The 50,380-nt window shown below is 26.3% G+C and carries 33 protein-coding genes, 1 tRNA gene and 2 pseudogenes; 13 read left to right on the top strand and 23 right to left on the bottom strand.

Features of this window, described 5'->3' with window-relative positions:
• Positions 1-303: 303 nt before the first annotated feature.
• The 11 genes and pseudogenes from cas2 to T324_RS0114370 all read right to left on the bottom strand — a co-directional run bounded on the left by cas2 (position 304) and on the right by T324_RS0114370 (position 15,686).
• On the bottom strand, positions 304-582 hold the full coding sequence (gene cas2 / locus T324_RS17800) for a CRISPR-associated endonuclease Cas2 (protein WP_051436865.1): 279 nt from the start codon (positions 580-582) through the stop codon (positions 304-306).
• Between the two features lie 7 nt (positions 583-589).
• Entirely contained in the window at positions 590-1,573 is a 984-nt protein-coding gene (gene cas1, locus T324_RS0114415) for a CRISPR-associated endonuclease Cas1 (RefSeq protein WP_028330906.1), read from the bottom strand.
• Positions 1,573-2,748: an iron-containing alcohol dehydrogenase gene (locus T324_RS0114410; RefSeq protein ID WP_028330905.1), complete on the bottom strand. Its 1,176-nt coding sequence runs from the start codon at positions 2,746-2,748 to the stop codon at positions 1,573-1,575. The genes cas1 and T324_RS0114410 overlap by 1 nt, the downstream gene beginning before the upstream one ends.
• Before the next feature lie 108 nt (positions 2,749-2,856).
• Positions 2,857-3,894, bottom strand: a complete 1,038-nt coding sequence (locus T324_RS0114405) for an N-acetylneuraminate synthase family protein (protein ID WP_028330904.1) — start codon at positions 3,892-3,894, stop codon at positions 2,857-2,859.
• 80 nt (positions 3,895-3,974) lie between these two features.
• A tRNA-Thr gene (locus T324_RS0114400) sits at positions 3,975-4,047 on the bottom strand.
• 57 nt (positions 4,048-4,104) lie between these two features.
• Positions 4,105-4,988, bottom strand: a pseudogene (locus T324_RS17485) (ribokinase).
• Positions 4,989-4,993: 5 nt separating this feature from the next.
• The gene (locus tag T324_RS0114390; RefSeq protein ID WP_245580736.1) at positions 4,994-6,958 is read right to left on the bottom strand and encodes a methyl-accepting chemotaxis protein; all 1,965 of its coding nucleotides are present in this window, start codon (positions 6,956-6,958) and stop codon (positions 4,994-4,996) included.
• Between the two features lie 149 nt (positions 6,959-7,107).
• Positions 7,108-8,148: a UDP-3-O-(3-hydroxymyristoyl)glucosamine N-acyltransferase gene (gene lpxD, locus T324_RS0114385; protein ID WP_028330902.1), complete on the bottom strand. Its 1,041-nt coding sequence runs from the start codon at positions 8,146-8,148 to the stop codon at positions 7,108-7,110.
• 44 nt (positions 8,149-8,192) lie between these two features.
• Positions 8,193-8,615 carry an OmpH family outer membrane protein gene (locus tag T324_RS0114380; protein WP_028330901.1) on the bottom strand — a complete coding sequence of 141 codons (423 nt, stop codon included), beginning with the start codon at positions 8,613-8,615 and terminating at the stop codon, positions 8,193-8,195.
• A 34-nt stretch (positions 8,616-8,649) separates the two neighbouring features.
• Positions 8,650-11,277: an outer membrane protein assembly factor BamA gene (gene bamA / locus T324_RS0114375; protein ID WP_028330900.1), complete on the bottom strand. Its 2,628-nt coding sequence runs from the start codon at positions 11,275-11,277 to the stop codon at positions 8,650-8,652.
• Positions 11,277-15,686 (bottom strand): translocation/assembly module TamB domain-containing protein, encoded by a 4,410-nt coding sequence (locus T324_RS0114370; RefSeq protein WP_028330899.1) that lies wholly within the window; start codon positions 15,684-15,686, stop codon positions 11,277-11,279. The genes bamA and T324_RS0114370 overlap by 1 nt, the downstream gene beginning before the upstream one ends.
• 295 nt (positions 15,687-15,981) lie before the next feature.
• Between T324_RS0114370 and T324_RS0114365 the strand changes: the two genes are divergently transcribed.
• Positions 15,982-16,416 (top strand): PTS sugar transporter subunit IIA, encoded by a 435-nt coding sequence (locus T324_RS0114365; RefSeq protein WP_028330898.1) that lies wholly within the window; start codon positions 15,982-15,984, stop codon positions 16,414-16,416.
• A 383-nt stretch (positions 16,417-16,799) separates the two neighbouring features.
• Here T324_RS0114365 and T324_RS0114360 read toward each other — a convergent pair whose 3' ends face one another.
• Positions 16,800-17,510, bottom strand: a complete 711-nt coding sequence (locus tag T324_RS0114360; protein ID WP_028330897.1) for a zinc metallopeptidase — start codon at positions 17,508-17,510, stop codon at positions 16,800-16,802.
• 245 nt (positions 17,511-17,755) lie between these two features.
• Entirely contained in the window at positions 17,756-18,745 is a 990-nt protein-coding gene (locus T324_RS0114355) for a M28 family peptidase (protein ID WP_028330896.1), read from the bottom strand.
• A gap of 302 nt (positions 18,746-19,047) precedes the next feature.
• On the opposite strand from T324_RS0114355, the gene T324_RS0114350 reads away from it, so the two are divergent.
• The gene (locus T324_RS0114350) at positions 19,048-19,884 is read left to right on the top strand and encodes a flagellin N-terminal helical domain-containing protein (RefSeq protein WP_028330895.1); all 837 of its coding nucleotides are present in this window, start codon (positions 19,048-19,050) and stop codon (positions 19,882-19,884) included.
• A 102-nt stretch (positions 19,885-19,986) separates the two neighbouring features.
• Here the strand turns inward: T324_RS0114350 and T324_RS0114345 are convergent, their stop codons facing one another.
• The gene (locus tag T324_RS0114345) at positions 19,987-20,472 is read right to left on the bottom strand and encodes a tRNA (cytidine(34)-2'-O)-methyltransferase (protein ID WP_028330894.1); all 486 of its coding nucleotides are present in this window, start codon (positions 20,470-20,472) and stop codon (positions 19,987-19,989) included.
• A 161-nt stretch (positions 20,473-20,633) separates the two neighbouring features.
• Here T324_RS0114345 and T324_RS0114340 point away from each other — a divergent pair, with 161 nt between their 5' ends.
• The 5 genes from T324_RS0114340 to purN all read left to right on the top strand — a co-directional run bounded on the left by T324_RS0114340 (position 20,634) and on the right by purN (position 27,041).
• A complete protein-coding gene (locus T324_RS0114340) occupies positions 20,634-22,127 on the top strand; it encodes a hypothetical protein (RefSeq protein ID WP_028330893.1) in 1,494 nt (497 codons plus the stop codon).
• Between the two features lie 101 nt (positions 22,128-22,228).
• A complete protein-coding gene (locus T324_RS0114335; protein WP_028330892.1) occupies positions 22,229-22,999 on the top strand; it encodes a hypothetical protein in 771 nt (256 codons plus the stop codon).
• Between the two features lie 28 nt (positions 23,000-23,027).
• Positions 23,028-25,343, top strand: a complete 2,316-nt coding sequence (gene infB / locus T324_RS17480) for a translation initiation factor IF-2 (RefSeq protein ID WP_051436864.1) — start codon at positions 23,028-23,030, stop codon at positions 25,341-25,343.
• A 133-nt stretch (positions 25,344-25,476) separates the two neighbouring features.
• The gene (gene purM, locus T324_RS0114325) at positions 25,477-26,490 is read left to right on the top strand and encodes a phosphoribosylformylglycinamidine cyclo-ligase (protein WP_028330891.1); all 1,014 of its coding nucleotides are present in this window, start codon (positions 25,477-25,479) and stop codon (positions 26,488-26,490) included.
• Entirely contained in the window at positions 26,478-27,041 is a 564-nt protein-coding gene (gene purN / locus T324_RS0114320) for a phosphoribosylglycinamide formyltransferase (RefSeq protein ID WP_028330890.1), read from the top strand. The genes purM and purN overlap by 13 nt, the downstream gene beginning before the upstream one ends.
• Positions 27,042-27,047: 6 nt before the next feature.
• Here purN and T324_RS0114315 read toward each other — a convergent pair whose 3' ends face one another.
• From T324_RS0114315 to T324_RS0114300, 4 genes are all read right to left on the bottom strand, one after another.
• Positions 27,048-27,545 carry an anti-sigma factor family protein gene (locus tag T324_RS0114315; protein WP_028330889.1) on the bottom strand — a complete coding sequence of 166 codons (498 nt, stop codon included), beginning with the start codon at positions 27,543-27,545 and terminating at the stop codon, positions 27,048-27,050.
• Positions 27,542-28,093 carry an RNA polymerase sigma factor gene (locus T324_RS0114310; RefSeq protein WP_028330888.1) on the bottom strand — a complete coding sequence of 184 codons (552 nt, stop codon included), beginning with the start codon at positions 28,091-28,093 and terminating at the stop codon, positions 27,542-27,544. The genes T324_RS0114315 and T324_RS0114310 overlap by 4 nt, the downstream gene beginning before the upstream one ends.
• Before the next feature lie 8 nt (positions 28,094-28,101).
• A complete protein-coding gene (locus T324_RS0114305) occupies positions 28,102-28,548 on the bottom strand; it encodes a Spy/CpxP family protein refolding chaperone (RefSeq protein WP_028330887.1) in 447 nt (148 codons plus the stop codon).
• An 88-nt stretch (positions 28,549-28,636) separates the two neighbouring features.
• Positions 28,637-29,038 carry a hypothetical protein gene (locus T324_RS0114300; protein WP_028330886.1) on the bottom strand — a complete coding sequence of 134 codons (402 nt, stop codon included), beginning with the start codon at positions 29,036-29,038 and terminating at the stop codon, positions 28,637-28,639.
• A 149-nt stretch (positions 29,039-29,187) separates the two neighbouring features.
• On the opposite strand from T324_RS0114300, the gene T324_RS0114295 reads away from it, so the two are divergent.
• Both T324_RS0114295 and T324_RS0114290 read left to right on the top strand, forming a co-directional pair.
• Positions 29,188-30,267, top strand: a complete 1,080-nt coding sequence (locus T324_RS0114295) for a hypothetical protein (RefSeq protein ID WP_028330885.1) — start codon at positions 29,188-29,190, stop codon at positions 30,265-30,267.
• A gap of 17 nt (positions 30,268-30,284) precedes the next feature.
• Complete coding sequence (locus T324_RS0114290) at positions 30,285-34,145, top strand: DUF445 family protein (RefSeq protein ID WP_028330884.1); 3,861 nt, start codon at positions 30,285-30,287, stop codon at positions 34,143-34,145.
• A gap of 120 nt (positions 34,146-34,265) precedes the next feature.
• On the opposite strand, the pseudogene T324_RS0114285 reads toward T324_RS0114290, so the two are convergent.
• The 4 genes and pseudogenes from T324_RS0114285 to T324_RS17795 all read right to left on the bottom strand — a co-directional run.
• Positions 34,266-35,855, bottom strand: a pseudogene (locus T324_RS0114285) (LeoA/HP0731 family dynamin-like GTPase); the annotation flags it as partial.
• Between the two features lie 97 nt (positions 35,856-35,952).
• Entirely contained in the window at positions 35,953-37,080 is a 1,128-nt protein-coding gene (locus T324_RS0114280) for a hypothetical protein (protein WP_028330882.1), read from the bottom strand.
• A gap of 53 nt (positions 37,081-37,133) precedes the next feature.
• Positions 37,134-37,625 carry a GTPase gene (locus T324_RS0114275; RefSeq protein WP_028330881.1) on the bottom strand — a complete coding sequence of 164 codons (492 nt, stop codon included), beginning with the start codon at positions 37,623-37,625 and terminating at the stop codon, positions 37,134-37,136.
• Between the two features lie 133 nt (positions 37,626-37,758).
• Entirely contained in the window at positions 37,759-38,418 is a 660-nt protein-coding gene (locus T324_RS17795) for a V-type ATP synthase subunit I (RefSeq protein ID WP_028330880.1), read from the bottom strand.
• A 218-nt stretch (positions 38,419-38,636) separates the two neighbouring features.
• On the opposite strand from T324_RS17795, the gene T324_RS0114265 reads away from it, so the two are divergent.
• Complete coding sequence (locus tag T324_RS0114265) at positions 38,637-41,789, top strand: efflux RND transporter permease subunit (RefSeq protein ID WP_028330879.1); 3,153 nt, start codon at positions 38,637-38,639, stop codon at positions 41,787-41,789.
• Between the two features lie 59 nt (positions 41,790-41,848).
• Here T324_RS0114265 and T324_RS0114260 read toward each other — a convergent pair whose 3' ends face one another.
• A complete protein-coding gene (locus T324_RS0114260) occupies positions 41,849-43,039 on the bottom strand; it encodes a cation:proton antiporter (RefSeq protein WP_028330878.1) in 1,191 nt (396 codons plus the stop codon).
• 765 nt (positions 43,040-43,804) lie between these two features.
• On the opposite strand from T324_RS0114260, the gene T324_RS0114255 reads away from it, so the two are divergent.
• The 3 genes from T324_RS0114255 to T324_RS0114245 all read left to right on the top strand — a co-directional run.
• The gene (locus T324_RS0114255; protein WP_028330877.1) at positions 43,805-45,787 is read left to right on the top strand and encodes an ankyrin repeat domain-containing protein; all 1,983 of its coding nucleotides are present in this window, start codon (positions 43,805-43,807) and stop codon (positions 45,785-45,787) included.
• 145 nt (positions 45,788-45,932) lie between these two features.
• Positions 45,933-48,209, top strand: a complete 2,277-nt coding sequence (locus tag T324_RS0114250; protein WP_028330876.1) for a tetratricopeptide repeat protein — start codon at positions 45,933-45,935, stop codon at positions 48,207-48,209.
• Between the two features lie 135 nt (positions 48,210-48,344).
• Positions 48,345-50,380: tetratricopeptide repeat protein (locus tag T324_RS0114245; RefSeq protein ID WP_028330875.1), on the top strand; the 2,036-nt coding region annotated here is incomplete at its 3' end.

Here is a 50,380-nt window from a genome sequence, read left to right as displayed (position 1 = left end):
GTTTTCGTCCCCTTACGGGGAATGAGTTTAAAAACCCGTAATTTTTTCTTAAAATTTTTGTAAAAAATTAGTAATTTTTATTTACAATACGAGATTTTTAAACTAGTTTCTTCCTTCATATGTTTTTAAACTCATTATGTAATTATCAATTCTATTTGTAAATCTGTTTTACTTTCGCCCGTATATGTAATTATCAAGCTATTTTCTATGTAATTTACAAAAAATTGCCCTCTCGTGCGAAATAGATATGTCAAAGAACTGATGCATATATTATAGTACATTTTACACTACTTTTCAACTATTTCATAAAATTAAATAATTTCTATCAAGTATATCATGTTTTTTACCTATTACATTTCTTTTAAAATTATACATCTTGTAACTTATAATTGAATCATTTTCATCTATTTTTATTTTGGATAAATCAAAAAGCATCTTTTTATAAAGTCTGTTATTTAATAGGCATAAAAATGAAGATTTTTGTATATTATGTCCATAGCCTGATAATATATGAAAAATTTTATTTCTAATTTTGTCATTTGATATATCATATATTACCAAAATATTATATTCTTTTTTCATAATTTTACTACCTTATTATAAAACCTTTATAAAGTTCAGGATTTTTTTCTTTTATTGATTTATACAAAGAGTAAGACTGATGTAATAATATTTCTCTGAATGTTTTTTTATTATATCTGCTGTTCATTTTATCTTCAAAAATTTTTATTAATTTTCGTACAGATTTATTTTTTAAATATACACCATGATTTTTAGAAGAATATTCAAAATCATCTTTTATAAAAATTTTTTTTCTTACTGCTGCAATGATAATACTATCTATAATCGGACTTCTAAATTCTTCCATTAAATCACTTACTAAAGAAGGATGATCATTTCTTAATTTATGCATAAATCCTATATGAGTATTAAGGGCAAAATATTCTAAATTATTATATATTTCATAAAATAAAAGTGTATAGCCGAAACTAAGAAGAGAATTAAAAGGATCTTTAGGTGGTTTTTTATTTCTATTTTGAAAGTTAAAATCTTCAGGCAAAAAATAATTAAGACATTTAAAATATATTTTTGCACTATTGCCTTCATATCCCATTATACTTTCGATATTATCTGAAATATTAATCTTATTTATATATGAATTTAATACTTTTATACTTTTTTCAACAAATTCATTATTATTTTTTCTATTATATTTATAAAGCAACATTCTGCAATTTTTTATTTTAGATGTGATAAAGATTTTTGAAATATGCAGACAAAAATTATAATCTTTATTTAAGATAAATTGTTTTTTTAATAAATTTATTTTTACTTTTTTATTAGAATTTAATACTCCTAAAAAATTGCCATATTTAGAAAACCATACCATAGAAATATTTTTTTTGAGAAGTTGGAATATTAGCTGAGAGCTTATAGCTTTTTTTCCATAAACAATGATTTTATTAATTTTTTCTATAGGTATGGTTTTTATATTATTTTCTTTATCTTTTATTTCTAAAGTATTATATTTTTTAGCTAATTTATAATCTTTATTTGTTATATATAAAATCATTAAACATTAGACATCTTAAAAATATTATAAACATCTTCTTTATTTAAAGCTCGGAAATGTTTAAACTCTAGCTTACCGTCTTTTATGCATCTTCTAGTTAAATCTTGTAAAACTTCTTCGCTTTGAACTCCTATTCCTAATTCTGTAAAATTAGTAGGCATATTTATTTGCTTAAAATATTCTATAGTTTTTTCTATCCCTTTTAAGCCAGTATCATCATCAATACCCCAAACATTTTTTGAATATTGAATGAATCTTTCTTTTCTATCTTTATAGCAATGTTTAGCCCAAGAACCCCACATTACAGATAAACTTGCTCCATGGGCACAATCAAATTTTGCACTTAATTCATGTCCGAATTTATGAGTTATAAAATCAGAGGTAAGTCCCAATCCTGTTAATGTGTTATGTGATAAACTTCCGCACCACATAAGCTCGCTCATAGCATCATAATTAGTTTTATCTTTCATAGCTATTAAACCATTCTTTATTATAGTTCTTAAAATAGCCTCAGCAATAGCATCGGTTGTTTCATTATTACCGCCTTCACTATCGCCGAAATATCTGTCTAATGTATGCATAATCATATCTACTATACCGCATCCTACTTGATAATAAGGAAGACTAAATGTAAGGCATGGATCCATTATAGCAAATTTAGGACGGTTAAAATCTGAATGAAAACCTCTTTTATCAAGTGTATCTTCATTTGTAAGTACAGAAGCTGCACTTGTTTCACTTCCTGCTGCAGATATTGTAAGTATGCATCCTATAGGAAGACTTTTTTCCAGCTTTTTTACTCCAGTCCAAAAATCCCATATATCAGTACCAGCATTGCCGGCTCCATGTGCTATAGCTTTGGCAGTATCAATAACACTTCCTCCGCCTACACCGATTACAAAATCTGCTTTAAAATCTATTGCTTTTTTTACACCTTCTCTAGCATAAGATAGGGTAGGGTTGGCACGAACTCCGCCGAATAATTCATATTCTATTTTTTCATCTTTTATTATATTTTCTATCTTTTCTAATAGCCCGCTTTCTTTTACACTTTTAGAACCGTATACTATAAATACTCTTTTACCATTATAATTTTTTATTTCTTCAGCAATTTTTTTTTCGGTATCTTTTCCAAATATTACTTTTGTTGGACAGTTAAATATAAAACTTTGCATATAGTTTTACCTCTCAGATTATTTAATGATAAATATTATAATTTTTTTCTATTTATAATACAAGTAATGTCATCAAAAAATATATATCTTTTATGAAAGGTAAATATATCATTTATTTTTTAAATCTTTCATACTTAAAGCAGTATATGATTTTTTATCAACTTTTAAAACTTTGCCTATAATTTTTTTATAATTTTTGGCAGGTATTCCTACACAAGGTCTTAATGCTATTAAATCTTTTTCTTTTATGATTTCGCCTTTAAGCATTGAATGATTAAGATATATTCCTCTTTTGGCATATACAAGTTCTTTTTTTTCCTGCTTGCTTAATATATGTTCTTTTTTTGAGGCTTCATTTCCTCCAAGCATAAGAACTGTATCATTAAGAGATTTTATTAAATTACTCATTCCAATCATATCTAAACTGATAACATGATCTCCTGTTGTTTTTTCAGGGGTAACTGTAAAATGTTTTTCTATGATTTTTGCTCCTAAACTAACTGCAATAATAGGTGCTTCTATTCCTATAGTGTGATCGGAATATCCTATTATATTTTTTTTGAATAAATTTTTCATTACATTTATTCTGTTTAATCTGGCATTTTTTATAGGTGTAGGATATTCTACTGAACAATGTAAAAGTGCAACTTCATTATTATGCAGTATTTTTAAAGCTTCTCTTATATCTTTATTTAAAGCCAATCCTGTTGAAAGTATCACAGGTTTTTTTGTTTTTGCTACAGCATTTAAAAGCGGATAATTATCAATATCGCATGATGCTATTTTTATTATTGTAATATTATAATTATTAATATCATTAACAGCTTCAATAGAAAAAGGAGTTGTGATAAACATTATATTATTTTTTTGTGCTTCTTTTATTAATATTTCGTACCATTCTTTTTTGAATATTATATTATCAACACCTTCAAGGGCATTTTCATCCAATTTTAAAATTTTAGTGTATTCTTTTGAAGCGAATAAAGTTTTTTGTGTAAAGCTTTGAAATTTAATAGCGTCAGCTCCGGCTTTAGCTGCTTCATTAACCATTTTTATTGCCATATTTAAATCGCCTTCATGGTTACAGCCTGCTTCAGCTATTACAAAATAACCTTTTTTGTTAATTAAATCTTTCAATTTGACCATATTCTATATCCTATAAATATATTATCGAACAAATGGAATTAATCATTAGTATAAGTTGATTGGGGTTATAAAAAGAAATGAGCTGGTGATGGGACTTGAACCCGCAACCGGCTGATTACAAATCAGCTGCTCTGCCAATTGAGCTACACCAGCGAAGTGATTATTATCATACTATAATCATAAAAAAAAGTCAAGTGCTTAATTAATTTTTTAGCATTTTTTATTAATAACTTCATCATAAAAAGGTATGGAATCTATTGCTCCTTTTCTAGTAACCGTTATACTAGCAACTTTTGTAGCAAAATCAATAGCTTCTTCCATTGTTTTATTGTCTGCTGCCATCCTTACAACGCCTCCTAAAAAACTGTCGCCCGCAGCAGTAGTATCAACAACATTAACTTTATAAGCATCAAAATGTTTGCTTTCAATTTGATTATTATTTTTTATAATGAAATCACATCCATTAGATCCCAAAGTTAATATTATATTTTTTACTCCGCATTCAAAAAGATATTTATACCGCCTATAATATCTATTTCTGTTTCATTAGCTATTAATATATCAATACAATTTAAAAAATCTTTTTCAAGTTTAACAGCAGGCGAAGGATTTAATACTACAGTTTTACCTAATTTTTTGGCAATGCCGACAGCATATTTGGCAATTTCTAAAGGTATTTCAAGCTGCATAACAATAATATCATAATGTTTTAATAAATCTTCTTTTATGTCATCTTTAGTTATTAAAGCATTAGCCCCTTGTGCCACTATAATATGATTAGCTCCGCTTTCTGTTACTGTAATAACTGCTATTCCTGTTGATACATTATCTTTAATTATTAAGTTATCTGTATTTACATTGTTTGAAGATAGTGCTTGAGATAAATCTTTTCCGAAACTATCATTTCCAACAGCACCTAAAATGCTTACATCTCCGCCAAGTTTTCCTATAGCAGATGCCTGATTAGCTCCTTTTCCTCCATTGCTTGTAGAAAAATCATTTCCAAGTATTGTTTCTCCTTCTTTGGCAAAACGGGGAGTTGTTATTACTAAATCTTTATTAATGCTTCCTATTACTAAAATTTTCTTACTCATAAAATTTATTTTCCAAAATGAAAAAATTTCATTAAATCAGCAAGTTTTTCAGTTTCTTTTTCCATATCAATTACTATATCAGCATTTGTTTTTACTAAATTAGTATTTTGTTCTGCACTAATATCAACACTGCTTACAGCACTTTGAACTTCACGTGCAGATGCATCCTGTTGTGTAGAAGATTCAACCATTTGACTTACTATATAACTGCTTTCTTTAGCTTTATTAGTGATATCTTCCAAAGCATCCATAGTTTCTTTTATTTTTAAATTTCCTTCTTTTATCTTTTCTATACTATTATTAACTATATTTGTAATATTTTTTACAGATTCCTGAGAAGTTTGTGCAAGATTTCTAACTTCAGAAGCTACAACAGCGAATCCTTTTCCTTGTTCACCAGCACGTGCTGCCTCAACAGAAGCATTAAGTGCAAGTATATTCGTTTGCATTGCTATATCATCTATCATTTTTGTTATATTGGAAATTTCAGCAGTTGCTTTAGTAATATCATCCATTAAATCCATAGATTCTTTAGATAGATTATAGCAATGTTCGCTTGAATTAGTTAATATTTGTATTTTATCATTAGTTTTTATTATATCATTTGTTGTTTTATCAATAACTTTTAAAGTATTTGACATAGTTTCATTTATAAGTTTTAAATCATCTCTTTGTTTTTCTGTTCTATTTGATAGATCAATGCTTCCTGCTGTAACATGTTTGCTTGCATTTTCCATAGCATTTGCTGAATCTAGTATCTGTTTTATTATATTGGATAATCTGTTTTGAGTGTTTTGCAAAGAATGAAATATCATACCTATTTCGTCTTTTCTGTTATTTAATATTTTGTTATCATAAGAGCTTAAATCTCCGCTGCTTAATTTCTCAGACATAAATAATACTTTTAATATAGGATCTATTAAACTTTTCTTTATTAGAATGTTTATAAGAATTAAAAATACTATAAGTATTATTATAGCTAAAACAGAAGTTACAATAGCATTTTTTATATTTTCTTTTACTATGATAATTTCTGGAACACTTACCAATAATCCTATAGCATTATTATTATCTTTCAATGATGATAATGGTATTAAAGTATTAAATATTTTATGATTATCTATTTTGTTTATAAAGGAATATTTTTTATCATTTTTTATACTGCTTATTATTTCATTAGCTTTATCAGAATATATTGATGAAATTTCTTTTCCAATGTTTTGAGAATTTGTAGAAGCAAGTATTACTCCATATTGATTTATTAAATATCCAGCCATTCCTTCATTAGTTGATATATCAGAAACTATTTTTACTAAATTATCTGCTGAAAAGTCAACCCCTATCATTCCCAAAAAATTATTTGCATTATCTAATATAGGCTCTACCACACTTACAGTTAATACAGTATCTGCTCCTACATAAGTATCATCTATTTCAACATCGCTTATATAAAGCTGCTTAGAGTCTTTTGGTATTGTATAATAATTTGGATTTGCATCAAACTCTTCTTGATAAACTTTATCATAAGTAACATCATTATCATCATAAAAAAAAGCAGGTCCGTATCTTCCATCTCTCTCAGAACCATAATCAGTATCAATAAATGCATTATCTCTTCCATCAAATGCATTGCTTTCCCACATTTCATATATAGCAAATAAACCTTCTTTACTTTTTAACATATCTCCCAAAACAAGAGCATGTGATTCTCTTGTAACAGTACCGCTTGATATATCATTTTTTAATGAATATGATATTGTTTGAATCATTGTTATATATGACATAATTTCTTTTTCTATATCTTTGGCATAAGTTGTAACCATATATTCTGTAGAAGCAAAACCTTTTTCTTTGGAAGTGCTTATGTTATGGGTTACCATATATCCTATTATTGCAATGAACATTACTAATATTGATACAGTTAATAATACAAAAATTTTAAATTGAAGTCCTAATTTTTTATTATTCATAATTTAAACCTTAATATCTAATATTTTTTTCATTCCGTTTAAATATATATTTAATTATAAAAAATAACAACAGTAAAATATAATATTCATACTATATTTTATTTAAAAAAATAAAGCTGCAGTGTATATCTGCAGCTTTATTTTTTATTTTATTTTACTCTTTTTATTTTTACTCCAAAACGCTCTTCTACCAAATTTATAAGTTCAGGAAGTTTCTGTTCTGCTATCATTTTTAATTTTTCTCTTTCTATATTTTGTCCCGGAGCACCTAACATTATAGAATTTGAAGGTACTTTTACATTAGACATTACAGCAGTTCTTCCTCCGAATATTACTCTATCTCCCAATGTAACATGATCAGCTAAGGCAGCCTGTCCGCCTAATATACAATGATGTCCTATTTTACAGCTTCCTGCTATTCCTACTTGAGATACTATTATTGAATGTTCTCCTATATCGCAGTTATGGGCTATTTGTACTAGATTATCAACTTTTACTCCTTCTCTAATTATAGTAGAACCTAAAGTAGCCCTGTCTATGCAAACATTAGCTCCAAGTTCTACATCATCTTCTATAATAACATTTCCTCTTTGAGGTATTTTCATTTGTTTTCCATTAACTTCAAAAAAACCAAATCCGTCATTTCCTATAACAGTTGATGAACCTATTATAACTCTATTTTTTATTATGCATCTGTCATGTATAGAAACATTTGAATATATAGTGCAGTTTTCACCTACAATAACATCATCTCCTATAAAAACACCTGCTTCTATAATACTGCCATTTCCTATTTTTGAATTTTTTCCAATATGTACATTATCTCCTATATAGCAGCTAGAAGATATTTCAGCATTCTCTTTTATAACAGCAGAAGATTCAACTTTTCCTAATGGGTATTTTTTATCTTCAAACATAAAGTATAATAATTTGATAAAAGCCTCTTTAGGATTATTGTATATAATAGCTGTTTTATTTTTGAAATCTTTTATTTCATTTGATGTTTCTTCTCTTAAAATTAAGGCATTAGCATTACTATTTAAAGCTGTTTCTAAATATTTATTATTATCAATGCATACAATAGAGCCATCTATTATATCGTTTATAGGAGAAAGAGTTGTTATTTCTTTTGATTCATCTCCTATGATATTTTTTGCCTGTAAAAAATTAGATATGTCTTTAACTTTCATAATGCTAATTGCCTCCGTATTATATTTTTTTATTAAAATTAAAATTATCTCATTAAAGAATTTTTAACATTGGCTATTACAGCGTCTGTGATATCGAAATTTCTATCAGCATAAAGAATAGAATGTTCGGTTCTTTCAAGTATTAAAGTATATCCCTCTTTTCTAACTATAGCCATAAGAGAACTAGCTACTTGTCTTTTTACCTCTCCTCTTAATGAGTAATCTCTGTTTTGAGCTATAGAAGTATCTTCCATGTTTGCCTGATTATCTTGATTTTTATATTGCTCTAATTTTTCTTTTAATTTTTCATTAAGTTCCTGATTGCCTGTAATTTCTTTTATTACCCTTTCAAGATCTATATATCCTACTTTAGTAAGCCTGTAAGATTGAGTAAATACTCTAGGGCTAATAATAGAAACCGCAAGCACTGCTACAAATAATAAACTTATAATATAATACTTTTTCATTTTTCACTCCTTTTTTATTATAAAAATTATATTTTTAATAGAATGGGTGATTCATGGTGAATGCAATTCCCCATCCTTTACCAAGCCATTTTCCTAGAGGTGTATAACCATCTCCCTCAAAATCTTGAAGACCTTTTTTATAATATTGAGAGTCTTCTTTGTTGTATACAAATCTTTTAGCAACGTAGAATCTTATATTAAATATTGGTATAGTAAGTCTTAAACCGAAACCTACAGAATATATATACTGAGAAGGATCGAATATATCTTTAATATCCATAAACTGAGAAGGATAAGTATAAGCATCCCCATCTCTATTAAGTCCTGTACTTGCAGGAAGCCATAATTGTCCTGCATCAAGGAATGTAACAAATCCCATAGTTTTTGGTATTATAGGTATACGAAGTTCGGCAAAGAATCTTACTTTAGCTCTTCCGTAACTCCAAGAATCTATTGAATTATTATCTCCTACAACGTCATAAGTTGCTAGTCCTCTATTAGCCTTAAATATAGTATATTTAGAAGTATCCCATCCGCGTACATCTTCAAATGGGTTAAGATAATATAAAACATCGGCATCATTTTGTAAAGGAAGTCCAGGAGTTGCAATTATCTGTCCCAATTCTCCATAGAATGCAAATGATAGCCAATCAGTTGCAGGAACAGCTAAGAATCCTGTTAAGTTTAATCTAGTTAATTGTGTATGTCCGAAATACAAATCTACTATACCTCTTAAGAAACTTCCTCTTGTAGGGTTTAAATAATCGTTTCTGCTGTCTCTAAGCAATGAATATGATACAATAAATGTTGTAAACCAATCACTTTCCCATCTTTGGAATGAACCGTCTTTTTTATTTACTCTATGTATTAAATATTTTTTAATATCATTAAGTACATAATCAGGACCTGCAGCAGTTGCTCCTTGGTCATGCCATTGCTGGTACTGCTGAACTATTGTATCGAATGTTATGAAAGTAGAGTAATAATCTGCAAAATAATAACCAAGTCTTACTATACCTTCAAAACCATGTCTTGTATAATATGAATATTTAGGTATTCCAAATTCTCCTGTACCTATAGTGTATCCTGTATTTACACCTTCATTAAAGTATGATAAATCAACACCAAAATATATAGGCAAATTAAGTAAATAAGGCTCAGCAAAATTAACAGCTATTCTTTTTTGAGTCTCTCCGAATTCTCCGCTAAGTCCCAACTGTAATCCTCTTCCTAAGAAGTTATTCTCTCTTATAGAAGCAAATACTTTAAAACCAGAACCAGTAGAGAAACCGCCTCCTCCGGATATCATAGCAGTTTTTCCTTCAGTTACATTCAAAGATAATTCCATTAAGCCTTCTGCAGAACCTGGTTTTACACCAACATTAATATTATCAAAGAACTGAGTATTATATAATCTCTCCTGTACTCTTTGTATTTTTGTAGTATTAAATACTTCACCTGGTTTGATATCAACATATCTTTGTATAACAAAATCTTTAGTTTTAGTGTTTCCTGCTATAGTTATATTTTCTATATGAGCTTTATCGTTTTCTACAATATCATACATGATATTAACTATTTTATTTTCTTCATTTACAGTAATTACAGGTATAACTTGTCTGAAAATATATCCTCTCTCAGAATATTTGTTTTGTATACCTTGATAGTCTGTCATATGATATGTATAATTATACAAAGCACCTTTTTTTGATTTTATATCTTTTTGTATATTTTCTGATGATATAATAAAGTTTCCTTTAAATCCTATATCTCCAAAATAATATTTATCTCCTTCTGTGATATATATATCTATTATTAAATCTTGTTCATTTTTTATCTGTGGATCCCGCCATTGATACGTAAACTGTACATTATCTACCTTGGCCCTATAGTATCCCCTGTCAGCATAATATTTAACAACCTTAGATTTATCATCTTCAAATTTAAACTCATTAAATTTACCAAGAGATAGAAAACCATTTTCTTTAGTAGACATTTGTCTTTTAAGTTCATTATCAGAGAAATGAGTATTACCATGAAATCTTATATTTGCTACTTTAACTTCATTTCCTTCAACTATATTCATTTCTATTGTAACATCTGAAGATTCTTTATTCTCTATAACTTTAGGTTCAACATAAGCTTTTAAATATCCCTTATCCTGATAATTAGTTATTATAGCAGTTACAGCATCATTAAGTTTCTGAGGTATATATGGGTCTCCTGCTTTCATAATGGATTTTATAGCATCATTAAGGGCAGTTCTGCTTAGACGTTTATTACCGATATATTCTATATTCTTTATTATATATCTTTCAGCAACTATAATATTTAATGATACGCCGTCTTCTTCTCTGTTTGCATCGATAGCAACTCTGTCAAATAATTGAGTATCAAATAGCTTTTTTATTGCCTCATTTATCTCTGCTCTTTGAAATTTACTTCCAACTTTTATAGGAAAGCTGTTTTTTATTTGATCTTTTGTAAGTCTGGCTTCTCCTGTAACATCTATAGATTTTATAACCAAACCCTCATAAACAGCTATGTTTCTAGCATTCTGTAAATTTGCAAAATCACTTTCTGCTGCCACTAATATTGCAAAAGCAGCAGCAAGAACAACAAATGAAAATAAAATAATACAATTTTTCTTAATAAAATTCACTAAAATCTCCACCGTGTAACTATATTAAAATCTTGTCCTTTTCCTTGTATATCGAAAGGATTTATTTTATACTCAAAAACAAAATTTGCAAGTTTATAATTTTTTAACAATGATACTTCAAAACCAAATTGATGGTCAAAATAGTATGGATCTACCGGTTTATTATTAATAGTAGGTCTTGTAGTATCATTAACCCTGTATGTAACGTCATATTTTAAATATAAATACTTAGATACATATTTTCCTATACCAACACTTGTATTATCCCATACAGATGTCGGACTTAAATTGTTATTATTTGTAACAAATAGCAGATTGTTAACTACTGTAGGGCTTAAGTTTATGTAGTCTATACCTAAAAACTGTCTTATCCATCTTTCTACAGGTCTTAAAACAGTACTTCTTAATAGTAAATCGCTGTAATTCATAGTAAGCTGCTGCAGCTGATCACTATTCATAGTACTTCTTGTTGTTGTACTTTCAGCAAACATTTGATCTTCTCTGTTTCCAAATGTTCCTTGAGGTATTCCTGCTAATTGATTAACTTGATACTGTCCCAATGCAGGTATAGTGTAAAATCTTACAGGAGATATTCTAGCATTACTTGAAGACACTAATTGTGATAATCTAGCATCCATTTCCATATATAAAGTAACACTTTCTCCTGCTATTTCATTTTCAAATGACTGAGAAGATGTATTTGCTGTTGTAGTTGGGTAATATTTTTTATATGTATATGCTGTAGCTTCAATAATAGGGTCTAAGCTGTTATTAGGAGGAAAAGTAACAGAACCTCTTTCTAATTGATATATGTTTTGTAGATAATAAATACTTCCTCTATCAACATTTACAGTTCCAGCTAGTTCTATACCGTCCATAAGGCTATTATATACACGCATTTGAGAGCCTTCTTCAAGATAAACATCTCCTACTAAGTTATGTGCTACTCTAACTTGTTTCCATGCCTCTATTGTAAAATCCCAATATATTTTACTTAGCATTCCATAAGCTCTTTCTCTATAAGTGTTCTGCTGAGATATTGTAAGCTGAACATCACTTTTCATCAAAGTAAATATTCCGCCTATTCTAGGAGAAGCTATATTTCCTCCTACTGTAATATCAACATGTACTGGGCCTCTCACTTTTGCAATACCCAAATTTAAATTTCCATCTAACAATCCTAATTGCTCATCGGAAGAAAGCAAATCGAAAGCCATATAATTGATACTATTTTTAAATATTTCTGCCTCTCCGGTAATGCTTAAATTTTTCTTTTTCTTTGAAGTAAATGTTAAATTATTGACATTAAACATGTGTCCGTCAAAATTAAAATCAACTATAGTATCATCAAATATATCATTGAAATAAGCTATTTTTACTCTTTTTCCATGTCCTAAAAATCTTCCATCTATAGCAACATTATCACTGTCTCCATGAACATGTGCATATAATGTATATGGTTTTCCGTCTACAAGGAAATTTGTGGGAGATGAGTTTATTTCTGTAAATAATACATTAAATATTTCAAATACTTCTACATTTATTATATCAGATGTTATAAGTAAATCCACCTGATCTCTTTGTGTATTTTTTATTACACCATCTATATTAAGCATATCATAGTCATCATATACATAAATTAAATCAGTTCTAGTTAAATTGTCTTCTTTAGTGATTGTACCGCTAATACCATGATTTTTTGTATTTGTGAATGTTATATTTGTGCCGTCATAAGTAACAGTTGTTCCAAACTCAGGAAGTTTTCTTTTGTTTATTGTTATAGGAGTTGTTTGTATTCTAAATTCTTGTTTTCCATCAACCAATCTTCTCATATTATAATCTATAGTACCAGAGTATGAACTCAAAATAAATAAATTATTTACTTCAACTTTCATATTTTGCAAATCTTTTGAGAAATATGCATAAGGTATTTTTACTTCCTGTTTTTTACTGAAAGTTTTTGAAAGAACATTTCCGCTGCTTCCTGTTTTTGTTACTAATACATCTTTTAATTCTAATTCACTTGATTTATAATATCCTGTTAAAGAAACATCAAATCTTTCTCCCGGAATTTGAAAGTCTTTAATATCCATTTTTTCAAGATAAATTACAGGATCATTCATTAATCCTATTACTGTTGCATTTGCTGTCAATACTCCATATACTTTTCCATTAATATCAAAAGGAAGCTGACTTACTGTTATTTTTCCATATAAATTATTTTTATTGATAGAAGAATCTAAAGCAAATATTCCATTATTTTCTATATCTTTTAATAAGGCTGTAAATTTATTTATTCCATCGCTTGAACTTAATATACCGTTTCCAGATACTCTGTTTTCTCCATAATCTAAAGTTATATTTGTAAACATTAAACTTTGATTGGATAATTCAAATTGAGTATTTAATGCAAATATAGGTGCTAAATTTTTCTTTGCTTTGACATTTCCATATATATATATTGGCTGCTGAGTATAATTATTAACAGATACATCAACATCAATATTTATATCTTTTATTTTTAATTCTTTTGGAGTATTTATATTTAAGTCTAACACACCGTTTGTAGATATAGAACCATTAGCAATAATTTCTGATTTATCTGTTGAGGCGTATATTATTTTGTTTCCATTTGTAGAAGTTGTTGTAAATCCGCTTAATCCATAATTTCCAGCTGGTGTATCTATATTTCCTTTTATCTTAACGTTGAAGTTTTTGTCATATTCTATTTGAGCCTTAGCATTTATACCGCTGCTGTCAGAAAGTCTATAATAAATATCATCAATATCTATTATATTTTTATATGCTGACATTCCTATTCTTATCAAATATTCTTCTGTATAAATTTTTCTTGAAGATGCTTTTAATGTATGTACATTTCCTTTTCCTTGAGTGTACATTGCATTACTCATAGTATAATCTATATTTAATGATGATAGATTATCTATTATATTTTGACCCAACAATACAACAAATATATCCTGAGGTATGACTCCTTTAGCAGATGCCAATATAGGTGTTGTATCATCTAATGAAAAAGTAGCATCAAAAGGCTGTCCATATTTATTTTTAACTAAATTAACATATATTCTTTTTTCTGGTCTATTGTATGTAAAATTAAAAGATAATGGATTTTCTAGAGTATTGGCATAAGTTAATGATGAAATTGTAAATCTGGATTTTATTTCTTTTTCATCAACTTTAGTAGGCTTTAAATAAACCTTAGCATATAAATTATTTGTTCCAACTTTTATATCAGATGCGCTTACAGAAACAACACTTGATATAGGATCATCTAATGGAACTATTCCGCTTGCTATTATATTTCCTCCAAATGCATTTATATTTGCATTTGAAAGTATTATATTATTATTTGTAAGTTCGGCATTTACAGCTACATTGAATAATTTATCTCTTACTTTTAAATTAAAATCTATATAGGAATCTTCATTTGGAGAGTAATGTCCGTAAGCATTTATATCGGCATCTCTGAAAGTAGATATACCATTGCTTATAGCTGTTATTGTTTTATTATCTAATTCTACAAATCTATGTACTATTGGAGTATCCAAAGCTATATTCATAAATTTATATATTGTGTCTTTGGTTAATTTTATATTTGTAATAGAAAAATCTAATTTTTGAGTATTGTATTCATAGTTTGCATTTATAAAGTCATTTTTATTATTGTTTTGTAATCCAGCATTTAATCTATCAGAATAATTAGTCGCAAATAATGTATAATTAAATAAGTCTCCATTTTCATCTTTGGCATATATTCTTGAACTTACTTCTGATAAATTAGTTGAACTTTCAAATGAGAAATGTACCAAAGTATTATCAGGAAGATTAATATTGTAGGATAAAAAATATCCGTATGACCTAAAATTACCATTTAGTGAGTTAAGAGATATTTCTGTTGTATTGTTATTACCGTCAATTATTTTTGCTGAAAAATTAGCTATGTTTATATTTTTATCCATAAGTATTGGAATTATAGTATTAACTGTATCTTTTACTTTATCATATATATTTTTATTTGTATTTCCATTTTGAAATATCGATGTATCCAATAATGCAGGATATATTTGAGCATTATTTACGTTTATATCACTTAATAAATACAGAGGGTCTCTCTTTATAAATATTCTTAATAAATTAAATTTTAAAGATGCTCTGTCTATATCGAAAAAAGCATCAGGTTTATTTTTTGAATATAGTTTAACATTATCTAAAACTAATTCTAATTTGTATGAGATGCTTATATCAGATATTGATATATCTATAGGACTTACTCTATTTATGTATGTTATAATATTATCTAAATATCTTTGCTTATTAGATAATACCAATGATATACTAAATATAGCGGGTATTATAAAAGCTATCAAGGTTGTAGCTATATACATTCTAAATCGCGAGTACTTTTCAGTTTTACGCACTCACAAAATCCTTTTACTTTTTGTTTCTTAACTTTATTATATACTATAATTTAAATATAGTAAGTGTTATAAATAAAACCTATTTTTACAAAAATTGTTATATTTAACCTATTTATTTTCGTAATTTTTTCATTTATATATAACATATAAGTAGAATTTATTTTAGAACTTTGTGTAACATAAACAATATAATTTGACAAATAAATAAAATAAAACTATACTATTATTAAATAATAACAGTTTATTATTTGGGGGTATATGTATGTTTAAAGAATTAATAAGAAACAAAATAGATATAGTAAAAAGCGTTTCTAATTGGGAAGAAGCCATAAGAAAGGGTGCTCAATTATTGCTTGATAATAAGTGTATAGAACCTAGATATGTAGATTCTATAATAAAAAATATTAAAGAAACAGGCCCTTATGTTATTCTTGGCGATGGTATGGCTATGTCTCATGCTAGACCTGAAGATGGTGTTTTAAAAAATGGTATTACTTTGTTAAAAATAGTTGATGGTGTTGATTTTGATAATGATAATAAAATATTTTTATTGTTTACATTAGCTGCAGAAAATAATGATCATCATCAGGAATTAGTTGAAGAGATAGCAGACTTATTAAATGAAAGTGAAAAGATTAAAAGAATAATGTATGATGATTTAACTGACTTAGAAATATATGATATTATACTGCAGTAAAACAATTGTAGTATGATTTTTTATTGCTTTACAATAGCTAGTTTATTAAAACTGTTGGTTTTGATGCAATTTTAATTTATTTGTAATATTTATATTATTAAATATAGTTTATGTATTGTATTTGATAATATAAATATTTTATTAATATTACTGTTTTTTTAACTTTATTAAAACTAATTATCATAATAGTTATATATCTTATAGGTGTTTATTGTTAGTATTTTATCTATTAGAAAACTCATTATACAGTAAATAGTATTTTGATATTATTTTTTATACAGATTTATAATATCTTCTTTATATTTTAATTATTATATTAAGTATATAAAAATAAAAAAGAGATGTTATTTAACATCTCTTTATATTTTTGTTTTATAAAAAAATTAATCTCTTCTTCTTTGTGCTAACATTAAAAGTCTTAATAATGTAAGTATAGCAGTCACAGCAGCAGCAACATAAGTTAAAGCGGCAGCAGATAAAACTTTTTTAGCACCATAAAGCTCTTCTTGATCTAAAAAACCGCCTTTGTCTAATATCTTTATTGCTCTGTTAGAAGCATCAAATTCTACAGGCAAAGTGACAAGAGAGAAAAATACAGCAAAAGCAAATAGTATAATACCTGCCATCATTACATAATATGAAATTCCTCCCATACCTCCTATCATAATGCCTATCAATACTAAATAAGGTCCGAACTGATCGCCTATAGCACATAAAGGATAAAAACCATTTCTGATAGAAAGCGGAGCATATCCTCTGTCATGCTGTATAGCATGTCCTACTTCATGTGCGGCAACACCCAAAGCAGCAACATCTGTTCCGTCATAAACACCTTCAGAAAGTCTCAAAACTCTTGAAGAAGGGTCATAGTGATCTGTTAATGTACCGCTTATTCTTTCTACAGGAATATTAATACCGTATCCTTCTAATATGTATTTTGCAGTTTGTGCTCCTGTAATGCCTCTTTTATTTTCCATTCTGCTGTATTTAGCATAAGTAGATTTTACTTTCATCTGTGCCCAGAAACCAAGAAGTATACCCGGAATTAGTATCCATATATATCCAAAATAATATTCAAAATATCCGCCAAACATATAAAAAACCTCCTATTTTTTTAGTATTTTTCATTTATAAAATATATGAATTAATTGTAATAATTATAACATTTTTCTATAACTATGTTAATAGTTTTAATGTAAAAATAAATTTTATATTAAATTTATTATCTTTTAATAAACTTTATCGGCGTTTTTTACTGTGTATTTATTATTGCTAGTCATAAACTCGCTTTATAGTAGCTGACAACTAAAGTTATCAGCTGCTCGTTTATGACTGAAAATTAATAAACTTTATCGGCGTTCTTTACTGTGTATTCTATTGTTTTTCCTACAGCGTCCAAAGTTTTTTTATCTAATTTGTCTATAGTATCTTGGCTTGTATGATGAAAAGGGTATCCCATATCTATAACATCGATAAATGGTATTCTTTCGTTTAAAAAAGGAGTATGATCATCTGTTATAGTTCCATAATGTTCATCAAAAAAATATTTTCCGTATCCTAAATTATCAGCATACTGCCATACTTTATTATATATAGATGAATAATATGTATGAGCAAAACTTTCATATTTAAATTTGGCATCTTTACTTCCTACCATATCAAGAAGTATACCAAATTTTATTTTTTGTTTATCTATTACTTTATCTCTTAAAATAACTTCATTTACAAAAGCAATGCTTCCCTGTATCCAATCAGTTTCTACTAAAGAATTTCCTTCTACATCAAACAAATTTCCGTCATCTTCCAAATCAAATAATACAAAACATACACTGTAAGGCAAGTCGTTATAATTTTTTAAAGCTTTCATAAGCTCAAGTAGAACACCGCTACTGCTTGCTCCGTCATTAGCCCCGCTTATTGGTTTATTTCTGTTAATTTCTATAGGGTCTTTTTCTGCTACAGATCGGCTGTCAAAATGGCTTGTTATAATTATATAGTTATCTGTTTTTCCTTTTAAAAAGGCATAAATATTTTCTCCGTTTCTTCCTTTTATGTATGGAGCTTCAAAGTTATGACTAAAAACTTCATATCCCATATTGGATATCTCTTGTTTGAAAAAACTTCTTACTTTTTTATGTGCTTCACTTCCATAATTTCTAGGTCCTAAATCAGTTTGTGTTTTTATATAATCATAGGCATTATTTACATCAAAATAGAAATTTTCATTTATTTTTTTATCATTGATTCCCTTAGAGGTATTTGCTTTTGCATTACTGCATGAATATAGAAATATCATTGCTATTACAATAAACATTGATATATATTTCATAAGATTATAGTTCCTTTTAGAATAAAAAATATAACTAAGTTTTATATAGTATAAGTTAAAAGCCTTAAAACAGCAATATAATTGTATGTTTGTATAGTAAAAATTGTGCTATCGGAATTTTTTTATAAAAATTTAGTCTTTACTTTTTTTTTAAAAGGTATTATAATTATCTCATATTAAAAGTTAATATTATGTTGCTATTTTTTAGGGGATGACTAAATAGCAGGGTAAAACATAATATAAATGGCTTTAGAAAATAAAAATTACAAAAATATTTTAAGCGCTATTCATGGAGGGTAGTTATGATTATCAACAATAATATTTCTGCATTAAATGCAAACAGACAATTGAACTTAACTGGAAGTTCAATGACTAAAACAATTGCTCAGCTTTCTAGTGGTCAAAGAATCAATACAGCTGGTGATGATGCTTCTGGATTAGCAGTATCAGAAAAAATGCGTTCACAATACCGCGGTTTACAACAAGCTACTAGAAATGCTCAAAATGGTATTTCTTTCATTCAAACAACTGAAGGTTATTTAAATGAAACTACTAACATTATGCAAAGAATGAGAGAATTAGCTATTCAATCTGCTAACGGTATATATTCTGATAGCGACAGAGCTTTAATTCAAGTAGAAGTTAATCAATTAGTAGCTGAAGTTGACAGAATTGCTTCTCAAGCTGAATTCAACAAAATGAACATGTTAACAGGACGTTTCGCTGCTGATAGTCAAACTCCTATGACTTTCCATATTGGTGCTAACATGGATCAAAGAGTATCAATAAACATAGGTGCTATGACTGCTGCTAACTTACAAGTTGGTGGAGACACTCCTATTTCTATTTCTTCTGTTGAAACTGCTAACCAAGCTTTAGGAAGAATTGATGAAGGTTTACAAATGGTAGTATCTCAAAGAGCTGAATTAGGTGCTGTTCAAAACAGAATGGAATCTATGGTAAAAAGCTTAATGATAGCTACTGAAAACACTATCGCTTCTGAAAGTGTTATACGTGATGCTGATATGGCTTCTGCTATGGTTGCTTATACTCGTGAGCAAATCTTACAACAAACAGGTGCTGCTATGTTAGCTAACGCTAATATGAAAAACCAATCTATAATGAGAATCATTGGATAATTTTTTCTAAGCGACTTATTACAAATGTAGATATAAAGCCTGTCAGTATAAAATATGCTGATGGGCTTTTTTATATATTCTGAATTTTAATAATTAAAATAATTAAATAGAAAGACAAATATGTCTGTATGCCTCATAAGAAATAATAGCGGCAGTATTAGATAAATTGATTGAACGTACATTATCACTCATAGGTATATATACAGAGTTTTCTAAATCATTTTCCCATAAAGATTCTCTTAAACCTGTACTTTCTCTTCCAAATAAAAGTATATCATTATTGGAGTAATTAAATTTATCGTATCTGTTTTTTCCAAATTTTGTGATAGGTACTATTCTTTTATTATTACTAATGCAGTATTCTAAAAATGTTTTTTCGTTTTCATGTTTTATTATATTTAAATGTTCCCAATAATCTAAACCAGCACGTTTTACCTCTTTGGAACTTATTATAAATGATGGTTTTGACACTATATGTAGTGATATATTAAGCCCTACACATAATCTTCCAATATTTCCAGTATTAGCTGGTATTTCTGGTCTGTATAAAGCTATTGATATGTTAAAATTATTATTTATTTTTTCCATAAGTATTTAATTTATATTATTTTTATTTATTTTAGTATAGTTTAATTTTTTTTCAAGATATCATAGTTTTATATTTTATTTATTAAAGTATTGATTTTTTTTATTTATAAGTTAAAGTAATAATTAAGGGTAATTTAATAAAAGGTTTGGCAAGAATAAAAGTGAATAAAATAGAGGAATACAATCAATCTACTTCTAAATATGAATTATATGCTCATTTAAGTGACAAAATAGTATCTGGTGAAATAAAAGCTTTTTCAGATCTTTTTACTTATGCTAAAAATGTTAATTTTGAAAAGATTCATGATCATAAAGCAATACTAAAGAGTTTATTTGCTTTAATTCGTAAAATTAATTGGGGATTTTTTAACAATTTGGATAAAGAACTATATCCTAAATTATGGATGCAGTTTGTTGTAGAAAATCCTAAATATAATTTTGCTGGAGATTTAAAACTCAGCTTATCAATAGCAGATGTTTATATAGCAATGCTTGATATACATGGTTATACAAAATTTTGCGAAGAGAATAAAAATAATTTATCTAAACTGCATGCTTTAGATGATTTGATGCAAAACAAAGTGAGCGAAGTTACAAGATTTTATAATGTTATATCTCATAGAAAACAGGGTGATGAAATAATAATGGTATGCCCTACAGCAACGGATGCCTTAAGTGCTACCATTGCAATTATAGGTGTATTAAGTAAAAAAAGATTATTGAATGACTATCCTAGTGTTGATACAGCAGGTTTGCCTGAGTTTAAAATCAGTGCTGGAATATCTGGCGGTAATACAAATAGTTCATTAATAATTACAGAGGATGGGGATTTATCAGGATTTTTAATTAATAATGCTGCTAGGATGCAGGCTAGAGCGAATACTTTAGCACCAAAAGAAAATAAAGTAATAGTAACTAAAAATTTGCAGTTTAACTTTCTTAAAGAGAACAGCAGAGTAAAAAGTGAGATATTTGAAAAGAATATTATATCTTTTTATGATAATGGAATGATATCATTTAAAGGTACAGAAATTCCAATAGTAGAAGCTATATTCAATCCTAATGAGAAGTATAAGGAATCTTTCTTTAATGAAATGGAAGAGCTTGTAAAAAGTGTTAAAGGAAATTTATGGAAGCAGAGAATGTTTACTGCTGTCTTAGAATTGATATCCAAAGTTTCAAGATCAATGCCTCCTTTCCAAATAGATGAAAAAGTTAATGATTACATATCAGGATATACTAACTCTACAATATGTGATTTATGTGATAAAGCAAATGGAGCTTATGTAGTTAAAGAAAACTATAAAGAGGCAATAGATACTTTTGCTTTAATAATAAAATTATTAAAAACTATACCGGATTTTGATAAGATGGTTTTGGAATATGCTGAAAGTATTTGTGCTGGTTATGAGAAAATTCTTCCAGTATATGATATTGTTATTAAGAAGGATATAGAATCCAATATATCAGAAATATTTCCAGCAAATCATATTCCTATATTTCAAAATGTTCAAAAGGCTAATGAAACATATAATAAACTTATGAATTTCGCTATGAGCAGTAAAACATTAAAAAGAAGAAAATCTATATGGTATGGTATTATAGAAAAAGAGTTGCCTAATTTAGTAATTAATATGTATTCCGGTAAAAAATAATATTAAAGTAAAATTTTATTTGTTTTTACTTGCAGAAATATTTATATATGATAAACTATACAACTATTAAACTGTTCTTTATTTATAAGGAGTATAATTTTATGACTTTAAAAAATTTGAAGAAACTATTATTTGTTATATTAACTTCGCTGCCTGTAATAGCATGTTCGCAAACACAAAGTGGAAGCAGTTCATCAACTGATGCTTTAGCCTATTTAAAAGGCGGAGAAGGTGAGTGGGTTCTAAAAATAGATGATCTTACAATTAATCAAACTAATTTTAATAAAGATTTAAAAGCTTCTTTACTATCTCAATTTGCTACAGAAGAACAAATGGCTTTATATCTTAATAATGATCAATTTAAACAATATTATTCAGAAATAATTATAAGAGATGCTTTACTTTTAAAGAAAGCTAATGAAGAAAAATTTTTCGACAGTGATGAAGCTAAATCAGTAATGGATGTTGCTATAAGAAATTATAAAGCACAATACTATCTTCAAAAACTTATGACAGATGCTGCTAAAACTATACCTGAACCTACAGCAGAACAAGCTCAGGCATTTTTTGAACAGGCTAAACCTCAATTAGCACAAATGTATGGAATAACAGAATATAATACAGAAACAGCTCCTTATATTGCTCAGTTATATAAAAATGCTTATGCTGAACAATTAGTACAAAGAGATATACAAGATTTAAAAGATAAAGCAGTAATAGAAAGAAATACAGCAGTTTTAGGAGAAGCAAGTGTATTACCTCCTCAAGTTGGAGATAGTAATGCAGCTTTACCTCAGCAAGGTACAAATAACCCAGCAGCTTTACCTCAACAGGGAGCAGACAATAATTTATTGCCAAGAACAAATAATTAAAATTTAATATTAACGGGAAAGGAAAATAATGTCTCAAAAAAATGAGAATAATGAAAAAAATGTAAATCAAGAAGGCTCACAGGCTGACAAACCCAAAGTTATTATAAAAAAATCTAATAATAACAATAATAATAATAATAACAATGATGACAGTCAGTCTGCTGCAGCTGTTAAGAAAGTTAAGAAAGTTATAGTTAAAAAGAAAATAATAATACATAATAAATCAGAAAATACAGAGTCTCAAAAGCAAGATAATAATTCTGAAAATACAAAGAATTTTAATAGAGATAATAATAAAGAAAATAAAAATAAAAATTATTCTCATAATAACAATAACAACAATAATAATAAAGAACATAAAGAAAATCGTGAAAATAAATTGCCTATATCTTCTCCAGTGGAAGATGTATCTTCTTTTAAGAAGGACAATAAAAAAGATAATAAGAAAAGAGATTATGAGAAGAAAGAAAAAGAATATGATAAAAAGTCTTCTCAAAAAGATGCCAAAGCTGAAGCAGCACAAAGACAAGAAAATAAAATCTTTAATAAAATGCAGGCTAAAAAGCGTCAGCAGGAACAAAGACTTGCAAGTGTTGAAAAAGAAATCAGCATAATGGAAACTATAACAGTAGGCGATTTAGCTAAAAAGATGAATTTAAGAGCATCAGATATTATATCAAAACTTATGGGTATGGGTACTATGGCCAGAGTAAATGATATAATTGATTCTGATACCGCTACAATCATTGCAGATGATTTCGGATGTAAAGTTAATGTAGTATCTTTGCAGGAGGAAGCTACAATTGAAATAAAAGAAGATAAAGAAGAAGATTTGAAGCCTCGTCCTCCTGTAGTTACAATTATGGGGCATGTTGACCATGGTAAAACTTCTCTTCTTGATGCTATAAGACATAGTAATATTACTGCAAAAGAAAGTGGCGGTATTACTCAGAATATCGGTGCATATAAAGTAAAAATACCTAGCGGTGAAATAGCATTTATTGATACTCCTGGACATGCTGCTTTTACTATGATGAGAGCAAGAGGAGCTAAAAGTACAGATATAGTAATTCTTGTTGTTGCTTCTGATGATGGTGTTATGCCTCAAACAGTTGAAGCACTCAATCATGCTAAAGAAGCTAATGTTCCTATAATAGTTGCTGTTAATAAAATGGATTTACCTAATGCTACTATGGATAAGGTAAAAGCTGCTTTATCTGAGTATGGTCTTACTCCAGAAGAGTGGGGAGGAGATACGCAGTATATAGGTGTAAGTGCTTTAACTAAGCAGGGTATTAATGATTTATTGGAAGCTATTATTTTGCAGGCAGAAATGCTTGAATTAAAGGCTAATCCTAACAGAGAGGCTATCGGTATAGTATTAGAGGCTTCTCTTGATCCTGGAAGAGGTCCTGTAGGTACTGTTTTAGTTCAAAATGGTACTTTAAAAATAGGTGATTATTTTGTATGCGGACTTTCTGTTGGTAAAGTTAGAGCTATGGTTAATGATTTAGGTCAGAGAGTTACAAAAGCTTTACCTTCTACTCCTGTTGAAGTTTTGGGTTTTGAAAAGACTCCTGAAGCCGGTGAATCATTTAATGTTATGTCAGATGAAAAAGAAGCTAAGGCTATAGCTGATAAGAGAGTTCAATTAAAACAGCAGGAAGCTTTGAAGGCTAATGTTAAGGTTACTTTAGAAAACCTTTATGAGAAAATAGCTTCTGAATCTATGAAAGAGTTTAAAGTTATAATAAAAGCTGATGTACAGGGTAGTGCTGAGGCTTTGAGAGATGCTTTAAATAAAATACAAAGTGATAAAATACGTTTCGTTTCAATATATAGTGCATCAGGTGCTGTTACTGAAAGTGATGTAAACTTAGCACATGCATCTAATGCCATTATTATAGCATATAGGGTTCGTCCTTCTGCTAAGGCTAGAGAACTCGCTGAAAAAATTGGAATACCTATAGAAAGATATGATATTATTTATGAAGCAATAGAATCAATACAAAATGCTATGAAAGGTTCTCTTGAAAGACTTAAAAAAGAGGTTGATATTGGAATTGTTGAGGTTAGGGATGTATTCCATGTTCCTAAAGTTGGTACTATTGCAGGATGTTATGTTACTAGCGGTAAAATAGAGAGAAATGCTGGTGTAAGAGTGATGAGAGATAATGTTCTTGTGTATACAAGCAAGATATCTAGTTTAAGACGTATTAAAGATGATGTTAAAGAAGTGGCAACAGGTTATGAATGTGGTGCTTCTATAGAAAATTTCAATGATATTAAAAAAGGTGATGTACTTGAAATATTCAAAATTGAAGAAATAGTACAGGAATTGTAATTTGTATATTTTTTAGCATATACAGCAATGAGTTTATGAATTTAAACTCATTGCTTTTTTAATTAAAAATCATATTGTAAATATAAAAAATATTGGTATACTATTTACTAATTAAAAATTGAGGGAATTATTTATGAGTATTTCTTATGAGGACAGCGGAGTAAGCAGAGAAGAGGGTTATAAAGCCGTTTCTCTTATGAAAGAAGTTGTAGCCAAAACTATGCATACTAATGTTCTTAATAATATAGGTAGTTTTGGTGCTATGTATGAATTAGGAAAATATAATAATCCGGTATTGGTTTCCGGAACTGATGGTGTAGGAACGAAATTAGAGATAGCATTTTCTATGAAGAAGTATGATACTGTTGGAATAGATGCTGTTGCTATGTGTGTTAATGATGTTCTTTGTCATGGTGCTAAACCTATTTTCTTTTTGGATTATCTTGCTTGCGGAAAATTGAATGGAGAAGTTGCCGCATTGATAGTAAAAGGAATAGCAGACGGATGTTATGAGGCAGGAGCTGCTTTAATAGGAGGAGAAACTGCTGAGATGCCTGGTTTTTATAAAGACGGAGATTATGATATAGCAGGATTTTGTGTGGGTGTTGTAGAAAAGGATAAAATTATTGATGGTTCAAAAGTTTCTGAAAATGATGTTATTATAGGTATTTCTTCTTCTGGTTTTCATAGTAATGGTTTTTCGCTCATAAGAAAATTAGTACGCGATTATAATGCTGTTTTTGAAGGTGAAAAAATAGGTGAGATTCTTTTAACTCCTACTAAGATATATGTGAAAAAAGTTTTACCATTATTAGAAAAATATAATATAAAAGGAATGGCACATATTACAGGAGGCGGATTAATAGAAAATGTACCTCGTTCGGTTGCTAAAGGATATAAGGCTGTAATTAAAAAAGATAGTTTTCAAACTCCTAAAATATTTAATTATATTCAATATCTTGGTAATATAAAAGAAGAAGAGATGTATAATACTTTTAATATGGGTATTGGTTTTGTTATAATAGCTTCTAAAGAGGATAAGGATAACATTATCAGTGATTTGCAGGCTATGAATGAATATGCTTATGAAATAGGATATATAGCAAAAAATGATGATGAGGATAAGAGCGGAATATGCTTAGAGTAGCTGTTTTAATTTCCGGAGGCGGAAGCAATTTAAAATCTTTAATAGAATCTCAGGATAGTAATTTTTATAGAATAGATATTGTAATAGCTGATAGAGAATGCGGAGGATTGAATATTGCTGAAAATGCGAATATAAAGGCTGTTTTATTAGATAGAAAACTATATAAAACTGAATTATTCAAAAAAATAGACGAACAATTAATAAATATAGATTTAATTGTATTAGCTGGTTTTTTATCTATAGTTGATAGTTCTTTTATATCAAAATGGGAAGGAAAGATAATAAATATTCATCCTTCATTGCTTCCAAAATATGGCGGAAAGGGAATGTATGGTATTCATGTGCATGAGGCTGTCATTAAAAATAGAGAGAAAGAGTCAGGATGTACTGTACATTATGTTACTGATACTATAGATGGCGGCGATATTATAATGCAGGCTAGGGTAGGAGTAAAAGAGGGTGATACTCCTGAAATATTGCAAAAAAGAATACTAGTAGAAGAACATAAAATACTTCCTCAAACTGTAATTAAACTATCCAAAACTAGTTAAAAATATTTATTTTCCCATATAGTATATATATGCAGACATTATAGATATTTCACCTGTTGCTGCCTCTTCGCCTTCATCATTTTGATCGCTGTAGCTAAAGTAGCTTGATAATGGAGTATAATCATCATCAGTAAAAGTATTATCTATACTTGTATTGATTACAGAATTATTCAAGTCTGAAACAATTAATTTTGTATCATCATTATTTATACTGGAATTTGGATTATTATAAACAATAGATATTCCTACAAACAATAATAATGCTGCTGCTATAGAACCTATGTATGCTGGTAGTTTGCTTTTATTAAAAATACTCTTTTTATGTACTACAATAGGTTTTTTTCCTGATAGTATTGATGACATAGAATTGAGTTCATCTCTAAATTTTTGGCATGATTTGCAAGTAGATAAATGTTTTTCCATTTCAAAAATTTCATCGCTTTCCAAATCATTGTCCATATATCTGCTTATAAGCATTTCATAATATTCATGATTATTTTTCATAAGCTCACCCCCATTTTTTTCATAATAGATAAAAGTTTTTTTCTAGCTCTGAATATTCTAGTTCTAACGGTATTAACCGGCAAATCTAGTTTCTCAGAGATTTCATTGTAGGAATAATTTTCATATTCGGCCATAACAAGCGGTATACGAAAATCATCCTCCAATTTTTCAAGTGCTTCTGCAAGTATAATTTTATTTATACTATTATCATTATCAGAGTCTTGAACTTCAGAAGTCCTATATTCTTTTAGTCTGTATTTTTTTTCTCTTTCTTTTTTTCTTATATGGTCAACAGCTCTATTGAAAGATACTCTGTACAGCCAAGTGTATATCTTTGATCTTCCTTCAAAACTCTCTCTTTTTATATAGAAACTTACAAAAACATCCTGCACTATCTCTTCAGCCTCATCTTTATTGGAAATAATAGAATAAACCAAATTAAATAATGGTTTTTTATACATTTCCATAAGTTCTTTATAAGCTTCTTCATTGCCTATTTTAAATGCATCTATATTATCTTCATAAGCCATAATATTTACACCGCTCATATTTATAATTATCTCATCCTGCTATTAAATTGGGCTTTTTGTTCCGGAGTTAATACGTTTATTATATCCAAATCTCTGACTATTCTCAAATAATCTCTCAAAGCCTCCTGTTCTTTTTTTCTACTTATTAATTCTTTTAATACATTTCTATTAGCATTTTCTTTCATAAGTTCCATTCTTATACTATTTTCTATTCTGTCTATTTCCAATCTAATAGGTTCTTCTTGTGTTATAAAATTAATGGCTATATCGTACATTTTATCAGCTTGTTCATCTGTAAGTACTATACCTATTTTTCTAAAAAACTGTAAAGGATCATGTCCTAATCTTTTCTCAAATTGAGGACCGCCTCTATGTCTTGGACCATGATGACCAGGACCTTTAGGACCAGGCTGACCAAAAAGCGATAAAGACAGTACTAATATTAAAAATATACTATAAAACAATTTATTCATATACACGATTTCTCCTTAAATACGCCCATCTCTCATATCATCTTATTGTATTTTATATATTAGACGACAATAATCGAAAAAAGTTCCCTTATTTTTTAAATAAAATGTAATATTTAATCTTTTTTATATCAATATCTGAAAATAATTCCAATATATCCAAATCACATGACATAATAAGATAATCAAAATCGGCTTCTTTTCTCTTCTTTTCAAACATTAATTCTTTTATTATTTCTAAATTAACGTCAACTTTTTTATATTCATTATTAAGTTTTGAGTCTATATTTTTTATTTCATATAAAATCTTTTTAGCATCTGAAGAATATTTTTTTACTATTGTAATGATATTCTCTTTTTGTTCTTTGGTTATTGTTATTCCAGCATCTTTTAAAACTTTTAATGAATTATCATTTATTTTGTAATTATCATCAGCATATAAATTATACATATTAAAAAAAGCAAATAACAAAATAATAACAATTTTTTTCATAAATCATTAATGCCTCCATATAACATATCTTATTTAGCTTTTTAGACGAATAAAAAATAAAAAAGTTCCTTAAATAAATTATTACTTTAAAAAATAGTATTTTTATACTATAATAGTATAATTACAAATTAAAAAATCGGATGTAAAAAATGTATAAAATAGCATATTTAGATGAGAAAAACAAATTACTAAAAATACTTTATAACAATGCAGCTGATGATAAGAGAGCAATGTTTTCTTTAATGAAATACATAAAATCTAATCTGAATGCTGAAATAAAAGAAACAGAAAACGGATATTTATTATTTAATGATAACAGAAAATATCTTTTTTATTTTATAGAAAATGATGCTATTTATATAGAAGTTTTGGAGCATGATGATAAGGTTGCTTTTATAAATTTTAAATATATGGAGGCTGAGTTTAAATCTTATATAGAGAATATTAATTTTATGGATATAACGAACAAAATAAAAGGTATAAATGATTCAATAAAGGATAATATGTGGCTTGATTTTATGATTTCTAACTATGAAAAAGACCTGCATATTATAGGCAGCAATGATTTAAGCTGTTATCATAGCATAGAAATCATTTTCAAGAATGCTAGTTTTGTTCAATGTTCTAAATATTTTAATGCATGTCCTAATGAGTATGATGTGTTTTATGTATGTAATGATGATGATATAAAGTATATTAATAGCAGTTATAAAAATATAATAAATGATAAATATTCTATAATGATAAAGATGAAGCCGGATGATACAAACAGCTTTTTTTATATAGCATGCGATAATATAGAGTATAGTAATGAAGAAGTGAGATATGATTATGATTTTACTTCACTTTATTCATCAGATAAGGAGAATATAATAAAAAAATATGATCTTAAAAAGGAGAATAATGCTTGGTATCAGGAAAAGGAGAATTCTCATAAAACTTTAGTATTTACAGATAAATTTTTTAATAGAAATGATACTATTGGAATATTATTTAGGATATATAAATTATGTTTTGCTAAAGTTAAATATTTCAGAGCTTATCCATTCAAATTTGAACCTTATAAATATGATTACAAAAAAGGTTTTATTCAAACGGAGCTTTGGGATGCTGAATTTTTCAAACATATTGATTCTGGATACATGCTTGATTTAAGATTTTTACAATCTATAACAGTTTATGAAGATTTTTTAAAACTTTGTGAAGAATTGGAATCATTTGAGAAATAATTAATTTTTAGGGGAAAATGGATTTATTGCTTCAGTTAATATTTGGTGCTTTTCTTGGTGCTGTATCTGGTTATTATACTAATACTGTCGCATTAAAAAAGTTATTCTCTAATAATGGAATAATAGCAAGGAAAAAAGATAGTTTTATAGATGAAATCAGTAAAATGGTTTCTAAAAAAATTATAAACTATAATTCAATATATGCTGAAATAAAAAAGGACAAATTTAAAAATAATATAATAGAGTTTTTTAAAAAATTAAAGGATAAATTAATATTAAAAACTTCTATAAAGATAAAAAATATAATAGGCTTCAATGAAACTAAGAAAAATATTATTAATTGGAGCAAAACAAATACAAATGAAAGTATATCATTTATATTAGAAAAATTATCTCAAAATATAAAATTGTCAGAAATAATAGATGATAATCAAGCCAATAATATTATTAATAATTTAGCTGATAGTTTTATTGTATATATTTCTGATAATAAAACAATTAATGAGATAATATATAAAGCATATAATGAAAATGATGATAAATACAAAACAATATTAAAAGAAATTTTAGATAATATAATATTTGCTTATAAATATAATGATAACAAAAATAAAATAGAAAGAGAAACAATATCATTAATAAAATATATAATAAAGTATTCAGATATAAAAAAAAGTTTTTGCAGTTTTTTATTATCATTATCTAATAACAAAATAAAAGATTTATTTCCAGTATATGAAACTGAAGAGATAAAAATTATTATTAATAAATTATCAGAAAATAATGAATTTCAAAATCTTCTTGATGAAATTATAGAAGAGCTTTATATAAAATTAAAAAATACTGATAAAACCGTATATGAATTATTAAATCATAATATAGCAAATAGGCTTAAGCTAATTCTTGCAGATATTTTACCTAAATTTATAGATATTATCATACCTATAATAAATGAAAATAAATCAAGATTAGATTCTATTATAGAGAGTGCTGTTGATGAAGAGATAGAAAAGATAGATGGATTGTTTGTTCAGATGACAGTTAAAATCATTAGAAATGTATTTTTACAGGATATATCAGCTAGATATAAAATTGTACAGAAAGTTATTGAATATATAGAAAAATACAAGGATAATGTTGATGAGGTAATAAAAGCAATTACAAATGATATAATGAATTATTTGAATAAAACAAAAATATCGGATATATTAAAAAATGTAAATAATATAGATAATATAAAAAACATAGCAAAAGATATTATAATATTTAATATAAAAGAAATTCCTGATTCTTGGATAGAAAAATTTTTCAATTTAAAAATAAATATTTTTGTTGATTCTAATATGATAGATAATCTATATAGTTTTTTGGAAAAAGAGATTATTGATTATATAGTATCAAATTTAGATGAATCTGTGAATAAGGCTAGGAGTTCATTATTTGGAAAAATTGATTCTATTAATATAAAAGAAATTAAAATTGATAATATCATAAATATAATTAATCAAAATAAATCAAGTATAAAAAAATATTTATATGGTATTTATTGTAAGTATAAGAATAATACCTTATATGACTTTATCAATGATTTTGATTCTATAATAGAATCATTATTTAATTTACTTGAAGAATTAATAGATAAATATTCCAATTTAAATATAAATGAATTGATTATAAAAAAAGAAAGCAAGATAGATGATTTTTTATATAATAATTCTTATAATTCAGTTGTAAGTTTTATAGAAAAAGAAAAAAACTTTATTTCTAATATAATAGATTCCATTGTAATAAAGACTATCAAAAACAATATGGGCAAGCTTAATAAAGATGAGATAGCAGCTATGGCCAATGATTTTATGGGTAAAGAATTGGAGCCTATAAATATATTAGGGGCTTTATTAGGCGCTTTATTTGGATTAGCAACAGCATATTTTTTACCTACTAATTCATTTAATAGTTCTTTGGGAATATTAAATTATATAATAGAGCCATTAGTTTATATATTGATAGGTTTAATAACGAATGTGCTGGCTATTTATTCTATATTTCAGCCTTATGAACCATTATTTGGAATAAAGAAAAAAGTATTTTGGGGTGCTGTGGCATGTGAGAAAAACAGATTTGCTGTTTCTATGTCTAATTTCGTTAATGACAGATTAATGGAAAAAGAGGGTATATTTGAAATTATTGGTAATAAAGAAGATATAGAAAATAATTTAATAAGAGATAATTATAAAACATTTTTTAATTATATGCTTGAAGATGATAAAATAGACAAATTAAATATATTTTCAAGTATAAATAATATTATATCAGGAAATATTAATTCTATAAAATATAATTTTGTTAATAGTTTAATAAAGAATAATTATTTGGATATTATAAAAAATAATAAAAATAACAGGAAATCTATGATATCTTATATAAACGGCAATATAGATAATATTTTTATTATACTGATGGAATCAATTTTAAAAAATATTAATTTTATCCCTTTAAAGACTTTTATACAAAATATAGTAAGAAATAATTCTAAAGATTTAAATAGATTTAAAGATATAATTGTTCCCAATGTTATAAAGGCTGTAAATTCTCAATCTGTAAGAGATAGAATATTTAGTATAATAATAGATTTGCTTGATAATGAAATATCCAAAAAGAGTAGTAAACAAATAAAGGAAATGTTTGACGGAGAAATAGTTAATCTTATAAGATCAAATAATGAATTTATTTTTTCTATGATGAATAGAAAATTGAATGAGTCTTTGAATAATAATAGATATGAAATTAGGGATATGGTTATAGAAAATGTTCCTTTGAAAAATGATTTTGTTATAGATTTAACTGATAAAATAATACTTAATTTAATAAATAATAAACTTCCTATTTTTATTAATGATATAAGAAATGATTTTATGGATATTATTTTTAAATTTTTAGATGATAATATTTTATCTAAAAATATTTCATATATATTTGGAAATGAAAGATTATATGAATATAACAGTTTAAGGAAATATTTAGATGATGTTATAGATAATAATCAAAATTTAATATATAAAGTAGCAGATAAAGTATTTATATTGGCTATAAATGATATAGATTATAAGATAATGGAAAAGTATATAGATTCTTTTTTATGTAATACCGATGATGATTTACATAAATTTATAAGAGATTTATTTATTAATATTTATAATTACAGCAGGAATATTTCTATAGAGATTAAGAATTATTTAGGAAATATTTTATATCCTAGAAATATGAAAGATGTTATAAATATAGAAAAATATTTTGATGATGTATTTGAAGATGTTTTAAAATATTCTAAAGAGCATTTGGATAATTTTCTGCTTTATGCTGTAAAAGATGATAATTTTATAGATAAAGATAATTTAATGAAATCACTTACTAATGTACTTAATAAGCTGGAATCAAATGACCTAATAAATAAATTAACATTTATAGAATTAAAAAAAGTATTATCTAAATTAAGAAATGATCTTCCTGATATTATAGATGATAAAACGAAATATTATTTTTTGAATTTAATTATAGATTCAGCCAAAGATGATATTAATTTGATTATTGATTCAATAGATTTTTCTTCTATTACAAAAGAAGAAATAGATAATATGAATCCAAAAAACATACATGATGTATTTAATTCTTTTGCTAAAGAGTATTTAAATAGATTAAAACTATATGGTATGTTTGGAGGAGTTGTAGGTGTTTATCTAGTTATAGTAAAATCTTTAAATACTGTAAATCCAAGTGTATCAAATATTTTAAATATATTTCTTATAATAGCTACTATCGTTTTATCTTTAACAATGATTATTAGTATAATTAAAAATACTTTTTTAAATAAAAATTAAAGGACTTACAATAAAAATTATAAGTCCTTTTTATTAATTATGTATTAATCAATATAATAATCTGATTCTAAATACTCAATAACTATATCTTTATCTTTCCATTTTTCTAAATTTGATATTTTATCTTCTAATTTTTTTTATCTTATCTTTTCCATCATCTGTAGTTTTTTGAGTTTCTTCTATATGAGGTAAAAACTTTTTAAATAATAGTTCTTCATCATTTATATTAATTTGATTATATACATCTCTAAAAATACCTGATATTATGTTTTGTATATTATCTTTATATTTTTTAAATTTTTGCTGCTGCTGATTATCCATAACAATACCAACACTCTCTATCAAAAAGTCTACTCCAATTCCAAGCACTGGTATTAATTTATTAGCAACATTAGATATATCTGCTATTTTTTGAGCTTCTCTTAATGCTGCTCTTTTATGAAATATTATATCAACAAATGATTTTTTCACATTTTGATTTTTATAAAGCAAATCTCTTGCAACTCTCACCATATCTTCATTAACTTTAAGAAGTCCTATTTTTCCTTTTATTCCTACATTTAAACCTTCTTTCATAAAATTTAAATTATTTTCAAATGATTTAGTAAAATCTTTTAAAAATTTATTAGAAATATCTATTGTTTTTTCTGTGAATTCATTTATTTTATTTGATATATCTTGGGTAAGTTTATATCCTATTTTATTATTTTCTCTATCATATCCAATTTCATCTGTTAAAAAATTATTAACATCATCATAAGAAGAAAAACTTCTTAATTTGTTTAATAATTCATTTTCTATATTTCTAAACAGTTCAACTAAATTTATAGCCTGATGTTTTAATTCTTTTTTATTTTCAGATAAATCATTTTCTTTTTTTTCTATTTCGCACTTAAATTGATTATAATTATATTGTTCTTCGCGAATCCAGTCTTCAACTTTCTGCATATTTTCATTAATTATTTCAGCTATAACAATAATAATTGTTTTATTTATAAGATTATTTTTTGTTTCTCTTGCCAAAATAACATCAGCAGCTTCTTTTAAAGAATCTATTCCTGATTTCTTTTTATACTCTTCTATATTTTCTGCTTTAAGCCAATAATCAAGTTTTTTCATATAAGGATCTGATGATATACAAACCATAGGTATATTTTCTATTGTATCTTTAGACAAATTAAAGAAATCTTCCAATCTTCCCTGTAAATTTTCTATTTTTATTTCTTTTAATCTTTCAAAATCTTCTTCATCTTCTATATCGCAAACATCATCTATTTTATTTATTATAAATACAGTAAAGTTTAATTTTTCTTTAATTATATAACTTGCTATTTCACTATGGCTTTCTTTAAGAGGATCATTAGCATCTACAACATAAAAAATTATATGAGCTTCGGATATATATTTAATAGTTTTATCCGACCATTTTTTATTAGTATCTTCATCTTTTTTAGTTCCAAAAAGTCCCGGAGTATCAACTATTTTACATTGCTCATCTAAATTTTGAGGATTATATATTTCTATTTCATTAGAAGATTCTGCTATATCAATATTCATATCAGCCATTTTCTTTCCAAGCCAGCCAGCCAAACAGCTTGTTTTTCCGTCAGAAAAAGCTCCAACCAATACTATTCTTATAACATCTTCATCTACAGTTTTTAAAGCATTATCTATTTTTTCCAATGCCTCAGAAACATCTAAATCATATTCTCTTAATTTTAAAACCGCTTATCTGCAGCTTTTTAATTTTTGTTTTATTTTATCTTTTTCTAAATTATAACTTTTAAATTGCTCCATAAATATTTCCTTATACTAAATCTTTTTTTACCTTTTTTATGTTATTAATTTTTAATAGTATAGTTTCATAATTTTTTTTATTATTTTCATTTTCTTTTTTTAGGAATTTTTTTATTTTATCAATTTCTTTTGTCATTTCGGGTTTGTTTTTACTTAATTCTAAATTAAATTGATATATAGTTTTATTTTTTATTTCTTCTATATTTGATTTAATCTTCTTTTTAGCATCATCTGCTGCCTCTTTATCAAAAATAGTTTTTATTATAGTAAATAATGTACTTATAGATAAAGATATTATATTAAATACGCTTCTAAATAAAAAAGCGATATTGAAAATATTACTTAATAAATTTTTACCAAGATTTTTTAAAAGTTTAGAAAAGCTAGGAAAAATATTTTCTAAAATAGTTTGTGTATCAAAAGTTTTTATATAATTATCTTTTAATTTAAAATCATAAAGTTTTTTTATCATAGATAAATTATAATGAACTTTATCAAGTTTATTCTTTAATTGTTTAGAAAATTCTTCAGAATCATTTTTGAATATTTCTTCTATATCTTTTTCTAATATATTTAATTTATGATTAATATTTTCTCTTAATCTCATATTATAATTATCTACAGTTTTCTTTTTTGAAAATAAAACTTTAAATTTGTCAAAAAAATTAGACTTTATTATTTCATCTATTACATTAAAAAATTCACAATTTAATTCATTAAAAAACCTTCCTAATCTTAATTCACAGTTTTCTTTAAATTTACTGTAGAAAAAATCAAAAGTTTCATCTATATCTTTTAATGCATATTCTACTTCTTTATCAAATTTTGATATTAATTTAGAATGTGATTCAAGCATAGGCTCTAATTTATTAATAAGATCATCTATTTCTTTTAATATATTATTTTTATTAGCTTCTTCAATATCTTTTTCATATGACACACTTTTTTTACTTATAAAATCTGATATATTGTCTATATTGCTGAACTTTCTCATTGTATCATAATCTTTAAATACATTTAAAAATTTTTCTTGATTTTTATTAAGTCCTTTTTTGGAGTCATTTATAATTGTAGTTATACCATTTATTTGTGCTGCAGAAAGAAATCCTGCTAATCCATGAACATTTAAATTTCCCACATAGGCATCTTTCTTATAGCAGTCTTCTTTAAATAATTGTTCTACTCTTTCTTCTATTTTTTTCCTATAGCAATTTTATCTTTATTAGTTTTATTTAAAGTTAAATCTTTAATATCTATGTCATTATACTGAGAGCTGTAAGATTTTATATTATTAATAGTTGCAAGATACGATGTAGAGTTTAAATACTCACGTAATTTTGAAATTGTGGCTTCATCAGGCTGTTTGTTGCATACATAGAATATCATATGAGATTTTTTTACAGATTTCATTATCTCATCTTTGAAGTTTTTTTCATGCCCTTCTATTCCAGGCATATCCATTAGTATAAACTCTTTATTATTTATTGTAATACTATATTCAGTTGAACCTTTTGTATAATCTGACTGACCTGTACCTATTATGCTTCCATCAGCTTCTATGATATCAAAAAATTTTTTTAATAATATTTTTTCTTTTTTTATATACTCTAATAATGTTAATGATAATTTATATAGAAAATCTCTATTCTTATATATAACAAAATATTTTCCATTATTACTCATAAGCTATATTTCTAAATTAAAAATTTAAATATTATGGAAATTAATATACTAATAATGCCAGAAAATATTATTAGTTTTATAGGTATTATTTTTAATTTTTTATCATTATTTTCTAATTTTTTATTTATATCTTCTAATAAACTTTCAATTTTTTTATATTATCTTTTAAATTATTATTATCTTCTATTATTTCAGTTTCTTTTTTATTCATATTTTCTATTATGCCAATTTCTTTTCTATTTATATTTTCTATTATTTCAGCTTCTTTTCTATTCATATCTTCATTATAGTCAGATAATTTTTTTTCTATTTCTGCCGCTTTCTCTATCATTGAAGCATCTATGTTGGCAAGTTTATCTTCAAATTCTTGTAATTTATCTGTACTTTTCATATCATCTTCCTCTATTGCTTTTATGAATTCTCCCAGATCATTTAATACTTTATCAAATTCTGAATCATATTCCTTTAATGATTTTACATATTCATCTATGTTTTTTGATATATTTTCTCTTCGTTTTTTTTCATTATGTATGATTCTTAATGCTTCTATAATAGAACTTTTGCCAGCATTAGTTTCCCCAAAAAATCCGACTATAAACTTATCCCATTCACTATTTTTTTCAAGATCTTCTAAGCTTTTCTTAAATTTTTTATCATTTTCTAATAATTTTTCCTTAATTTCACTTATGCTTTCATTTATTTCTTTATCATTAGATTTAAAATCTTCTATATTTAATAAGATATCAGATATATCTTTCCTTATTTTACTATAGTAATTAGTTATTTGATCCATAAAAAATAATATAAATAAAATTTTTGGCTTATTATATTATATAATAACAAAATTTCAATATATAATAATTAAAATATATTATATAATTTGTTTATTGTGTATAATTGTTTTAACAAAATAACTGCAAAAATTTTATTTAAAACTTTTTTTAAAGTTATTCGTCTAAATAACTAGATTTTAGAGTATGTTGTATGCTATATAAAGTTGGGGGTGGATAAATGAGAAATTTTATAGAATTAGTAGTAAAAAGACCAGTCGCGGTTTTTATGTGCATGATAGCTGTATTAATATTAGGATTTGTAAGTTTAAGTAAATTGGCTGTAGATTTTATGCCTGATATGGAATTGCCCTATATAACAGTAAGTACAGAGTATGAGAATGCAGGACCAGAAGAAGTAGAAAAATCTGTAACTAGAGTAATAGAAAATGCTGTTGCTACAGTAAGCGATATTAATACTATTACATCAACTTCTAAGGAAGGTGAATCTAGTGTTTTTATAGAATTTAATTGGGGTACTGATTTAGCTGTTGCTACTGCAGATATTAGAGAAGCAATAGACTCTGCTAAAAATTCGCTTCCAGATGATGCAGAAAGTCCTACAGTATTAAAATTTTCTACTGATATGATGCCTATTATGGAGATAGCATTTTTTGGTACAGATAATTTAGGAGCATTGTATACTTTAATAGATAATCAAATATTAAATAAAATAGAACAGGCTTCCGGAGTTGCTAGGGCTGAGATAAGAGGCGGACTTAAAACAGAAATGAAGGTTGATTTAGTTTTAAATAGACTTCATGCTTATGGAATAGATATTAATACTATAGTTTCTTTGCTTTCATCTGAGAATCAGAATTTATCCGGAGGTGAAACTTATGAAGGCGTTTATAAATACACTTTAAGAACTATGGGAGAATTTACTACTGTAGAGGATATTGAAAATACTGTTGTAACATTAAAAACAAATGATACTCCTATAAAATTAAAAGATGTTGGAAGAGTTTATCAGGGATACAGTGATGATTCTGAAATAGTAAAAATTAATGGAATGCCTGCAATATCAGTATCTGTTAATAAAGAATCCGGAGGAAATGCTGTTAATGTATCTAAAGCTGTTCAAAAACAGTTAGCAAATTTAAGTCTTCCTGAAGGTGTGGAATATGAAATTTTATTTAATAATGCTGATAATGTTAATGAATCTATAAAAGGAGTTTTGGATACTGCTTGGCAGGGTGGATTATTTGCCATCATAATATTAATGCTTTATTTATGGAATATAAAAACTGTTTCTGTAATAGCTGTTTCAATACCTATATCAATAATTATTACATTTACATTGATGTATTTCATTGGAATTACTTTAAATATTATTTCTTTATCAGGACTTGTTTTAGGTATTGGTATGATGGTTGATAACTCGATTGTAGTATTAGAAAATATATTTTATTATAGAAATAGTGGTTATGGTAAATATTCATCAGCTATAAACGGTACTTCTTCTGTGGCACTTGCGATATCTGCTTCTACTCTTACTACAATAGCTGTATTTTTACCTTTCCTTTTTGTTGAAGGACAAACTGGACAATTATTTAGAGATTTATGTATTACAGTAACAGTTTCCATGATAGGTTCTTTATTTGTTGCCCTTACAATAGTACCTATGCTTGGTGCTAGACTTGTAACCAATAAGAAGACTAAATTTTTAATACCTATAGAAAATTTTGTTAACAAAAAGTTCCATGATAAAGTTAATAATTTATATTCAGCTGTTCTTAATTATTCTATAAAAAATAAAAAGAAAGTATTAATTTCTTCTATGTCTGTTATATTTGCTATAATAGTATTGGGTTTAATGATTATAGGAAAAGAGGGTTTTCCAACTTCTGATGAGGGACAATTTAAAATAGATGTAGAAATGCCTGTAGGTACTAAATCAGAGCAAACTCAAGCATTTGTTACTAGAATGGAAGGTGATATACAATCTGTTATAGGAGAAGATTTTGACAGAATGCAGTCTAGGGTAAAATCAGGTGCTGAGGAAAATAAGGCTGAAATAAGAGTACAGTTAAGAGAAAAAAGAGATGGAAGGAAAAAGTCTGTAGATGAATATATAGAGCTTACAAGAAATTCATTGGTATCATATCCAGCAAAGATTAATATTTCTGCTATAACAACTTCTGCTATAGGCAGCAGCGGAAGAAGCGGAGGAACGGGAGGAGAAGAAATAAACATAGAATTAGTAGGTGATGATTTGGATAAATCTACAGAAATAGCAAATAATATAATAGCTGCCATATCTGATATAGAAGGTATAAGAGAGCCTAGATTAAGCCGCGATGATTCTAATCCGGAATTAAAAATATATGTTAATAGACAAATAGCAGCTAAAATGGGAATTAATGTAAATACAATAGCAAATATTATTAAAACAAGTTTTGCAGGAACTACTGCAACAACAATGACTCCTGCCAATTCAGATGTTACTGATATAGATGTTAATGTTCAGCTTGGAGAACCTGACAGATTAAAAATAGATGATATATCAAGACTTATGATACCTACTACAAGCGGAATCGTTCCTATATCATCAATAGCTACAGTAGAGAAAAGTTACGGTCCTACAGAAATAGAAAGAAAAGACAGTACAAGAATAACAACTATAAAAGCATCTGGATACAACAGAGCATTAAGCGAAATAATGGCAGATGTTCAGGATAAAATATCAAAAGAAGTGTTTATTCCTTCAGGTTTTAATATTAATTATACAGGGGATTTTGAAGATATGAACGAGGCTTTTTTACAGCTTCTTCAGGCCTTAATATTGGCATTGGTTTTAGTTTATGCTATAATGGCAAGTCAGTTTGAATCTTTTATAGCTCCTTTCGTTATAGCATTGGCAATTCCATTCGGTTTTGCTGGTTCTTTAATAGCATTATTTATAGGAAGACAAACATTAAGCGTATACAGCGGAATAGGCTTTATAGTATTAATTGGTATTGTAGTTAATAATGGTATTGTATTAATAGATTATATGAATCAGCTTATGCATGAAAAACATATTAATGGAGATGAGGCGGCATTGGAGTCTGGACCTAGACGTTTAAGACCGGTACTTATGACAACGCTTACTACTATACTAGGACTTTTGCCTATGGCTTTATCAGGAGGAAGCGGAAATGAAATGTACCAGCCATTATCTCTTGCTATACTTGGTGGGCTTTTAGTTTCTACAGCATTTACTCTTGTAATTGTGCCTACAGTTTATGCCGCTATAAGAAATAAAATACCTCTTAAAGATTATGAGAAAAAAGACAGAGAAAGCAGAGATGATTTTTCTAATTATGATACTGTAAATGTTACTGGCAAGTGATTTTCTTCATATATTTTACGGCTTTGCTATAAAAAATAGCAAAGCCTTTTTTATATAATTTATTCATGTGTTAATAATCTTTTATAGAAAAACTCTATTCCGAAAGCTCCAAGCGGTGCTGTGATTAATATTGCAAGTACAACTATTGTTAATATTATTTCTCCTGATGCAAATCCTAATGCCAATGGAATAGAACCTATAGCAGCCTGAACTGTAGCTTTAGGACAATATGCTATCATAGAGAATATGCGTTCTTTTTTATTGAGTTTAGTTTTTATTAATGATACTAAAACCCCAATCATTCTAAATATCAGAACACCGAATATTAATATAATTCCTGTGAGTCCCGTTTTTAATGCATAGCTTATATTAACTGCTGCCCCTACAAGTACAAAAAGCATAATCTCGGCAGCTACCCATAATTTGGAATATTTTAATGAAAGTCTTTTTGATAATTCTTCTTTTTGTTTTTTCAAATATGCTCCCATACTCATAACAGCCAAAAGTCCTGAGAAACCAATTATACCGCTGAATAGTTTTGAAATTGAATTTTCTATGGTTACTAATATAAATGATATGCTTAATATTATAACAACTTTAGCACTGTCTCTCATATGAAATCTAGTAAAAAATTTTGATAATATTAAACCTATTATTACTCCTAATAAAAGTCCGAAAACAATAGATGTAGGAATTTTTACAAAATCTAATGCCGAAATACTGCCTCCTTTAACAAGCGAAGTAAAAGATGCAAAAAGAACTATTACAAATATATCATCAACAGAAGCACCTGCCATTAACAATTGCGGTATGCTTTTATTGGTGCCGTATTTTTCATCTATTAATTTTAACATTTTTGGTACAAGCACAGCAGGAGAAACGGCAGCTACTACAGAACCCATTAATGCAGCTTCCAATAAACTGATATTAAATAGTTTAGGAGCTATTAAAATCATTCCTACAATTTCAAAAGTTGCAGGTACAAAACACATAAGTACAGCAGGTCTTCCTACTTTTTTTAAATCTTCTATATCAAGATTAAGTCCGGCTCTTGTCAGTATTATAATAAGAGCTAATTCTCTTAAATCTGCTGATATTGAAAGTATTGAATCATCTAATAAATTCAAACAATATGGTCCTAATATTATACCTGTAATTATAAGTCCTAGAAGAGAAGGAAGTTTTAGAAGAGAGAAAATTTTACCTAAAAGCATTCCGCATAAAAATATTAAGGCTAAACTAAGAAGCATAATATATAATCCTTTTTTGTTAGTATTTGATTTTTTATTATGAATTGGAGATTTAAGAAATATAAAAACTATTATCTGCAAATTCATAAATTACTTAAATTAAAATTATTTAAGTTAAAAAATCATAAAATTTGCAGAAGTCATCAGCTTTTATATTTTAAAAGAATTAAATATCAAGCGGTTTAATTATTTAATTAATAACTATAATTAAATAATTTAAGGAGACCTCATTCCTTATTTAATTGGCAATCATTCTATCATAATATATTTTTTATTTCAAGTTATTGTTATACCAACTTTTTTGGAGTTTGTCAGAGTTGTAAAATACATCCATTTTACCCCGCCCTTTAAAATTTAAAAACTAAGTTTCAATTAAAAATTTTATTTATATTAAAAACTTAATAAAGAAAAAGCACACCCGCCCAAATTTTAATTAGGTTTAGAATTTAATTAACGCACGGTAAATGCATTTTGATAATAAATTTAATTTGAATTAGTAATGAAGCCTATATTTTTAGTTTTATTCTGCGTGCGGTAAATATATTATAAATTTAAATAACACTAGGGCGGGTGCTTAAAAATCTAATAAGGCGGAAAATATGATAAAAGTAAAATTATTTATTTAAACAGTATAGAATAAAGGGCGGGGTTTTAGAATATAATTTTATTTTGTATGAAAATTAAATTTTTTTGATGTACTTGATATTTATTTATTATCTAATATACTTATAAAAATTATTATTTTCTGATATTGGAGTACCAAAGGTGAAACATATTAAATTTTTAGCGGTATTTTTAACTTTTAGTTATTCTATATTTGCATTAACTGCAGGTGAAGAAAGTTTATTTAAGGCTATTAATGCTAAAAATACCAGCGATGTATCAAGTATTTTAGCTAGTTCTAATGATATAAATATTAATGTATTAGATGATGAAGGATATTCTCCTTTACATAGAGCAGTTTATAATAAAGATGTAAATACAATAAATGAGCTTTTAAAAGCAAAAAATATAAATATAGATTCCAAATTAGATATGAAAGTTAGTATAGATAATTGGTTTTTAGGCGGTTCTACTCCTATGATATTGGCTGCTTTTATGGGCGATGCCAATATAGTTACTTTATTACTAGATAATAAAGCTAATATAAGAGCTAGAGACGGCGTTGATGGAGCTATGGCTATACACCTTGCTGCTGCTAATGGAAGAAATGAAGTAATAAAAATTTTATTAGCTAGAGATCCTGAATTAGTAAATGTTGTGGATAATAGAGATAATACTCCATTGCATTGGGCTGCTATGAAAGATAAGAAAGATACTATTCAGTTGCTTATGGAAAATGGAGCAGATATAGAAGCTAAAGATGCTGACGGATGGACACCTCTGCATTATGCAGCTGCATTTTCTTCGGTAGATACTGTTCAAACTCTTGTTGATTTAGGAGCAAATAAGGAAAGTAAAGCAAAAGACGGAAGTAATCCTATGGATTATGCAAGACGCGATGATGTTAAAAATTATTTGGCTGGAAATGATAATATAAAAAGAGAAGATCCTGAAAAAGAGGATTTGGAAGAAGAAACTGTTTTAGCTGATAACAATAATGCAGATAATAATAATGAGGAACAAGCTTCTGCAGAAAAAGAAGCAGAAGAAAAAGCTGAAGAAGATGTACCTGACAAATCTGTATTAGAAGGCGGTGACACTTATGCAAAAAGACAAGAAAATCAAACTAATAATACAGACTTGAATGTGAAACAACTTGAGCTTTTAGTTGCTGTAAAAAATAATGATATAATAGCATTGAATAATTTAATTAAAGAAGGAATTAATCCTAACTTCGCTGATGAAAATGGTTATTCACCTTTACATTTGGCAGTTATTAATAATAGCCTTGATTCTGTTGAGGCTTTGCTTTCTTATAAAGATATAGATAAAGAAGTAAAACTTCCTTATGAGGCTACTTTGGATAATTGGTATCTTGGAGGAGCTACACCTTTAATAGTTGCTTCATATATAGGAAATGCTGATATAGTTTATACACTTATCAATGCAGGATGTAATATTAAAGCTAGAGATGATATAGACGGAGCTATGCCTATACATGTTGCTGCTGCTAATGGAAATGATGATGCTGTAATACTATTATTAGAGAAGGATAAAACTTTAGTTAATGAACTTGATAATAATGGAGGAGATACTCCTTTACATTGGGCTGCTATGAAGAATAAACCTAGTACAGTTGAAGTACTTTTCAAATATAATGCTGATAGTAAAATAAAGAATTCGGATGGAAATACAGCTTTACATTATGCGGCAATGTATGCTTCTGCTGATGTTATAGAAAATATAATTTCTGCTGATAAGTCAAGTGTTAATATGGCTAACAAAGAAGGTATATATCCTATACATTATGCTGCTTTGGAAAATAATGTTGATGCTTTAGTTGTTTTAGTTCAAAAAGGCAATGCTGATGTTAATATAACAGATGCTGATAAAGCTACAGCACTTCATTATGCTGCTGCTTATGGAAATATAGATGCTGTTATGGCTTTAGTAGAGAAATGCAATGCTGATAAAACATTAAAAGACAGTGACGGATATACTGCTGCTGATTTAGCTGCCGATAATGGTTATCAAAATATTGCTGCTTATTTAAGAGGAACTACTGAATATGTACCCGAAAATAATACAAAATTAGTCTTACCTGAATATATCAAGAAACCAGATTTAAGTAAAAAATGGTGGTAAGTTTTATATTATAATTGTGATTGATTAAGAGGCTTAGAATTAATATTTCTAAGCCTCTTTTTTTTTGCCATGATTTTGCGACATTTTTTGTCATCTAAATTATTTATAATATTAATAGTTTAGAAATGTTTTTAAGGGGAATAAAATGCAAGATAATAAAAAAAATTACACAATAGAAGAAATTGAAGCCATAATAAATAAAAGAATAAATAATGAAGAACTTGAAGAAAAGGATGCAGATTACCATGAAAAAGCTCAAGAAATATTAGAGGAATATTTAAAAAAAGATTCTAATAATAGAGAATTGTTATTTTTATTAGTACAGGTACAGTATGACGATTCATATATTAGCGATAAATATAAAAAAGTAATAACAACATTGAAAAAACTTTTGAATCTTGATTATAAAAAAGATAAAGTTTTATACTATTTAGCAGCATCATATTATAGGGATTGCTATTACAATGATTATGAAAAAATTATTCAATTATTAGAAAATACTATTAAATTAAATAATAAAGATTCTGAGTATTGGTATTTATTAGGAAATATACATTATAATATAAAAAAGGATTATAATAAAGCTATAGAGTTTCATAAAAAAGCAGCTGAAATAAATTATACAGAGACAATTCATAACCATAAAGAATATTATTATTATAGATTAGGACAAATAAATTTATATTTAGGAAAAAGCCAAGAGGCTATAGAAAATTTTAAAAAGGCTATAGAAGATTCAATAGATTGTTTTAATAATTTTTATGAAAAGTCTAATTATTGGCATTATTTAGGCTTAAGCTATGAAAAAAACGGACAGTATGATGAAGCTTTAAAAAATTATAAAAATGCATTAGATATAAATGTAAGAAGTGAGTTAGATGATAATTTTTATGACTCTTTAAATGCATTAAAATCATTGTATGATTTATATAAAAAACTAGGTAAAAATGATAAAGCTATAGAAATGTTAATAAAAAGTATAGAAAAAGATATTTCATCTCCTTTAATGCTTATATCATCTAAATATAATATTTTTAAGGGAAGTGAAACTTATAATGATATAGTTCAGGCATACACTGATATAATAAAATATTGTCATTATTCAAAATATACATTTGGTAATGAGTTATCAGACTTATATAAAGAAGATGCATACTGTAAAATGTTAGCATACTTATATAAAAGATATGGAGAATATGATAAAGCTATAGAATTATATAATAAAATATCTATTGAAAATTATAAAAATATTGCTGAAACATATAGAGAATGTAAAAATTATGATAAGGCAATAGATATATATAAAATGCTTATAGAAATATATCCAGATAATAAATTAAATTATTATATTGATATTGCTCATACTTATGAAGATGCAAAAAATTATGAAGAAGTTATTAATTATTATAATAAGGCCATAGAAATTTGTGATCATATATACTATTTTGAAGAGATTGCTTATGCCTATGAAAAGTTAGAAAAATATGATGAGGCTATTAAATTTTATAATAAACATATAGAGCTTATTGAAAAATATAGTATTGAGAAAGCAGATAAATTGCATGAAGAATTAATGAATAGTTATATGAAATTAGAAGATAAGCAAAAAGCAATAGAAACTATAAAAAATAGGAATTTAATTTCTTTTGATAATATTAGTATTTATTATAAAAAAATAATTGATGTTTATGTAAAACTAGGAGATAGGCAAAAAGCAATAGAAATATATAATTCTATGATAGAGTACTATGAAAAAAATACAGATGAAGATAAAGATTACTATCAATTTCTAAAATATTTAAGGGATTTATATTTAAAATTTGGTGATAAAGAAAAATCAGCAGAAACATATAATTTTATAATAGAGTGCTATGAAAAAAATATAGATGAAGATAAAGAGTATTATCAATTTCTAAAACATTTAGGAGATTTACATTTAAAATTTGATGATAAAGAAAATGCATTAAAAACATACAATAAATCAATAGAATTATGCATTAAAAAAATAGAAGATTTAAAAAATGAAAATATATCAGATACAACTGAAAAATATAGAGATTGTTATATGAAAGATTTATCATATTTGACATTATTGTATCAAAAAGTGTCAAAACCAGATAAAAGTATTCCAATTTATGAAGAGCTTATAAAAATATATAAAAGCCTAATAACTGACAAAAATGATCTATCAAATATATTTTATTTGAGTTCTATTGCAGAATTATATATAAAGTTAGAAAATAAAAATGAATCTTTAGAAACATATAAAAGAGTATTGGAAATATATACAAATAAAAGCCCAGATATTAAAGACGAAAAAGAAAGAACTATTAAATTAATAGAAAAAAGAATAAATGATATAGAATTATGGAAAGAAGTAGAAACAGCATGTATATTCGAATTATCAAGTAGGAGGTACTAAAATAGCAATAGCATTTAAATTATAAAAATATTGTTGAAAATGAATTATATAAACAAAATAAAAGCCTAATATGTTTTTATTATCATACTAGGCTTTATTAGCTAATTAATTTTTTAGAAAAAATAGGAGAATAAAATGCAAGATAATAAAAAAAATTACACAATAGAAGAAATAAAAGAATTAATAAATAAAAGCATAAATAATGAAGAACTTGAAGATGACGATGTGCTTTATTATGAAGAAGCTCAAGAAATATTAAAGAGGCATTTAAAAAAAGATCCTAATAATAAAGAATTATTATTTTTATTAGCTCTGGTACAGTATGATCATTTATATTTTAATGATAAATATAAAAAATTAAGAATAACATTAAAAAAACTTTTAAATCTTAATTATAAAAAAGATAAAGTATTATACTATTTAGCAGCATCATATTATTATGACAGCGATTATGATAATAATAAAAAAATACAAAAAGAAATTATTGAATTATTAGAAAATGCTATTGAATTAAATGGTAAAGATTCTGAATATTGGTATTTACTTGGAACAGTGTATTTCTTTGTTATAAAAGATTATGATAAAGCTATAGAGTTTCATAAAAAAGCAGCTGAAATAAATTATACAGAGACAATTCGTAACCATAAAGAATATTATTATTATACATTGGGGAAAATAAATTTATATTTAGGAAAAATCCAAGAGGCTATAGAAACTTTTAAAAAGATTATAGAAGATTCAATAGATTGTTTTAATGATTTTTATAAAGCATCTGATTATTGGCATTATTTAGGATTAAGCTATGAAAAAAATGGACAGTATGATGAAGCTTTGAAAAGTTATGAGAGGGCATTAGATATAGATGTAAGAAGCGAGTTAGATGATTATTTTTATGATTGTTTAAAAGCATTAAAATCATTGTATGATTTATATAAAAAACTCGGTAAAAATGATGATGCTTTGTACGCCTTGAAAGTCAGTATAGAAAAATATATATCAGCACCATTTATGATTATACCTTTTGGTGATGAGGATTTTAAAGGAAGCGAAACTTATAATGATATAGTTCAGGCATATACTGATATTATAGATGACAATGGTTTTCATAGACAGTCAGCTTCTGCATGCCGTGAAGAGCTCGCAGACTTTTATAAAAGATACGGAGAATATGATAAAGCTATAGAATTATATAATCAAACATCTAAAGAGAATTATAAAAATATAGCTGAAACATATATAAAAGCAAAAAATTATAAAAAGGCAATAAATACATATAAGATGCTTATAAAGATGTATCCTGACGATATATTAAATTATTATATTGATATTGCCCGTACTTATGAAAATGCAGAAAATTATAATGAGGCTATTGATTATTACAATAAAGCTATAGAAATTGACAGTGGAAATTTAGACTATTATATTAATATTGCTGAAATTTATAAAAAATTAGAAAACTATGAAGAAGCTGTTAATTATTATAATAAAGCTATAGAAATTTTAAATGAGCCATGCGAATATCATGAAAAATTAGCAGAATGTTATGAAAGTCTTGAAAAATACAATAATTCTATAGAAGCATATAAAGAATATTTAAAAATAGATGATAAACTATTCTTATATGATATATATACAAATGGCAGCATTAAACTTGATACATTAAAAAAGATTGCTTCTTCATATGATAAACTTAATGATATAGAAAATAGAAATTTATATTATGAAAAAGCCATAAAAAAATGCAGAGAACTTATAAAAAAAGATAAGAGAAACAAAAAAGAATATTTAAAAGAAATAGCAGATATTTATATAAAAATAGGAAATAAAGAAAAAGCATTTGAAATATATAATGACTTAATAAAAAACTATAATAAAAAAATATCAAGAAATAAAAATAATTATGGGCTTTTTGAAAAACAGGCTAATTTATATTTGAAAATTGATGATAAAGAAAGTACATTAGAAACATACAATAAAGCTATAGAAGTATGCCTTAAAAATATAAAAAGTTTTGAAAATAAAAAAATATCGATTTCAGATAATGATGATAAAAATAAAATAAGTTCTTATATGAAAGATTTATCATATTTAGCATTTTTCTATCAAAAAGTTTCAAAACCAGATAAAAGCATACATATTTATGAAGAGCTTATAAAAATATATGAAGAAAA

The sequence above is a fragment of the Brachyspira alvinipulli ATCC 51933 genome (assembly GCF_000518245.1).
GTDB classification, from domain to species: Bacteria; Spirochaetota; Brachyspiria; order Brachyspirales; family Brachyspiraceae; genus Brachyspira; species Brachyspira alvinipulli.
Note: the sequence above shows the minus strand (reverse complement) of the source record. Positions and strands in the feature narration are given on the sequence as shown.

Excerpts from the sequence above, each read along its gene's own strand:
- T324_RS0114345 (WP_028330894.1), bottom strand. The coding sequence starts at position 20,472 with ATGGAAAAAATAAATAATAATTTTAACATATCAATAGCTTTATACAGA.
- T324_RS0114360 (WP_028330897.1), bottom strand. The coding sequence starts at position 17,510 with ATGTTTGGCGGATATTTTGAATATTATTTTGGATATATATGGATACTA.
- T324_RS0114390 (WP_245580736.1), bottom strand. The coding sequence starts at position 6,958 with ATGAATAATAAAAAATTAGGACTTCAATTTAAAATTTTTGTATTATTA.
- T324_RS0114350 (WP_028330895.1), top strand. The coding sequence starts at position 19,048 with ATGATTATCAACAATAATATTTCTGCATTAAATGCAAACAGACAATTG.
- T324_RS0114355 (WP_028330896.1), bottom strand. The coding sequence starts at position 18,745 with ATGAAATATATATCAATGTTTATTGTAATAGCAATGATATTTCTATAT.
- purM (WP_028330891.1), top strand. The coding sequence starts at position 25,477 with ATGAGTATTTCTTATGAGGACAGCGGAGTAAGCAGAGAAGAGGGTTAT.
- lpxD (WP_028330902.1), bottom strand. The coding sequence starts at position 8,148 with ATGAAAGTTAAAGACATATCTAATTTTTTACAGGCAAAAAATATCATA.
- T324_RS0114335 (WP_028330892.1), top strand. The coding sequence starts at position 22,229 with ATGACTTTAAAAAATTTGAAGAAACTATTATTTGTTATATTAACTTCG.
- purN (WP_028330890.1), top strand. The coding sequence starts at position 26,478 with ATGCTTAGAGTAGCTGTTTTAATTTCCGGAGGCGGAAGCAATTTAAAA.
- T324_RS0114250 (WP_028330876.1), top strand. The coding sequence starts at position 45,933 with ATGCAAGATAATAAAAAAAATTACACAATAGAAGAAATTGAAGCCATA.
- T324_RS0114315 (WP_028330889.1), bottom strand. The coding sequence starts at position 27,545 with ATGAAAAATAATCATGAATATTATGAAATGCTTATAAGCAGATATATG.
- T324_RS0114290 (WP_028330884.1), top strand. The coding sequence starts at position 30,285 with ATGGATTTATTGCTTCAGTTAATATTTGGTGCTTTTCTTGGTGCTGTA.
- cas1 (WP_028330906.1), bottom strand. The coding sequence starts at position 1,573 with ATGATTTTATATATAACAAATAAAGATTATAAATTAGCTAAAAAATAT.
- T324_RS0114405 (WP_028330904.1), bottom strand. The coding sequence starts at position 3,894 with ATGGTCAAATTGAAAGATTTAATTAACAAAAAAGGTTATTTTGTAATA.
- T324_RS0114410 (WP_028330905.1), bottom strand. The coding sequence starts at position 2,748 with ATGCAAAGTTTTATATTTAACTGTCCAACAAAAGTAATATTTGGAAAA.
- T324_RS0114295 (WP_028330885.1), top strand. The coding sequence starts at position 29,188 with ATGTATAAAATAGCATATTTAGATGAGAAAAACAAATTACTAAAAATA.
- T324_RS0114300 (WP_028330886.1), bottom strand. The coding sequence starts at position 29,038 with ATGAAAAAAATTGTTATTATTTTGTTATTTGCTTTTTTTAATATGTAT.
- T324_RS0114380 (WP_028330901.1), bottom strand. The coding sequence starts at position 8,615 with ATGAAAAAGTATTATATTATAAGTTTATTATTTGTAGCAGTGCTTGCG.
- T324_RS0114305 (WP_028330887.1), bottom strand. The coding sequence starts at position 28,548 with ATGAATAAATTGTTTTATAGTATATTTTTAATATTAGTACTGTCTTTA.
- T324_RS0114265 (WP_028330879.1), top strand. The coding sequence starts at position 38,637 with ATGAGAAATTTTATAGAATTAGTAGTAAAAAGACCAGTCGCGGTTTTT.
- cas2 (WP_051436865.1), bottom strand. The coding sequence starts at position 582 with ATGAAAAAAGAATATAATATTTTGGTAATATATGATATATCAAATGAC.
- T324_RS0114260 (WP_028330878.1), bottom strand. The coding sequence starts at position 43,039 with ATGCTTCTTAGTTTAGCCTTAATATTTTTATGCGGAATGCTTTTAGGT.
- T324_RS17795 (WP_028330880.1), bottom strand. The coding sequence starts at position 38,418 with ATGGATCAAATAACTAATTACTATAGTAAAATAAGGAAAGATATATCT.
- T324_RS0114365 (WP_028330898.1), top strand. The coding sequence starts at position 15,982 with ATGTTTAAAGAATTAATAAGAAACAAAATAGATATAGTAAAAAGCGTT.
- T324_RS0114310 (WP_028330888.1), bottom strand. The coding sequence starts at position 28,093 with ATGAGCGGTGTAAATATTATGGCTTATGAAGATAATATAGATGCATTT.
- T324_RS0114370 (WP_028330899.1), bottom strand. The coding sequence starts at position 15,686 with ATGTATATAGCTACAACCTTGATAGCTTTTATAATACCCGCTATATTT.
- T324_RS0114275 (WP_028330881.1), bottom strand. The coding sequence starts at position 37,625 with ATGAGTAATAATGGAAAATATTTTGTTATATATAAGAATAGAGATTTT.
- infB (WP_051436864.1), top strand. The coding sequence starts at position 23,028 with ATGTCTCAAAAAAATGAGAATAATGAAAAAAATGTAAATCAAGAAGGC.